This is a genomic window from Paraburkholderia caffeinitolerans (genome assembly GCF_902859945.1).
Taxonomy (GTDB): Bacteria; Pseudomonadota; Gammaproteobacteria; order Burkholderiales; family Burkholderiaceae; genus Paraburkholderia; species Paraburkholderia caffeinitolerans.
This window is the reverse complement of sequence record NZ_CADIKL010000042.1, coordinates 1-57671: the sequence shown is the minus strand read 5'-3', so window position 1 is coordinate 57671 and position 57671 is coordinate 1. Positions and strand designations below refer to the sequence as shown.

The 57671-nt window shown below is 63.9% G+C and carries 49 protein-coding genes and 1 tRNA gene (1 of these 50 running past the window's edge); 16 read left to right on the top strand and 34 right to left on the bottom strand.

The genetic code is table 11. The annotated features are described in order from the left end of the window. The 4 genes from HV773_RS29690 to HV773_RS29675 all read right to left on the bottom strand — a co-directional run. On the bottom strand, positions 1-2861 hold the 5' portion of the coding sequence (locus HV773_RS29690; RefSeq protein WP_129562859.1) for a ribonucleoside-diphosphate reductase subunit alpha. 127 nt of this gene lie to the left of the window's left edge; the window shows 2861 of its 2988 coding nt (coding positions 1-2861); the start codon lies at positions 2859-2861; its stop codon lies off the left edge, out of view. A 549-nt stretch (positions 2862-3410) separates the two neighbouring features. Then, on the bottom strand, positions 3411-4049 hold the full coding sequence (gene ampD, locus HV773_RS29685; RefSeq protein WP_129562860.1) for a 1,6-anhydro-N-acetylmuramyl-L-alanine amidase AmpD: 639 nt from the start codon (positions 4047-4049) through the stop codon (positions 3411-3413). Then, entirely contained in the window at positions 4046-4441 is a 396-nt protein-coding gene (locus tag HV773_RS29680; RefSeq protein ID WP_129562861.1) for a PP0621 family protein, read from the bottom strand. Before HV773_RS29680 ends, ampD begins: the two co-directional genes overlap by 4 nt. A gap of 50 nt (positions 4442-4491) precedes the next feature. Continuing rightward, positions 4492-5490, bottom strand: coding sequence for a cytochrome C assembly family protein (locus tag HV773_RS29675; RefSeq protein ID WP_129562862.1), 999 nt, complete (start codon positions 5488-5490; stop codon positions 4492-4494). Positions 5491-5595: 105 nt separating this feature from the next. On the opposite strand from HV773_RS29675, the gene ffh reads away from it, so the two are divergent. Both ffh and HV773_RS29665 read left to right on the top strand, forming a co-directional pair. Next, on the top strand, positions 5596-6963 hold the full coding sequence (gene ffh / locus HV773_RS29670) for a signal recognition particle protein (RefSeq protein ID WP_129562863.1): 1368 nt from the start codon (positions 5596-5598) through the stop codon (positions 6961-6963). Positions 6964-6998: 35 nt separating this feature from the next. After that, a complete protein-coding gene (locus tag HV773_RS29665; protein ID WP_129562864.1) occupies positions 6999-7550 on the top strand; it encodes a hypoxanthine-guanine phosphoribosyltransferase in 552 nt (183 codons plus the stop codon). A 71-nt stretch (positions 7551-7621) separates the two neighbouring features. On the opposite strand, the gene HV773_RS29660 is transcribed toward HV773_RS29665, so the two are convergent. Both HV773_RS29660 and HV773_RS29655 read right to left on the bottom strand, forming a co-directional pair. Beyond that, positions 7622-8221, bottom strand: coding sequence for a MarC family protein (locus HV773_RS29660; protein WP_129562865.1), 600 nt, complete (start codon positions 8219-8221; stop codon positions 7622-7624). A gap of 80 nt (positions 8222-8301) precedes the next feature. After that, entirely contained in the window at positions 8302-10038 is a 1737-nt protein-coding gene (locus tag HV773_RS29655) for a proline--tRNA ligase (RefSeq protein WP_129562866.1), read from the bottom strand. Between the two features lie 252 nt (positions 10039-10290). Between HV773_RS29655 and HV773_RS29650 the strand changes: the two genes are divergently transcribed. Both HV773_RS29650 and HV773_RS29645 read left to right on the top strand, forming a co-directional pair. Continuing rightward, positions 10291-10959, top strand: coding sequence for an RNA pyrophosphohydrolase (locus HV773_RS29650; protein ID WP_129562867.1), 669 nt, complete (start codon positions 10291-10293; stop codon positions 10957-10959). Positions 10960-11056: 97 nt separating this feature from the next. Continuing rightward, positions 11057-11620, top strand: coding sequence for a CNP1-like family protein (locus HV773_RS29645; RefSeq protein WP_129562868.1), 564 nt, complete (start codon positions 11057-11059; stop codon positions 11618-11620). Between the two features lie 109 nt (positions 11621-11729). On the opposite strand, the gene proB is transcribed toward HV773_RS29645, so the two are convergent. The 4 genes from proB to rplU form a co-directional block, all read right to left on the bottom strand. After that, on the bottom strand, positions 11730-12848 hold the full coding sequence (proB, locus tag HV773_RS29640) for a glutamate 5-kinase (RefSeq protein ID WP_129562869.1): 1119 nt from the start codon (positions 12846-12848) through the stop codon (positions 11730-11732). Between the two features lie 86 nt (positions 12849-12934). Beyond that, complete coding sequence (cgtA, locus tag HV773_RS29635) at positions 12935-14044, bottom strand: Obg family GTPase CgtA (protein WP_129562870.1); 1110 nt, start codon at positions 14042-14044, stop codon at positions 12935-12937. Positions 14045-14240: 196 nt separating this feature from the next. Further along, the gene (rpmA, locus tag HV773_RS29630; RefSeq protein ID WP_129562871.1) at positions 14241-14504 is read right to left on the bottom strand and encodes a 50S ribosomal protein L27; all 264 of its coding nucleotides are present in this window, start codon (positions 14502-14504) and stop codon (positions 14241-14243) included. Positions 14505-14530: 26 nt separating this feature from the next. Continuing rightward, positions 14531-14842 (bottom strand): 50S ribosomal protein L21, encoded by a 312-nt coding sequence (gene rplU, locus HV773_RS29625; protein ID WP_007180329.1) that lies wholly within the window; start codon positions 14840-14842, stop codon positions 14531-14533. 225 nt (positions 14843-15067) lie between these two features. Between rplU and HV773_RS29620 the strand changes: the two genes are divergently transcribed. The 9 genes from HV773_RS29620 (at position 15068) to yacG (ending at position 23176) form a co-directional block, all read left to right on the top strand. Then, positions 15068-16060, top strand: a complete 993-nt coding sequence (locus HV773_RS29620; RefSeq protein ID WP_129562872.1) for a polyprenyl synthetase family protein — start codon at positions 15068-15070, stop codon at positions 16058-16060. Between the two features lie 32 nt (positions 16061-16092). Further along, a tRNA-Pro gene (locus HV773_RS29615) sits at positions 16093-16169 on the top strand. A 206-nt stretch (positions 16170-16375) separates the two neighbouring features. Continuing rightward, complete coding sequence (locus HV773_RS29610) at positions 16376-17701, top strand: HlyC/CorC family transporter (protein ID WP_129562873.1); 1326 nt, start codon at positions 16376-16378, stop codon at positions 17699-17701. Between the two features lie 83 nt (positions 17702-17784). Further along, the gene (locus HV773_RS29605) at positions 17785-19104 is read left to right on the top strand and encodes a GspE/PulE family protein (protein WP_129562874.1); all 1320 of its coding nucleotides are present in this window, start codon (positions 17785-17787) and stop codon (positions 19102-19104) included. After that, positions 19101-20312 carry a type II secretion system F family protein gene (locus HV773_RS29600; RefSeq protein WP_129562875.1) on the top strand — a complete coding sequence of 404 codons (1212 nt, stop codon included), beginning with the start codon at positions 19101-19103 and terminating at the stop codon, positions 20310-20312. The genes HV773_RS29605 and HV773_RS29600 overlap by 4 nt, the downstream gene beginning before the upstream one ends. An 80-nt stretch (positions 20313-20392) precedes the next feature. Beyond that, entirely contained in the window at positions 20393-21343 is a 951-nt protein-coding gene (locus HV773_RS29595; RefSeq protein ID WP_129563401.1) for a prepilin peptidase, read from the top strand. A gap of 12 nt (positions 21344-21355) precedes the next feature. Further along, positions 21356-21958 (top strand): dephospho-CoA kinase, encoded by a 603-nt coding sequence (gene coaE, locus HV773_RS29590; RefSeq protein ID WP_129562876.1) that lies wholly within the window; start codon positions 21356-21358, stop codon positions 21956-21958. Between the two features lie 210 nt (positions 21959-22168). Continuing rightward, the gene (zapD, locus tag HV773_RS29585) at positions 22169-22924 is read left to right on the top strand and encodes a cell division protein ZapD (protein ID WP_129562877.1); all 756 of its coding nucleotides are present in this window, start codon (positions 22169-22171) and stop codon (positions 22922-22924) included. Positions 22925-22978: 54 nt separating this feature from the next. Next, a complete protein-coding gene (gene yacG / locus HV773_RS29580) occupies positions 22979-23176 on the top strand; it encodes a DNA gyrase inhibitor YacG (RefSeq protein WP_035532945.1) in 198 nt (65 codons plus the stop codon). A gap of 110 nt (positions 23177-23286) precedes the next feature. On the opposite strand, the gene mutT is transcribed toward yacG, so the two are convergent. From mutT to secA, 4 genes are all read right to left on the bottom strand, one after another. Beyond that, positions 23287-23700 carry an 8-oxo-dGTP diphosphatase MutT gene (mutT, locus tag HV773_RS29575; protein WP_129562878.1) on the bottom strand — a complete coding sequence of 138 codons (414 nt, stop codon included), beginning with the start codon at positions 23698-23700 and terminating at the stop codon, positions 23287-23289. 14 nt (positions 23701-23714) lie between these two features. Further along, complete coding sequence (locus HV773_RS29570; RefSeq protein ID WP_129562879.1) at positions 23715-24587, bottom strand: ATP-binding protein; 873 nt, start codon at positions 24585-24587, stop codon at positions 23715-23717. 2 nt (positions 24588-24589) lie between these two features. After that, complete coding sequence (gene argJ / locus HV773_RS29565; protein ID WP_129562880.1) at positions 24590-25831, bottom strand: bifunctional glutamate N-acetyltransferase/amino-acid acetyltransferase ArgJ; 1242 nt, start codon at positions 25829-25831, stop codon at positions 24590-24592. Positions 25832-26004: 173 nt separating this feature from the next. Then, positions 26005-28812: a preprotein translocase subunit SecA gene (gene secA, locus HV773_RS29560; protein ID WP_129562881.1), complete on the bottom strand. Its 2808-nt coding sequence runs from the start codon at positions 28810-28812 to the stop codon at positions 26005-26007. A gap of 414 nt (positions 28813-29226) precedes the next feature. On the opposite strand from secA, the gene HV773_RS29555 reads away from it, so the two are divergent. Next, positions 29227-29787: a DciA family protein gene (locus HV773_RS29555; RefSeq protein WP_129562882.1), complete on the top strand. Its 561-nt coding sequence runs from the start codon at positions 29227-29229 to the stop codon at positions 29785-29787. A gap of 105 nt (positions 29788-29892) precedes the next feature. Here the strand turns inward: HV773_RS29555 and lpxC are convergent, their stop codons facing one another. The 18 genes from lpxC to coq7 all read right to left on the bottom strand — a co-directional run bounded on the left by lpxC (position 29893) and on the right by coq7 (position 50507). Beyond that, on the bottom strand, positions 29893-30810 hold the full coding sequence (lpxC, locus tag HV773_RS29550; protein WP_035532937.1) for a UDP-3-O-acyl-N-acetylglucosamine deacetylase: 918 nt from the start codon (positions 30808-30810) through the stop codon (positions 29893-29895). Between the two features lie 255 nt (positions 30811-31065). After that, positions 31066-31575 (bottom strand): peroxiredoxin, encoded by a 510-nt coding sequence (locus HV773_RS29545; RefSeq protein ID WP_129562883.1) that lies wholly within the window; start codon positions 31573-31575, stop codon positions 31066-31068. 296 nt (positions 31576-31871) lie between these two features. Beyond that, the gene (ftsZ, locus tag HV773_RS29540) at positions 31872-33065 is read right to left on the bottom strand and encodes a cell division protein FtsZ (RefSeq protein ID WP_035532933.1); all 1194 of its coding nucleotides are present in this window, start codon (positions 33063-33065) and stop codon (positions 31872-31874) included. Between the two features lie 150 nt (positions 33066-33215). Beyond that, positions 33216-34448 carry a cell division protein FtsA gene (gene ftsA, locus HV773_RS29535; protein WP_129562884.1) on the bottom strand — a complete coding sequence of 411 codons (1233 nt, stop codon included), beginning with the start codon at positions 34446-34448 and terminating at the stop codon, positions 33216-33218. A gap of 27 nt (positions 34449-34475) precedes the next feature. Further along, positions 34476-35231 (bottom strand): cell division protein FtsQ/DivIB, encoded by a 756-nt coding sequence (locus HV773_RS29530; protein ID WP_129562885.1) that lies wholly within the window; start codon positions 35229-35231, stop codon positions 34476-34478. A gap of 72 nt (positions 35232-35303) precedes the next feature. Continuing rightward, positions 35304-36257: a D-alanine--D-alanine ligase gene (locus HV773_RS29525; protein ID WP_129562886.1), complete on the bottom strand. Its 954-nt coding sequence runs from the start codon at positions 36255-36257 to the stop codon at positions 35304-35306. Between the two features lie 5 nt (positions 36258-36262). Further along, positions 36263-37657: a UDP-N-acetylmuramate--L-alanine ligase gene (murC, locus tag HV773_RS29520; RefSeq protein WP_129562887.1), complete on the bottom strand. Its 1395-nt coding sequence runs from the start codon at positions 37655-37657 to the stop codon at positions 36263-36265. Continuing rightward, complete coding sequence (gene murG, locus HV773_RS29515; protein WP_129562888.1) at positions 37654-38757, bottom strand: undecaprenyldiphospho-muramoylpentapeptide beta-N-acetylglucosaminyltransferase; 1104 nt, start codon at positions 38755-38757, stop codon at positions 37654-37656. Before murG ends, murC begins: the two co-directional genes overlap by 4 nt. Further along, entirely contained in the window at positions 38754-40049 is a 1296-nt protein-coding gene (gene ftsW / locus HV773_RS29510; protein WP_129562889.1) for a putative lipid II flippase FtsW, read from the bottom strand. Before ftsW ends, murG begins: the two co-directional genes overlap by 4 nt. Then, positions 40046-41575: a UDP-N-acetylmuramoyl-L-alanine--D-glutamate ligase gene (gene murD / locus HV773_RS29505; RefSeq protein ID WP_129562890.1), complete on the bottom strand. Its 1530-nt coding sequence runs from the start codon at positions 41573-41575 to the stop codon at positions 40046-40048. The genes ftsW and murD overlap by 4 nt, the downstream gene beginning before the upstream one ends. A gap of 36 nt (positions 41576-41611) precedes the next feature. Then, complete coding sequence (gene mraY, locus HV773_RS29500; protein ID WP_129562891.1) at positions 41612-42781, bottom strand: phospho-N-acetylmuramoyl-pentapeptide-transferase; 1170 nt, start codon at positions 42779-42781, stop codon at positions 41612-41614. Between the two features lie 20 nt (positions 42782-42801). After that, the gene (locus tag HV773_RS29495) at positions 42802-44238 is read right to left on the bottom strand and encodes a UDP-N-acetylmuramoyl-tripeptide--D-alanyl-D-alanine ligase (protein ID WP_129562892.1); all 1437 of its coding nucleotides are present in this window, start codon (positions 44236-44238) and stop codon (positions 42802-42804) included. After that, the gene (locus HV773_RS29490; protein WP_129562893.1) at positions 44235-45800 is read right to left on the bottom strand and encodes a UDP-N-acetylmuramoyl-L-alanyl-D-glutamate--2,6-diaminopimelate ligase; all 1566 of its coding nucleotides are present in this window, start codon (positions 45798-45800) and stop codon (positions 44235-44237) included. The genes HV773_RS29495 and HV773_RS29490 overlap by 4 nt, the downstream gene beginning before the upstream one ends. Further along, positions 45797-47689, bottom strand: coding sequence for a peptidoglycan D,D-transpeptidase FtsI family protein (locus HV773_RS29485; protein ID WP_129562894.1), 1893 nt, complete (start codon positions 47687-47689; stop codon positions 45797-45799). Before HV773_RS29485 ends, HV773_RS29490 begins: the two co-directional genes overlap by 4 nt. Next, entirely contained in the window at positions 47686-48048 is a 363-nt protein-coding gene (gene ftsL / locus HV773_RS29480; RefSeq protein ID WP_028220099.1) for a cell division protein FtsL, read from the bottom strand. Before ftsL ends, HV773_RS29485 begins: the two co-directional genes overlap by 4 nt. Beyond that, positions 48045-48998, bottom strand: a complete 954-nt coding sequence (rsmH, locus tag HV773_RS29475) for a 16S rRNA (cytosine(1402)-N(4))-methyltransferase RsmH (RefSeq protein ID WP_129562895.1) — start codon at positions 48996-48998, stop codon at positions 48045-48047. Before rsmH ends, ftsL begins: the two co-directional genes overlap by 4 nt. Before the next feature lie 17 nt (positions 48999-49015). Beyond that, positions 49016-49444: a division/cell wall cluster transcriptional repressor MraZ gene (mraZ, locus tag HV773_RS29470; RefSeq protein ID WP_129562896.1), complete on the bottom strand. Its 429-nt coding sequence runs from the start codon at positions 49442-49444 to the stop codon at positions 49016-49018. Positions 49445-49832: 388 nt separating this feature from the next. After that, positions 49833-50507, bottom strand: a complete 675-nt coding sequence (gene coq7 / locus HV773_RS29465) for a 2-polyprenyl-3-methyl-6-methoxy-1,4-benzoquinone monooxygenase (protein ID WP_129562897.1) — start codon at positions 50505-50507, stop codon at positions 49833-49835. 336 nt (positions 50508-50843) lie between these two features. Between coq7 and HV773_RS29460 the strand changes: the two genes are divergently transcribed. After that, complete coding sequence (locus HV773_RS29460; RefSeq protein ID WP_129562898.1) at positions 50844-52022, top strand: porin; 1179 nt, start codon at positions 50844-50846, stop codon at positions 52020-52022. A gap of 148 nt (positions 52023-52170) precedes the next feature. Here HV773_RS29460 and HV773_RS29455 read toward each other — a convergent pair whose 3' ends face one another. Together HV773_RS29455 and HV773_RS29450 are read right to left on the bottom strand one after the other, a co-directional pair. Next, positions 52171-53847 (bottom strand): long-chain fatty acid--CoA ligase, encoded by a 1677-nt coding sequence (locus HV773_RS29455; RefSeq protein WP_129562899.1) that lies wholly within the window; start codon positions 53845-53847, stop codon positions 52171-52173. 145 nt (positions 53848-53992) lie between these two features. Next, a complete protein-coding gene (locus HV773_RS29450) occupies positions 53993-56071 on the bottom strand; it encodes a molybdopterin-containing oxidoreductase family protein (RefSeq protein ID WP_129562900.1) in 2079 nt (692 codons plus the stop codon). Between the two features lie 175 nt (positions 56072-56246). On the opposite strand from HV773_RS29450, the gene HV773_RS29445 reads away from it, so the two are divergent. Next, on the top strand, positions 56247-57440 hold the full coding sequence (locus HV773_RS29445) for a M20 aminoacylase family protein (protein WP_129562901.1): 1194 nt from the start codon (positions 56247-56249) through the stop codon (positions 57438-57440). Positions 57441-57671: the final 231 nt, after the last annotated feature.

Sequence of the window (57671 nt, the reverse complement as noted above, 5' to 3'; positions counted from 1 at the left end):
CCAGCACCGCCCGCCGCACCGAAGCCGGCGCCGCCTGCGTTGCCCGCGCCGCCACCGTTGCCACCCGTCGGCACTGCGTTGAGCGCGCCGTGCGCGACCGTCGACTTCTCGACGTGCGTGGCTGCCATCGTGCGCAGGTAGTACGTGGTCTTCAGGCCGCGGATCCAGGCGAGCTTGTAGATCTCGTCGAGCTTCTTGCCCGATGCACCCGCCATGAAAATGTTCAGCGACTGCGCCTGGTCGATCCACTTCTGACGACGCGATGCGGCTTCGACAAGCCACGTCGGGTCGACTTCGAACGCCGTTGCGTACACCGCGCGCAGATCGGCCGGAATGCGGTCGATGCGCGAGAGCATGCCGTCGAAGTACTTGAGGTCGGCGACCATGACTTCGTCCCACAGACCGCGCACCTTCAGGTCGCGCACGAGGTAGTCGTTCACCACCGTGAATTCGCCCGAGAGGTTCGACTTCACATAGAGGTTCTGGAACGTCGGCTCGATGCAAGGCGACACGCCGATGATGTTCGAGATGGTCGCGGTCGGTGCGATCGCGATGCAGTTCGAATTGCGCATGCCGTGCGTCGCGATGCGCTCGCGCAGCGAGGTCCAGTCCATCGACTCGCTCGAGTCGACTTCAACGTAGCCGCCGCGCTGCTCGGCGAGCAGCTTGAGCGTGTCTTGCGGGAGGATGCCGCGATCCCACAGCGAGCCGCGATACGTCGAGTAGCGGCCGCGCTCCGCCGCCAGCTCCGTCGACGCCCAGTACGCGTAGTAGCAGACGGCTTCCATCGAGCGGTCGGCGAACTCCACGGCCTCTTGCGAAGCAAACGGCGTGCGCAGCACGTGCAGGCAGTCCTGGAAGCCCATGATGCCCATGCCCACCGGACGATGCTTCAGGTTCGAGTTGCGCGCCTTCGACACCGCGTAATAGTTGATGTCGATGACGTTGTCGAGCATGCGCATCGCCACGCTGATGGTGCGCTTGAGCTTGTCGTGGTCGAGCGCGAACGTGCCGTCGGCCTGTTCGACCATGTGCGCGACGAGGTTCACCGAGCCCAGGTTACACACGGCGATTTCGCTGTCGCTCGTGTTGAGCGTGATTTCCGTGCACAGGTTCGACGAGTGGACGACGCCCACGTGCTGCTGCGGCGAACGGATGTTGCACGGATCCTTGAACGTGATCCACGGATGGCCCGTTTCGAACAGCATGCCGAGCATCTTGCGCCACATTTGCGCTGCCGGAATCTTCTTGAACAGCTTGATCTCGCCGCGCGCGACCTTCTCTTCGTAAGCCGTGTAAGCCTGCTCGAATTCGATGCCGAACTTGTCATGCAGGTCCGGGCAGGTCGAGGGCGAGAACAGCGTCCAGTCGCCGCCTTCCATCACGCGCTTCATGAACAGGTCGGGAATCCAGTTCGCCGTGTTCATGTCGTGGGTGCGGCGGCGGTCGTCGCCGGTGTTCTTGCGCAGCTCGAGGAATTCTTCGATGTCGAGGTGCCACGACTCCAGGTACGCGCACACCGCGCCCTTGCGCTTGCCGCCCTGGTTCACGGCGACAGCCGTGTCGTTCACGACCTTCAGGAACGGCACGACGCCTTGCGACTTGCCGTTGGTGCCCTTGATGTGCGAACCGAGCGCACGCACGCGCGTCCAGTCGTTGCCCAGACCGCCTGCAAACTTCGAGAGCAGTGCGTTGTCCTTGAGCGCTTCGTAGATGCCGTCGAGGTCGTCGGCAACCGTCGTGAGGTAGCACGACGAGAGCTGCGAGCGGTGCGTGCCCGAGTTGAACAGCGTGGGCGTGGACGACATGAAGTCGAACGACGAGAGCACGTTGTAGAACTCGATCGCGCGCGCTTCGCGGTCGATCTCGTTGAGCGAGAGGCCCATCGCGACGCGCATGAAGAATGCCTGCGGCATTTCGATGCGCGTGCCGTGCACATGCAGGAAGTAGCGGTCATACAGCGTTTGCAGACCGAGGTAGCCGAACTGCAGGTCGCGGCTCGCGTCGAGCGCGTTGCCCAGACGCTTCAGATCGAACTGCTGGAGCTTGTCGTCGAGCAGGCCGGCTTCCACGCCGCGCTTGATGAACTGCGGGAAGTACTCTGCGTAACGCCAGCCCATGTCGGCTTGCGTGACTTCCTCTTCGAGAATTTCGCGACGGATCGTGTGCAGCAGAATACGTGAGGTGGCCTGGCTATACGCCGGATCCTTTTCGATCATCGTGCGCGCGGCGAGAATCGCCGAGTCGTAGACCTGCGACATCGGCACGCCGTCGTACAGGTTCTTCACCGTTTCCGCGACGATCGGGTCGGCATTCACGGCATCGCCAAGGCCTTCGCACGCCGAGACGATCAGCGCGCGCAGTGCGTGCATGTCGAGCGGACGCGTCACGCCGTTGTCGGTGACGTTGATGCCAGGCGCTGCCGCTGCTGCCGCTTCCGGTGCATGCGCGCGTTCCTGGTTGCGCTTCTCGCGATACAGCACGTAGGCGCGCGCGACGTTGTGCTCGCCGCCGCGCATGAGCGCGAGTTCGACCTGGTCCTGGATGTCTTCGATGTGGAACGTGCCGCCGTTCGGGCGGCTGCGCACGAGTGCGCGCACGACGTTCTGCGTGAGCTGCTCGACGAGTTCGCGAACGCGTGCCGAAGCCGCACCCTGCCCGCCATTGACGGCCAGGAATGCCTTGGTCATCGCAAGGTTGATCTTCGACGGCTCGAAGCCCACAACGCTGCCGTTACGGCGGATCACCTTGTGGTCGGCGAACTGCGTCGCGCTGGCCTGGCCGTCCTGCGGCAGGCCACCCAGCGTGCGCGCGGCAGGCGCGCCTTCGTACTGGGTCGAGACGTTATCGGTCGTTTGCATGTGCAAAGCTCCTGGTCCTGGAAATGAGCGAAGGGTTTTCGCGAGTTAAATCGGATGCCGCGCCCCCGTGTGCGCGGTCGATCGGGCGGAGAAAAAAAGCCAGCCTGGCGAGGCTGCCGGATGCGGCAAGGCAGATGAATCACAGAACGCTTCGGTCTTCATCGTGGATGCCGCGATCATTGGCTGTACCTTTTTTCTCGATTGCAGCCGGTGCTGCCGGTTTTCCGGGCAGCCGCACTGCACAAGTTTTTCTATGCCGCTAATGCGCGCGGCGCCATGCTCGTCAGAGCGGGGCGCCGCAGAACAACACAACATATGGTGTAAGGCCGTGCTTCGGGTACGAAGTATAGTGGAAGTTGCCGGACGGTCAACGGCTAAATTTCCTTCCAAAAGCCTTGACAACGAGGGCGCCGGCGCGAAGCCCAGACGGCGCGGGCATTCGAGCGAAACATCAATTTGCGTGCGCCAGAAAGTCCATGTGCAACGCTACGGTTAGCACGCGGCCAGGGGTTCCGTTTAGTTGCGCTTCTTTAATGGCGCTTGCGTGAGTCACGGCGACGCGTCGCGTGCGTCGTTCCCCATGCGCGGGTGGATATAGGGGAAGAAGGCATCGGCGAGGTGCGTCTCGCGCTGCAAGCGGGCCCAGTCGAAATGCGGGCCGGGATCGGTTTTTCTGCCGGGAGCGATATCCGAATGTCCCGCTAGCGCGTCGATCGGATAATGCGCCGCCAGCGACCTGACGAGCGGTGCGAGCGTCGCGTATTGCGCGGGCTCGAACGCGCACGTATCGCTGCCCTCGAGTTCGATGCCGATTGAGAAGTCGTTGCAACGCTCGCGCCCAAAGAAATTGGACAGCCCCGCGTGCCATGCGCGCTCGGCGCACGAGACGAATTGCTCGAGCGTGCCGTCGCGGTGAATCACGAAGTGCGCGGACACGCGCACGCCGCGCAGATAAGCATCGAAATACGGATGCGCATCGCAATCGAGACGATTGAGGAACAGGTCGGCGATCTCGGAGCCGCCAAAGGTGTCGGGCGGCAAACTGATGTTGTGCACCACGATCAGCGTGGGGACCACACCAGCAGGACGCGCCTCGAAGTTGGGCGTTGGCAGACGGCGTGCGCCGGCAACCCAGCCCTGCGCATCGACTGCGAACCCGGGCTCCCCGGACGACGGGGTCGCGCTCATCGCGCGGGACGATCCTGGTGAGTCTTGCGCGCGTCGTACACCCGCGCATGCTCGGCGCAGCAGAAGGTTTGGACACCCACGCTCACCGACTCGCTGCGCGGCGCATGAACACCGCACTCGGCGCAGCGGACCATCGGCTCGGGCAATGCGCCGTTGCCAGCGCCGTTTCCACCGCGATTGCCAGCCGTGTTGCCAGCCGTGTTGCCAGCACCCGCGCCATTCGCACCGAAAGGACCGCCAGCAGCGCCGGGGCCATTGCCCGTGCGCCACGCACCGCCCGCCCCGCCCTGTCGCGGATCGGCGCCGGGACGCGAATGCTGCGAGTTGCGCAGCGACTTGAAGAACCACTGCCCAACAACGAACAGCAGGATAAGAAGAAGAATCTGTCTCATGAAATCAGCGTGTGAATCTGTACGCCAGTAGCGAGGCAACGCGCCTCGCGTCAGACGATGGGGCGGTGCAGCAGCACCTCGAACACAAAGCGGCTACCCACATAGGCAAGCAGGAGCGCGACGAACGACGCAATCACCCAGCGCAGCGCAGCGCGGCCGCGCCAGCCGGAAATTTTGCGCGCGGTGAGCAGCGAGCCGAACATCAGCCACGAGAGGATCGCGAACACCGTCTTGTGATCGAGCGAGAGCGGACGATCGAACAGTTGCTCGCTGAACACGATGCCCGAGACCAGCGTGGCCGTGAGCAGCACGAAGCCCGCGCCGATCAGACGGAACAGCAGTTTCTCCATCGTGAGGAGCGGCGGCAACGTCTCGATCCAGTTCGAGAGCCATCCGGCGCTGCGGTTACCCGCACGATTGCCGCCGTTGCGCTGGAAACCCGCGCCCTTGAGCGCGTGCAGGCGGCGTTCGACCGCGAGCATCAGCACTGCGTGCAGCGCGGCAATCGCAAACAGCCCGTACGCGACATTGGCGATGACGAAATGCAGCTTGAACATGGGCGCGGCCGCGTAAGGCAGAACGCGCACACCGCCGAACACGAGCGGCAGAATCGCGGCCACGCCGGCCAGCGGCAGCAACAGCAAACGCAGCCCATCGAGCTCGAAGAAAAAGCTCTCGATCCAATAGATCCCCGCGCCCAGCCAGAACATGGCAGACAACGCGAACGCGAAGCCGAACACCATTTCGTGAGCCGGGAAGATCGTCACATGGAGCAGCACGCCATGTGCCGCAAGTGCGATGAAAAGCAGCGCGCGAGAAAGCGGGCCGAAGCTGCGGGCACGCGGCGCGCCGTCGTGCAAACCGCCCGAACCAATCGAAGACCCGCCCGCGGCACCGGCGACACCCGGTGCGCCTGCGGCAACCGTCACCGGGACCGGTGGCACGCTGCCGAAGAGCGGCGCGGTGCTCGCGCGGCGCAATGCCCGCCAGTCGGCGGCGCATAAACCGCCGTACAGGAGCACGGTGAGGGCATACAGTACAATATCCATGTTCGAAGTTTACTATAGGCCCCCTCTCCGCGACGGATCGCGACGAATCGCCATCGATTCCCGCTTTCGCGCGCGTGCACCGGGCCGCACTGCTCACCGCTCCCCATGCTCGACAATCTCACTCAACGGATGGCGCACGTCGTCAAGACGCTGCGCGGCGAGGCCCGGCTGACCGAGGCCAACACGCAGGAAATGCTGCGCGAAGTACGTCTCGCGCTGCTGGAAGCGGACGTGGCACTGCCCGTCGTGCGCGAATTCATCGCCAAGGTGAAGGAAAAGGCGCTCGGCGAAGAAGTGATCGGCAGCCTCTCGCCGGGTCAGGCGCTCGTCGGCGTGGTGCAGCGCGAGCTGACCGCCGTGATCGGCGGCGACTACGAAGGCAAGGCCGCCGAGCTCGATCTCGCCGTCACGCCGCCCGCGGTCATCCTGATGGCAGGCCTGCAAGGCGCCGGCAAGACCACCACGGTCGGCAAGCTCGCCAAGCTCCTGCGCGAAAAGTACAAGAAGAAGGTCCTCACCGTTTCTTGCGACGTCTACCGCCCTGCCGCTATCGCGCAGTTGAAGACGGTGACGGAACAGGTCGGCGCCGACTTCTTCCCCTCGCAGCCCGATCAAAAGCCTGTCGACATCGCCAATGCGGCCGTCGACTGGGCCAAGCGCCACTATCACGACGTGCTGCTCGTCGACACGGCCGGCCGCCTCGGTATCGACGAGGCGATGATGAACGAGATCACCGCGCTGCACGCCTCGCTCAAGCCGGCCGAAACGCTCTTCGTCGTCGACGCGATGCTCGGCCAGGATGCGGTCAACACCGCGAAGGCGTTTAACGACGCCCTGCCGCTCACCGGCGTCGTGCTCACCAAGCTCGACGGCGACTCGCGCGGCGGCGCGGCGCTCTCCGTGCGCCACATCACGGGCAAGCCGATCAAGTTCGTCGGCGTCGCGGAAAAGCTCGACGGCCTCGAAGTGTTCCACCCGGACCGCATGGCGAACCGGATCCTCGGCATGGGCGACATTCTCGCGCTCGTCGAGGAAGCGCAGCGCGGCGTGGACGTTCAAGCCGCGCAAAAGCTCGCCGACAAGGTCAAGAAAGGCGGCGACTTCGATCTCAACGACTTCCGTGCGCAGCTCTCGCAGATGAAGAAGATGGGCGGCCTCTCGTCGCTCATGGACAAGCTGCCCGCGCAGTTCCAGCAGGCCGCCTCGGGTGCCGACATGGGCCAGGCCGAAAAGCAGATGCGCCGCATGGAAGGCATTATCAACTCGATGACGGCCCAGGAACGCGCCAAGCCCGATCTCATCAAGGCCACGCGCAAGCGCCGCATCGCGGCGGGCGCGGGCGTGCAGGTCCAGGAGGTCAACCGCCTGCTGAACCAGTACGACCAGATGCGCACTATGATGAAGAAGCTGAAGGGCGGCAATCTGCAGAAGATGATGCGCGGCATGAAGGGCATGATGCCCGGCATGCGTTGATAGAAAACAGCAACAACCACAGCCTCACCACAGTCATGAATCGCGAAGAAGCCCTCCACATTTACAGCCACTCCGAAGAAATCGTTACGGAGGGCGAAGTCAATGCGTCGATCGGCCGAATGGCCGACGCCATCCGCGCCGAGGTCAGCGAGGACTTTCCGCTCGTGCTGTCGGTGATGGGTGGTGCGGCCGTGTTCACCGGCATGCTGCTGCCGCACCTCGACTTCCCGCTCGAATTCGACTACATCCACCTCACGCGCTATCGCAACGCCATCAAGGGCAGCGCGGAAATGCAGTGGCGCGTGGCGCCACGCGAGTCGGTGAAGGACCGTGTCGTGCTCGTGCTCGACGACATCCTCGACGAAGGCGAGACCATGGCCGCGATCCGCGACCGCATCATGGACATGGGCGCGAAGCGTTTCCTCTCGGCTGTGCTGTGCGAAAAGATTCTCTCGAAGGCCAAGCCGCTGCATCCGGATTACTGCGGCTTTTCGGTGCCGGACCGCTACGTGTTCGGCTGCGGCATGGACGCGAAGGGCTACTGGCGCAATCTGCCGACCATCCGGGCGCTGACCGAAGGCGCTTGAAGCGCGAACCCAGCACCATGAAAAAAGCAGCCTTCGGGCTGCTTTTTTTGTCTCCGGCGTGAACAGCAACGTCAGAGGTGATGCACGAACGTGCTGATCCCCGCGAGTATCATCTCCACCGAAATCGCCACGAGCACGAGGCCCATCAGCCGCTCGAAGGCCGTCACCACACGCTCGCCGAGCCATTGCTGGATGCGCTCCGCGAGCAGCAGCACGATCGCACAGATCGCCATCGTCACGACCAGCGCGCCGATCCACTCGAACAGCTTGCCCGGCGCCTGCGAGGTGAGCAGCATGACCGTGGCAAGCGCCGAAGGCCCCGCAAGCGCGGGAATCGCGAGTGGCACGATAAGCGGCTCGCCGCCCTTGTCGCTACCGCCGAACGGCCCGCCCGGATGCGGAAAGATCATGCGCAGCGCGATCAAAAACAGCACGATGCCGCCGCCGATGCGCAGCGACGTGTCCGTGAGCCCCATCATCCTCAGGAAGGCGTTGCCTGCCACCATGAAGAGGAGCAGGATCACGAACGCAATCGCCACTTCGCGCAGGATCACGATCGCCCGGCGCTCCCGCGCCACATGATGCAGGCACCCGATGAAAAGCGGGATGTTGCCGAGCGGATCGGTAATGAGCAGCAGCAGGACCGTCGCAGACATGAAGCTGTATTCCACGCTCGCGACGCTCCTTTGGCTCAGTTAGCGATAGATAAGACCGGGTCGCGTCAGACCGGGTCGCGTTAGACCGGGTCGCGTTAGACCGCGAGCGCTGCCTGGATCTTCTGCGCCACCGACTGCGCGGCTTCTTCGGCCGGCAGCAGCGTTGCTTCGGCGTCGCGGCGGCCCTGGTACTCGATCTTGCCTTCCTTCAGACCGCGCTCGCCGATCACGAGACGATGCGGCACGCCGATCAGCTCCCAGTCGGCGAACATCACGCCCGGACGCTCGCCACGGTCGTCGAGGATCACGTCCACGCCGGCCTTCAGCAGTTCGTCGTAGACGCGCTCGGCGTGCTCGCGCACGAGCTCGCTACGGTCCATGCCCATCGGGCACACGACCACCTGGAACGGTGCGATCGATTCCGGCCAGATGATGCCCTTCTCATCGAAGTTCTGCTCGATCGCCGCACCCAGAATACGCGTGATGCCGACACCGTAGCAGCCCATCTGCATGGGCGCGGGCTTGCCGTTTTCGGCAAGGCAGGTCGCGCCCATTGCCTCGGAGTACTTGGTGCCGAGTTGGAACACGTGGCCCACTTCGATGCCGCGGCAGATGTCGAGCACGCCTTTGCCGTCCGGCGAGGGATCGCCCTTCTTCACGTTGCGGATATCGGCGACGACCGGCTCCGGCAGATCGCGGCCCCAGTTCACGCCCGTGGTGTGGAAGTCCACTTCGTTCGTGCCCACCACGAAGTCGCTCATGTTCGCGACCGTGCGGTCGGCGATCACCTTTACGGGCTTCTTCGTGTTCAGCGGCCCGAGGTAGCCCGGCGGCGTGCCGAACCACTCGACGATCTCGGCTTCGGTCGCGAAGCGGAAACCGGCGAGGCCTTCAATCTTGCTCGCCTTGATCTCGTTCAAGTCGTGGTCGCCGCGCAGCATCAGCAGCCAGATCGTGGGCTCGGCGCCCTCGTTTTCCGTCGCGAGGATGATCGACTTGATCGTGCTTTCGAGCGAAATGCCGAGCAGTTCAGCCACGGCTTCGCACTTGGCCGCGCCCGGCGTGGACGTCTTGGTGAGCGCCTGCTTGGGTGCAGCACGCTCGGCGATGAGCGGCAGCGCTTCTGCCGCTTCCACGTTGGCCGCGAATTCCGAGGTCGGGCAGTAAGCGATGTCGTCTTCGCCAGTTTCCGCGATCACGTGGAATTCGTGCGAGCCGCTGCCGCCGATCGAGCCGTTGTCGGCCGCGACCGCGCGGAAATGCAGGCCGAGGCGCGTGAAGATGCGCACATAGGCGTCGTACATCTTCTGATACGAGAGCTTCAGGCCGTCTACGTCCTTATCGAACGAATACGCGTCCTTCATGATGAACTCGCGGCCGCGCATCACGCCGAAACGGGGACGGATTTCGTCGCGGAACTTCGTCTGGACCTGATAGAAGTTCACCGGCAACTGGCGATAGCTCTTGATCTGGCCACGCGCGATGTCGGTGACGACTTCCTCGTGCGTCGGCCCCATGACGAAGTCGCTTTGCTTGCGGTCCTTGAAGCGCAGCAGTTCCGGCCCGTATTGCTCCCAGCGCCCCGACTCCTGCCAGAGCTCGGCCGGCTGCACGGCCGGCATGAGCAGCTCGATGGCGCCGGCGCGGTTCATTTCCTCGCGCACGATCTGCTCGACCTTGCGAATCGAGCGCAGGCCGATCGGCAGATAGTTGTAGATGCCGCCCGCAATGCGGCGGATCATGCCCGCGCGGACCATCAACTTGTGGCTGACGATTTCGGCGTCAGCCGGCGCTTCCTTCAGGGTGCCGATAAAGAAACGGGAGGCTTTCATTCAGAGTTTTCCAAAGGCGGCGGCCCGACGATAGGCCGCCCGAAAGAGTCCAACGGTGGAGTTCACAGACCCGACATTATGACCACGCTGCGAGCGCCGCGCGGATGACACCGGACGCTCTTGCGGCCAACGCGGTTTGCGCGCGCCTCGCGAAACGATCCAATGTTCTGGGGGCGCGAATGGCCATCGGGTGCGGAAGGGCCGTTATCTGTTTATAATCAAAGCAATTTTAAAGGATTCGAAGGTGGTTGTATGCTGGATCGTGAGGGGTTTCGCCCGAACGTCGGCATCATCCTCTTGAACGCACGAAACGAAGTGTTTTGGGGCAAACGGTTACGCGAACATTCCTGGCAGTTTCCGCAAGGGGGCATCAAATATGGTGAAACCCCCATGCAGGCGATGTATAGGGAGTTGCACGAAGAAACCGGGCTGCATCCGGAGCACGTCAAGATTATCGGTCGCACACGCGACTGGTTGCGTTATGAGGTGCCGGACAAGTTCATCAAGCGCGAGGTGCGCGGCCATTATCGCGGGCAAAAGCAAATCTGGTTTTTGCTGCGTATGGTCGGGCGCGATTGTGATATCTGCCTGCGGGCGACGGAGCATCCCGAGTTCGATGCGTGGCGCTGGAACGAATACTGGGTGCCGCTCGAAGCGGTCATCGAGTTCAAGCGCGATGTCTATCAGCTCGCCCTGACCGAGCTTTCGCGCTTCCTGCGGCGCCCGGCCATGCCGCGCCCCGCACGGGGCGGCGGTGTGCACGGCCATGAGGTGCGCTACCCGCGCATTGTCACATCGGCGCACGCCGAGGCGGTGCAGCTCGAGCCGTCGCTGGTCGACGACGCCAGCCACACGGCGCTCGAAAGCGATTGCGGCACGGCGGAGAGTATGATCGAGCCTGCGCCGGGCGAGCACGGGTAAAACAACCCGGCACGCGACGTCGCACTAAACGCTCGAACCGCCACCACCGGCGCTGCGCATTCTTGCGCGCGGCGCTGGTGCATCGAAGGAAATCAATTTGAAACGATTGGCTCTTGCCGCGGTGTGCGCCGCGGCCGCAAGCAGCGTCCTGCTGGCCGGCTGCGGCAGCTCTGGCCCCACCAACAAGGACGACAGCGCTTTCGTCTACCTGCTCGACCGCAAAGGCAATTGGCAGGAAAACAAGCTCGAAGGACTGCCGGCGCTGCCGCAGGCCAATACGCCGCTTCTCGGATTTGTCGTCTCGAACAATACGCCGCTCAAGTTCTCGATCGATCCAGCGTCGCTCACGGTCGGCACCGACGGCGTCGTGCGCTACACCATCGTCATCACGAGCCCGACTGGCGCGCGCAACGTCAACTACGAAGGGATCCGCTGCGATACCTACGAGTGGCGCCTCTACGCGAGCCTCGACGCCGATCACAACGGCTGGGACCAGACCGTGGCGAACGACTGGTCGCGCATCGAGAACGGCACGCTCAACGCCTATCACTCGGCGCTTTATCAGGACTACTTTTGCGCGAACAAGATGCCAGTTGGGAAGGCATCGACAATCGTCGAGAACATTCGTTATGGGCGCACTCAGGCGACGCTCGTGCGCTGACACCCAAGGGCACCCCGAGTTGCCATGAAAAAAGCCGCAACGGTCGATTACCGCTGCGGCTTTTTGTCATCTCGAGCATGCTCCAGCCATCGGACCGGAGCATACGCCCTCAGACCAGCACGAGATTGTCTCGATGAATGAGTTCCGGCTCGAGCATGTAGCCGAGAATGCTCTCGATCTCGCCGCTCGGACGCCGCTGGATGAGCTTCGTTTCGGCGCTGCTGTAATTAGTGAGACCGCGTGCGACTTCCCGGCCCTCGCCATTCAAACAGGCAATGACTTCGCCGCGCGCGAAAGCGCCTTGCACGCCAACCACGCCGATGGGCAGAAGACTCTTGCCGTCCGCCTTGAGCTTCTGCACGGCGCCGTCGTCGATCACCACGTGGCCGCGCACCTGCAGGTGATCGGCCATCCACTGTTTGCGCGCGGCCATGCGCGCGGTGCGCGCGATAAGCTGCGTGCCGATCGCCTCGCCCGAGGCAAGGCGCACCAGCACCTCGGTCTCACGCCCGCTCGCGATCACGGTGTTCGCGCCGCTGTGCGCCGCGCGCTTGGCCGCGAGAATCTTCGTGAGCATGCCGCCCCGGCCGAGGCTCGAACCCGCGCCGCCGGCCATCGCCTCAAGTTCCGGCTTGCCCGCATCGGCTTCCTGCACGAGCGTGGCGGACGGATCCTTGCGCGGATCGGCGGTATAGAGGCCGCTCTGGTCGGTGAGAATGATGAGCGCGTCGCCTTCGATCAGGTTCGCCACCAGCGCGCCGAGCGTGTCGTTGTCGCCGAACTTGATTTCGTCGGTAACCACGGTATCGTTTTCGTTGATGATCGGCACCACACCGAGGCGCAGCAGCGTGAGCAGCGTGGAACGCGCGTTCAGATAGCGTTCGCGGTCCGCGAGGTCGGCGTGCGTAAGCAGAATCTGCGCGGTGCGGATGTCATGCTCGGCAAAGCGACTCTCGTAGACTTGCGCGAGCCCCATCTGGCCGACCGCGGCAGCGGCCTGCAGCTCATCGATTTCGCGCGGGCGTTTGGTCCAGCCAAGGCGCTGCATACCTTCGGCAATCGCGCCGGAACTCACGAGCACGACCTCCTTGCCCTGAGCACGCAGTGCCGCGATTTGCGCGGCCCAGCGGCCGATGGCCGTGTGATCGAGCCCACGACCATCGTTCGTGACCAGGCTCGAACCGACTTTCACTACCAGACGCCGGGAATCGGCGATGACGGAACGCATGCTGGGCTGTCTCCCCAAATGACTGATGATGCGCGAAGTTATCTTGAAGCTGCCGGCGCGGCCGGCGCACCGGCACGTACAGTGGTTTATTCCTGCGGCTGCGCCGCGCCCTGATCGCCTTGGCTACCCTCGCGAAAACGCACGTCGGAAGCGAGGTCTTCGGCCTCGGCAGCGCGGCGCGCGTCCGAATGCGCTGCGGTGTAGTCGTACACCGCATAGCAAAGATTCTCGCAGCCCTGCCCGGTAAGCGCAGAAATTTCGAAAACGGGGCCATCCCATTCGAAACGCTCAACGAAGTCGGCGATGCGCGCCGCGCGCTCTTCCTCGGGCACCATGTCGAGCTTGTTCAGCACGAGCCAGCGCGGCTTCTCATAGAGCAACTCGTCATACTTGCGCAACTCTTCGACAATCGCCTTCGCCTCGGCGACCGGGTCGACGGTTTCGTCGAACGGTGCGAGATCGACAAGATGCAGCAGCAGATTGGTGCGCTGCAGATGGCGCAGGAATTGATGGCCGAGGCCCGCGCCTTCAGCGGCGCCTTCGATCAGGCCCGGAATGTCGGCAATCACGAAGCTCTTGCTCGGACCCACGCGCACCACGCCCAGATTCGGCGCGAGCGTCGTGAACGGGTAGTCGGCGATCTTCGGCTTGGCGTTGGACACCGAGGAAATAAACGTGGACTTGCCCGCATTCGGCATGCCGAGCAGGCCGACGTCGGCCAGCACCTTCAGCTCGAGCTTGAGCATGCGGCGCTCGCCGGGCTTGCCGTCAGTCTTCTGGCGCGGCGCGCGGTTCGTGGACGACTTGAAATGCAGGTTGCCGAGACCGCCCGCACCGCCGTTCGCGACGATCACGCGCTGGTCGTGCTCGGTCAGGTCGGCGATCAGCTCGCCCGTGTCGAGGTCGGTGATGGTCGTGCCCACGGGCATGCGCAGCGTGATGTCGTCGCCGCCCTTGCCATAGCAGTCCGAGCCGCGACCGTTTTCGCCGTTGCGCGCCAGATGCTTTTTCGTATAGCGATAGTCGATCAGCGTATTGATGTTGCGGTCGGCGATTGCGTAAACGCTGCCGCCCCGCCCGCCATCGCCGCCGTCCGGCCCGCCAAACGGGACGAACTTCTCGCGCCGCATCGACGCGCTGCCATCGCCCCCATCGCCGGCGATGACTTCGATCTTCGCTTCGTCAATGAACTTCATGAGTTACTCCGTCCCGTGAATGTCGGTATTTTGCCCGCGGCGGCCTCACCGGCCAACCTGGCCGTTCGGCCCAGGCCGTCTGGCCCGGGCCGTCTGGCCAGCGAAACCGGTCAATCGAGCCCCGGACAAGCCCATAAACAAAAAGCCCCGCAAACTTCGCGGGGCCTTCCTTGCGTCGATTGCGAGCGGCTAGTACTTAGGCCGCTGCCGGAACGACGTTGACCAAGTGCTTGTTCAGCGCACCCTTGGTCGTGAACGAGACGTGGCCGTCGACCAGCGCGAAGAGCGTGTGGTCCTTGCCGATGCCGACGTTCAGGCCCGGATGCATGCGCGTACCGCGCTGGCGAACGATGATGCCGCCTGCGAGGATAGCCTGGCCGCCGAACACCTTAACGCCAAGTCGTTTCGACTCTGAGTCGCGGCCGTTACGTGACGACCCGCCTGCCTTTTTGTGTGCCATTTGTTTGCTCCTTTACCTGCGTGCGCTTACGCGTTGATCGCGTCGATGCGCAGTTCGGTGTAGTTCTGGCGGTGGCCGCCATGCTTCTGGTAGTGCTTCCGGCGACGCATCTTGAAGATGGTCACTTTGGCGTGTCGGCCTTGCGACACAACGGTGGCCTTGACGGAAGCCCCACTGACCAGCGGCGTACCGAACTTAATCGATTCGCCTTCGCCCACTGCGAGAACCTGGTCGAGCGTGATTTCTGCGTCAATGTCAGCCGGTATCTGTTCTACTTTAAGTTTTTCGCCAACAGCAACTTTGTACTGCTTGCCGCCGGTTTTTATGACCGCGTACATTGAGAACCTCACTCTTCAATAATCCCGGGCACACTGCGCGCCCAAGAAACCTTAGATTATACATAGAGTTAGCTGCACGGTCAAAAGGTATTGGACATCGACTCAGCAGCCGAACCCGCACCGAATAGAGGGAAGCATCGAGGAAACCCTGGCCAAACGGCAGGGCAGCGTCCGGCGCAGCGCCGATTCACCTTATAATCCGCGGCACTACCTCTATTTGCCATCATGTCGTCCACCGCCACCCATTCCCCCAGCGCAGCCACCCTGCTCGCGCCCGTTGCCAATGACATGGAGCAGGTCAACCGTGTCATCCGGCAAAGTCTGGCGTCCGAGGTGATGCTGATCAACCAGATCTCCGAATACATCATCGGCGCGGGAGGCAAGCGGCTGCGTCCGGCCCTGTTGCTGCTCGTGGCCGGCGCGCTCGGCGACCGTGGCGCCCATCGCCATACGCTCGCGGCCGTTGTCGAGTTCATCCACACGGCCACGCTGCTGCACGACGACGTCGTCGACGAATCCGACCTGCGGCGCGGCCGTCAGACGGCCAACGCCCTGTTCGGCAACGCGGCCAGCGTGCTGGTGGGCGACTATCTGTATTCGCGCTCGTTCGAGATGATGGTGGGCGTGGGCAAGATGCGCGTGATGGAGATCCTCTCTGCGGCCACGACGATCATCTCCGAAGGCGAAGTGCTTCAACTCCTGAACATGCACGACGCCGACGTCGACACCGGCCGCTACATGCAGGTGATTCGCTACAAGACAGCCAAGCTTTTCGAGGCGGCGGCGCAACTGGGCGCGGTGCTTGCGGGAACGGATGCGCGCACGGAAGAAGCGGCGGCCGAATATGGCCGGCGCATTGGCACGGCGTTCCAGATCATGGACGACTGGCTCGACTACACCGGCACGGCGGAATCGATGGGCAAGAACGCCGGCGACGACCTGCGCGAAGGCAAACCCACGTTGCCGCTCATCTGGTTGATCGAGCACGGCACGGCCGCTGAAGCGGCGCTCGCACGCGAGGCAATCGAGCAAGGCGGCACAACGCGCTTCGACGAAATTTTCGCAGCCATCACGCGCTCAGGCGCGCTCGACCACACGCTTCAATGCGCGAAGGCCGAGGCCCAGGCAGCCGCAGCAGCAATTTCGTCATTCCCCCCTTCCATTTACAAAGATAGCCTGCTAGAATTATGTTCTTACTCAACGACGCGCCAGTCTTAATAAGACGACGCAAGTTTGAAGAGTGATTGAAACGGGGTGTAGCTTAGCCTGGTAGAGCGCTACGTTCGGGACGTAGAGGCCGGAGGTTCGAATCCTCTCACCCCGACCAGTTTTCAGAGAAAAGACCGTGCACTTGTTGCACGGTCTTTTTTTTCGTCCGTCGTTTTCACTCGTCGAAAACAGAGATAGCGCACCGTCGTCAGGCCACCGCACCCAGAAGCCTTATCCCGACGGCTAACGCGGTGTCAGGCGCGCCAGTGCCGCGGCACCCCTCTGCTATAGTTTCCCCATCCTCTCCCCTCACTGTCTCGAAGCGTGGACCACCTCCCTTTATGGGCGCAGATTTGCGCCATTTTCGTCCTGCTCATCTGCTCCAGCTTCTTCTCCATCTCCGAAACGGCGATGATGGCGCTCAACCGCCATCGGCTGAAATATCTCGCGAACCACGGCGCGCTAGGCGCCAAGACCACGCAGAAACTGCTCGCGCGCACCGACCTGCTGCTCTCGGTCATCCTGATCGGCAATAACCTCTTCAACACCATCATCCCGGTCCTGACCACCTCGATCGCGCTGCACACGTTCGGCCACGACAATCTGGTGCTCTCGATCGCCACCGGCATCGTCGCGTTCCTCATCATCGTGTTCGCGGAGATCACGCCGAAGATCGTCGGCGCCACCTTCCCCGAAAAAATCGCACTGCCGGCGAGCCTGCTGATCGCGCCGCTCATGCGCGTGACCAAGCCCGTCATCTGGTTCGTGAACATGTTCGCAAACGGCATCTTGCGCGTGCTGCACATCAACACGAGCAAGGCGAACGAGCAGCGGCTCTCGACCGAAGAGTTGCGCACCATCGTGCTCGAGTCGGGCAGCTTCATGCCCACCAAGCACCGCAGCATCCTCCTGAACCTGTTCGATCTGGAGAACATCACCGTCGACGACGTGATGATTCCGCGCCGGCGCATTGAGGCACTCGACTACGACGCACCGCTCGAGGACATCCTGCATCAGCTCGAAACCTGCTATCACAACAAGCTGGTTGTCTATCAAGGCGACATCGACCGCGTGCTCGGCGTGCTGCACGTGCGCAAGACGCTGGCCGCGCTGCACAACCAGGACTTCGAGCGGGAGACGCTGCGCGAACTGCTCGCCGAGCCGTACTTCGTACCCACCGGCACGCCCGTGTTCCAGCAACTTCAGTACTTCCAGGAAAGCCGTCATCGCATCGCGCTCGTCGTGAACGAGTATGGCGAGATGGAAGGGCTCGTGACGCCGGAAGACATCATCGAAGAGCTGATCGGCGAATTCACGACCACCATGCCGCGCAGCGGCACCGGACGCGGCGGCTGGAACGATCAGGGTGAGTGCATCGTGCCCGGCAGCATGCCCTTGCGCGAACTCAATCGCTGGCTGCATATCAAGCTGCCGACAGATGGCCCGAAAACGCTCAACGGTCTCATTCTCGAAGTACTCGAAGAGATTCCCGAGGGCGACGTGTGCGTGCAGATCGGCGACGTGAAGCTCGAAGTGCTGCGCAGCGACGATCAGGCCGTACGCACGGTCAAGCTCTTCAAACCGGGCACGAAGCCGAATAAAGGCGCGGGGGCGCTGCAAAAAGCCAAGAAGCTGCTGCCCGGACGCTAGCCGTTCGGCTGAGTGGCGCGCACTCCCACGCCAGCCGATGATGAAGCCGTCTCTCGCTCACGGCGGCTTCGGGCCGGCAACCGATGTTTTCCATTCCTGATCATTTCATCGCACGGGGCGCTGGGCAGGTCTGTGCAGCGCTCGCCGCCGATGGCGCTGCCTCTGGCGGCGCCGTACGAGCCGGCCTCTCCACTCAATCCTCAGCTGCGCCCGACGATGCGCCGGCCGTGCGCCTTCTCTCCGAAACGCTGCGCGAAGCCGCACGGCGCAACGCCTCCGATCTGCATGTCGAGCCGCTCGAACACGGCTGGCGCATTCGCCTGCGCATCGACGGCGTATTGCACGAAACCGCGCGGCCGCCCGCTCACCTGCGTGACGCAGTCGCCACGCGCATCAAGGTGCTCGCGCGCATGGACATCGCCGAGCGCCGCATTCCCCAGGACGGACGCCTGCGGCTCGCGCCGCGCGGCGAAACGCTGGCGCACGAAGACTACCGCGTGAACTCATTGCCTACGCTGCATGGAGAGAAGCTCGTGCTGCGCCGGCTCGAAGCCTTGCCCGCCGATCTCTCGCTCGCCGCGCTCGGTCTCGATAAAACACAGCAGCAAACGCTCGACGCGGCGATCGGCGCGCCGCACGGTCTCGTGCTGGTCACGGGTCCGACCGGCAGCGGCAAAACGCTCTCGCTCTATTGCTTTCTGCAGATGCTCAATAACGCGTCGCGCAATCTTTGCTCGGTCGAGGACCCTGCGGAAATTCAGCTCGCCGGCATCAATCAGGTCAACGTGCGCGAGAAGGCCGGGCTCACCTTCGCACTGGCGCTGCGCGCGCTGCTGCGCCAGGATCCGGACGTCATCATGATCGGCGAGATCCGCGACGAAGAAACCGCCAGCGTCGCGGTCAAGGCAGCGCAGACCGGGCATCTCGTGCTGTCTACCCTGCATACCAACGATGCGCCTGCTGCAGTGGCCCGGCTCATCGACATCGGCGTGGAGCCGTATAACCTCGCCGCTGCGTTGCGGCTCGTCACGGCACAGCGACTCGTGCGGCGCCTGTGTCCACAATGTCGTGTGAGAGCCGATGAATCGGCGGCGGCGCTCGACGCAGCCGGCCTCGTTTTCAACCAGAGCGACGACGCGCAGAACGAGGTCCAACCCTTTGTCGCGCACGGCTGTGAGGCGTGTCATGGAATCGGCTACCGGGGCCGCGTTGGCATTCATGAGGTGATGCCCGTCAGCACCGCCATGCGCGAGCTGATCGTTGCGCAACGCAGCGCGCACGAGATTGCGCGCCAGGCCCGTGCGGAGGGCGTGGCCACGCTGCGCGACGCGGCGCTCGCACGTGTGAGAGACGGCACGACGAGCCTCGCCGAAGCGCTCTGCGCAACGGATGCTCCATCATGAAGCACGCACCGCCGCCGTCCGACTGGCGCTTCGCATGGCGCGGCCTCGACGCCGCAGGCACGGTGCGCAGCGGTACGCTGATCGCTTTCGACGCGGCAGCGGCACGCGGTGCGCTCCGGCGCGAGCGCATCACCGCGACCGCGCTCGAGCGCCGCGGCCCAGCCCCGCAGCCGCGCGCGAGCCAGGCGGACATTACGCGCTTCACGCGTCAGCTCGCCAGCCTGCTGCGCGCGGGCTTGCCGCTCGCGAGCGCGCTTGAATTGCTCGCCCAGGCGCCTGGGCCGCGCGGCCTGCCGCGCATCGCCGCCGCGCTCGCGCGCGAGATCACGGCAGGCATGCGCTTTTCCGATTCGCTCGCGCAGCACCCTTCGCGGTTCGGCGCGCTCTACTGCCAACTCGTTGCTGTCGGCGAGGCGTCAGGCGCGCTCGCCGCCGTGCTCGCCCGCCTTGCCGACGATCGCGAGCGCGCTGCCGCGCAACGCGCCAAGGTGCGCGCGGCGCTCACCTACCCGGTCGCGGTGCTGCTGCTCGCGCTCGCCATTACATCAGCGTTGCTGGTCTGGGTCGTGCCCACCTTCAAGCAGATCTTCGACGGATTCGGCGCAGCACTGCCCGCCCCCACGCAATTCGTGCTGATGCTCTCGGCTGCCGCCGCGCGCTGGAGCGTGCCCGCCGCCATCGGTGCAGCAAGCGCCACAATCGCGCTGCACGCGCTGTTGCGGCGCTCCGAAGCGTCGCGCCTCGCGTTCGGGCGCATCGTGCTCGCGCTGCCGCTCGCGGGCGCGCTGCTCACCACGCTGTGCGCCGCACGGTGGAGCCGCGCGCTCGGCACGCTGCTGGCCGCGGGCACGCCGCTGGCCGATGCCTTCGATTCGCTGACACATGCAAGCGGCAACGCCTTCTTCGACCGTGCAAGCGCGGATATCAGCGCACGGCTGAGGCACGGCGAGCGGCTCGCCTCGGCCATGCGTTCGGCCGGCTGCTTTCCAGCGGACGTGATCCAGCCTGTTGCCGTCGCCGAGGAATCGGGCGCACTCGACGCCATGCTGCTCGACGTAGCCGCACTCGCAGACCGTCAGGTGGACGAAAAGATCGCACTCGTCGCGAGCCTGTGCGAGCCGCTCGTAATCGTGGTGCTCGGCGCGTTAGTCGGTGGCCTCGTCGTCGCGATGTACCTTCCCATTATTCAACTCGGCAACGTGGTGTAGCATCGCTGCCAGATCACGATCCTCCGCTCATGCCCGCCCTTCTTTCGTCCGCCGTTGTTGCCGCGCCTGCATCTTCCATGATGGATTCGACTGTGCCTGTCGCGCCGTTTGCATCGATCACTTCCGTCGATTTGGCCGCATCCTTCACGGCAACGCTCGGCACGCTGCCGCCGGGCGTGCTGATGGGCTTCGCGATCGTGGTCGGTCTCGTTGTGGGCAGCTTTCTGAATGTGGTGGTGCATCGACTGCCCATCATGCTCGAGCGCGCGTGGCGCGCGGACGCCGCCGAAGCATTTGGCCACGCATCGACGAGCGACGAGCCATGCACGGACAGCAATCCGAACGACGGATTGCCCACGCGCTACAACCTTTGGCTGCCGCGCAGCGCCTGCCCGCATTGCGGCCACGTACTGCGAGCATGGGAAAACATTCCCGTCCTGAGCTGGCTCGCGCTGCGCGGCCGCTGCTCGCAGTGCGGCACGCGCGTGAGCCTGCGCTATCCGCTGATCGAACTCGCCGGCGCGGCGTGCGCCGCCGCAGCGTTGCTCGCGTTTGGCCCCACGGGCAAAGCACTTGCTGCATTCGCGCTGTGCGCGTCACTTATTGCGACAAGCGCCATCGACCTCGAACATCAGCTGCTGCCCGACGCGATCACCCTGCCGCTCATCTGGGCCGGGCTGCTCGTGAATCTCGCCGGGACCTTCGCCGATCTGCACGCAGCCGTGATTGGCGCGATGGCGGGCTACCTGGCGCTCTGGTGCGTCTATTGGCTATTCCGCCTGCTGCGCGGCATCGAAGGCATGGGCCACGGCGACTTCAAGCTGCTCGCCGCACTCGGCGCCTGGCTCGGCTGGGCTGCGTTACCGCAGATCGTCGTGATCGCCGCGGTGACCGGCGCCGTGGTCGGCCTTGCCGCTACCTTGAGCGGCCGCATGCGCTTCGAAGAGCCGCTGCCCTTCGGGCCGTATCTCGCAGTTGGCGCACTCGTCACGTTGTTTGTGGGCACACCGCTTTATGCTGTCTTTGTGTAGAGGAATGAATCGATGATTGCGGTTGGCTTGACTGGAGGCATCGGCAGCGGCAAATCCACCGTCGCGGACCTGTTCGCGGCGCTCGGCGTTCCGCTCGTCGACACGGACGTGATCGCGCACCGCATCACCGCGCCACACGGCATCGCGATGCCCGCGATCGCCTCGCAATTCGGCCCTGAATTCGTCGCAGCCGACGGCTCCATGGATCGCGCACGTATGCGCGCACTCGTGTTCGGCGACGAGTCGGCGCGCAAGCGGCTCGAAGCGATCACGCATCCGTTGATTCGCGCTGAAACCGAACGCGAAACACGCGAGGCCAACGGCCCTTATGTGATCGTGGTCGTGCCGCTGCTCGTCGAATCCGGCAGTTGGAAAACGCGTGTCGATCGCGTTCTGGTTGTCGATTGCAGTGTCGAAACGCAGATCGCGCGCGTGATGAGCCGCAACGGCTTCACGCGCGAACAAGTGCTCGCGATCATCACACGCCAGGCCACGCGCGAAGCGCGCCTCGCCGCCGCCGACGACGTGATCGTCAACGACGGCGCCACGCTGGAAGCACTCGAGCAGGACGTCGAGATACTGCATCAGCGCTACCTCGTACTGTCGCGTGCGTAACGAAGGGTAAAGAAGGGTAAAACCGCTGGCCAAAGCCTACGCGATGCGCGTTGCAGCAAGACTCGACGTTTCGCGGCGCAAGCAATGCACATTCGTCGGCAAAATGCCGTGGATTGAGCGCTTGTGCGGGCGGCGCGCGATTGCGACCGCAGACTCGCGGCATTAGAATGTGCTGCAATCCTTCACCGACCACGTCCGAGGCGAGCGCGCTTGATTCTTTACGAGTATCCCTTCAACGAGCGAATCCGGACGCTGCTACGCCTCGAAGATCTCTTCGAGCGTTTCACGTTTTTCCTGACCCAGGAGGATCCGAGGGAACATCACGTTGCGCTCACGACGCTCTTCGAAATCGCGGAAGTCGCAGGCCGCGCCGACCTCAAGTCGGACCTCATGAAGGAACTCGAAAGGCAACGTCAGACGCTCGCACCGTTCCGCGGCAATCCCGGCATCGAGCAGAACGCGCTCGAAGCCGTTCTTGGTGAAATCGAGCAAACGCTCGCGGGCCTCACGCAGATGCAGGGCAAGACCGGCCAGCATCTTGCTGACAACGAATGGCTCACCAGCATCCGCAGCCGAGCGATCATCCCGGGCGGCACCTGCAAGTTCGATCTGCCTTCGTATTACGCCTGGCAGCAGTTGCATGCCGACAAGCGCCGCCAGGATATCGCCAAGTGGGTCACGCCCCTTTTGCCGCTGCGCGACGCCGCGAGCATCGTGCTGCGTCTTGCAAGGGAGTCCGGTCAGGCATCGAAGGTCATGGCGATGCAGGGCAGTTATCAGCAAATGCTGTCTGGGCGCACGTATCAATTAATGCAGGTTCGCGTGGCACCGGAATTGCACGTCATTCCCGAAGCGAGTGCCAACAAGTACATGCTCTGGGTGCGATTTACGGTGCAGGACGGCAATCTGCGTCCGCGTGCAGTCGACCAGGACGTGCCGTTTCAGCTCACGCTGTGCAGCCTGTGAAGTGCGCACCTTGCTGAAGCACTCTGGTTTTTGTCGTTCTTGCGAATCTAACGAATGATCACTGTCGTCAAATGTCCGACCTGCGGCAAAGATGTCCGCTGGGTGCCGGAAAACCGCTTCCGCCCGTTCTGTTCCGAACGCTGCAAACAGATCGATCTTGGCGCGTGGGCTGCCGAAAAGTACCGGATCGGCGGCAACGAAGACGATACACCGCCGGACGACGAAGCACCGCCCACAGACACGCGCCAGTAAGCCCACGCAATACACAAGCAGTACAAGTCACAAAAGCGCCTGCGCAGGGCGCAAAAAAAGCCGCTGCACGTTGTGTGCGCAGCGGCTTTTGTCTTTCTGGCGAAGCGGGATTACTCTGCCGCCAGCCACTCCAGCACAGGAATGGTCGCAGGCAAGAGCGGCTCGACACTCGCAGGCAGCGATTGCCAGACGAACGCCTGGCCCTCACGCCCATGCGGCTCGCCGCTCCACTCCGTTACCTTGCAGAAGTAGAGCCGCACGTAGGCGTGCGGGTAGTCGTGCTCGAGCGTATGCCACAGGTGGCACGCTTTCACGTCGATACCCAGTTCCTCGTGCAGCTCGCGCGCAAGCGCGGCCTCGACGGATTCACCCTTTTCCAGCTTGCCGCCCGGGAATTCCCAGTAGCCTGCATAAGGCTTGCCTTCGGGCCGCTGCGCCAGCAGATAGCGGCCATCGGGCTGCACCAGCACGCCCACGGCAACGTCCGTCACCGGGCGCGCCGGATCCTTTGTCTGATCGCTCATGCCGCTCATGCCGCTCACGCCTCTGGCGCCTTCTTGCCCGACCAGTCACGCGCGAACTGCCACGCCACCCGGCCCGAGCGCGAACCGCGCTCCAGCGCCCAGACGAGCGCATCGCCGCGCGCCGATTCGACCTCGGCATCGCCACAGCCGAAGTGGCGCAGCCAGTGGCCAACGATCGTCAGATAGTCGTCCTGCTTGAACGGATAGAAGCTCACCCAAAGGCCAAAGCGCTCGGAAAGCGAAATCTTCTCTTCCACCACTTCGCCCGGATGAATCTCGCCGTCGGGCATGTGCTTGTACGACTCGTTGTCGCTCATGTACTCGGGCAGCAGATGGCGGCGGTTCGAGGTCGCGTAGATCAGCACGTTGTCGCCCTGGGCGGCCACGGAGCCGTCCAGCGCCACCTTCAGCGCCTTGTAGCCCGACTCGCCCTCTTCGAACGAGAGGTCGTCGCAGAACACGATGAAGCGCTCGGGGCGCGTCGAGATCAGATCGACGATATCGCCGAGATCATGCAGATCGTCCTTGTCGACTTCGATCAGGCGCAGGCCGTCTTGCGCATACGCGTTCAGGCAGGCTTTGATGAGCGACGACTTGCCGGTGCCGCGCGCGCCCGTCAGCAGCACGTTGTTCGCGGGCTTCTTCTGCACGAACTGGCGCGTGTTGCGGTCGATGAGGCCCTTCTGGCGATCGATGTTCTGCAAGTCGTCGAGCGAGATCGTCGAGATGGCCGGCACCGGCTGCAGGTAACCGCGCCCCTGGCGCTTGCGCCAGCGAAACGCGACTGCCGCGTTCCAGTCGACTTCGGGCGAGGCCGGCGGCAGCACGGATTCGAGGCGGCCGAGCAGCGCTTCGGCACGGGTTAGAAACTGTTCGAGCTTGTCCATGATTAAGAACGATAGTCGGCGTTAATGCTCACGTAGTCATGCGACAGATCGCAGGTCCACACGGTGGCTTGCGCATCGCCACGGCCAAGCAGCACGCGGATCAGAATCTCACTCTTCTTCATCACGCGCTGGCCGTCTTCCTCGCGGTAGTCGGGGTTGCGCCCACCGGCCTTGGCGACGAGCACGTCGTCGAGATAGAGGTCGATCTTTTCGACATCGAGATCCGTCACGCCCGCATAGCCGATAGCGGCCAGAATGCGGCCCAGGTTGGGATCCGATGCGTAGAACGCGGTCTTCACAAGCGGCGAGTGGCCAATCGCGTAGGCGATCTGGCGGCACTCGGCCACGTCCTTGCCGCCTTCCACCTGCACGGTCATGAACTTGGTCGCGCCTTCGCCGTCGCGCACGATCAGTTGCGAGAGCGTCTGCGCGGTTTCGGTCACGGCGTCGCGCAGCGCGGCGTAGGCGGGCGAATCCGTCGAGGTGATCGCGGGCAGGCTCGACTTGCCCGAGGCGATCAGAATGAACGAGTCGTTGGTCGAGGTGTCGCCGTCGATCGTGATGCAGTTGAACGAGCGGTCCGCCACGTACTTCACGAGTTCGTCGAGCACCGGTTGCGCGACGTTCGCGTCGAACGCGAGGAAGCCGAGCATGGTCGCCATGTTCGGCTTGATCATGCCCGCGCCCTTGCTGATGCCCGTGAGCGTGACCGTGTGGCCGTCGATCGCGACCTGATGCGACACGGCCTTCGGCAACGTGTCGGTCGTCATGATCGCCTGGGCGGCGTCGTACCAGTTCGCGGCCTTGCGGTTCGCGAGCGCAGCCGGCAGGCCGGCCTTCAGGCGCTCGATCGGCAGCGGCTCCAGAATCACGCCGGTGGAGAACGGCAGCACCTGCGAGGGCTCGATGCCCGCGAGGCGCGCGAGTTCGTCGCAGGTTTCGCGCGTATTCACGAGACCCGGCTCGCCGGTACCCGCGTTGGCATTGCCCGTGTTGATGACCAGCGCACGGATCCCCTTGCCGCCCGCACGCACCTTCTCGAGGTGCTCGCGGCACACCGTCACCGGCGCGGCGCAGAAGCGATTGAGCGTGAACACGCCCGCGACGCTTGCGCCTTCATCGACGGAAATCACCAATACGTCCTTGCGGTTGGGCTTGCGGATGTTGGCTTCCGCCCAGCCGAGCGTCACGCCGGCGACCGGATGAAGTTGTGCGGGATCGATCGAGGGGAAATTGACAGCCATGTTGGCGACCTGTCGAAAAGGCAATGCCGGCCACGGCGTCTGTCAGCCGGGCCGGCATTCGGGATTCAAAAGACAAGGCCCGCAAAAGCGCGGGCCACCGGAATCAACGGTCAAACCGCGTCATGCGGCGAGCGGCGAGCACCGTGCAAAACATGCACACGCCGCGAAGCCCATCACGAGATCTTGCCGTGGCACTGCTTGTACTTCTTGCCGCTGCCGCACGGGCACGGATCGTTGCGGCCAACCTTCGGCACGTCCTGGCCGTCCGGCATGGCGGCGTGCGCGTGGGTCATGGCCGCGCCGACCATGGCCGCTGCGGCGTCTGCCGCGACGGGCCCGGCGGCCGTAGGCGCGGCTTCCGCTTCGGCGAATTCGGCGTGACGGAATTCGACGTTCTCCAGATGCCCCGCCTGCTCTTCAATCTGCTCGGCGGCTTCTTCGAGTTGCTGCGGCGACTGGATCTGCACGTTCATGACGATGCGCGTGACTTCCGTTTTCACGGCGTCGAGCATCGCGGCGAACAGTTCGAACGCCTCGCGCTTGTACTCCTGCTTCGGGTTCTTCTGCGCATAGCCGCGCAGGTGAATGCCCTGACGCAGATGGTCGAGCGCCGCGAGGTGCTCGCGCCAGCTGCGGTCAAGCGTCTGCAGCATGACCGAGCGCTCGAACGCGCTAAACGATTCGCGGCCCACGAGCGCGACCTTCTGCTCATAGGCTTCGTCAGCGGCGGCAAGCACGGCTTCGAGAATCTCGTCGGCGTCGATCGACGACGACTCGTTGATCATCTCCTGAATCGCGAGGTCGAGCTGCCACTCGTTACGCAGCACTTCTTCGAGCTCGGGCACGTCCCACTGCTCTTCAATGCTGCCCTGCGGCACGAACTGATGCACGATGTCGGTGATCACGCCATGACGCATCGCACCGATGGTTTCGGTGATGTCGTTCGCTTCGAGCAACTCGTTGCGCTGCTGGTAGATCACCTTGCGCTGGTCGTTCGAAACGTCGTCGTATTCGAGCAGTTGCTTGCGGATGTCGAAGTTGCGCGCTTCGACCTTGCGCTGCGCCGACTCGATCGAGCGCGTGACGATGCCCGCCTCGATTGCCTCGCCTTCGGGCATCTTGAGGCGGTCCATGATCGCGCGCACGCGGTCGCCAGCGAAAATGCGCAGCAGCGGGTCTTCGAGCGACAGATAGAAGCGCGACGAACCCGGGTCGCCCTGGCGGCCCGCACGGCCGCGCAACTGGTTGTCGATACGGCGCGACTCGTGGCGCTCGGTGCCGATGATGTGCAGGCCGCCCGCGGCCTTCACCTGATCGTGCAGCGTCTGCCATTCGTCGTGGAGCTGCTGGATGCGGCGCGCCTTTTCGTCGGCGGGAATCGCCTCGTCGACTTCGATGAACGCGGCCTGCTTCTCCGCGTTGCCGCCCAGCACGATGTCGGTGCCGCGGCCCGCCATGTTGGTGGCGATGGTGATGCGCTTCGGGCGCCCCGCTTCGGCCACGATGGCTGCTTCGCGTGCGTGCTGCTTCGCGTTGAGCACCTCGTGCGGCAGACCGGCCTTCACGAGCAGGTCGGCCAGCACCTCGGAGTTCTCGATCGACGTCGTGCCGACCAGCACCGGCTGCCCGCGCTCGTGGCAATCGCGGATATCGCGGATCACCGCGTCATAGCGCTCCTTCGCGGTCTTGTATATCTGGTCCTGCTTGTCGATCCGCTTGGGCGTGCGGTTGGTCGGGATCACGACCGTCTCGAGCCCGTAGATCTCGTTGAATTCGTACGCTTCGGTATCGGCCGTGCCGGTCATGCCCGAAAGCTTCGCGTACATGCGGAAGTAGTTCTGGAACGTGATCGAAGCGAGCGTCTGGTTCTCGCTCTGGATCTTCACGTGCTCCTTCGCTTCCACGGCCTGGTGCAGGCCATCCGACCAGCGGCGGCCCGACATCAGGCGGCCCGTGAATTCGTCGACGATGACCACTTCGCCGTTCTGCACCACGTAGTGCTGATCCTTGAAGAACAGTGTGTGCGCGCGCAGCGCGGCGTACACGTGGTGCATCAGCGTGATGTTCTGCGCGGCATAGAGGCTCTCGCCCTGGCCGATCAGCCCCCACTCGGAGAGCAGGCGCTCAGCCTTCTCGTGGCCCGATTCGGTGAGGAACACCTGGCGCGCCTTTTCGTCGAGCGTGTAGTCGCCCGGCTTTTCGACGCCCGTGCCGTCGGCCTTCTCTTCGCCGATCTGGCGTTCGAGCAGAGGAGGCAGCGCGTTCATGCGCACGTAAAGCTCGGTGTGATCTTCGGCCTGGCCCGAGATGATGAGCGGCGTACGCGCTTCGTCGATCAGGATCGAGTCCACTTCGTCGACCACGGCGAAGTTCAGCGCGCGCTGCACGCGCGCCTCGGTCTCGTAGACCATGTTGTCGCGCAGATAGTCGAAGCCGAACTCGTTGTTCGTGCCGTAGGTGATGTCCGACGCGTACGCCTCCTGCTTCATGGCGTGGTCCATCTGCGACAGATTGATGCCGACGGACAGGCCGAGGAAGTTGTACAGACGCGCCATCCACTCGGCGTCGCGCTGGGCGAGGTAGTCGTTCACCGTGACCACGTGCACGCCGCGCCCTGACAGCGCGTTCAGATACACGGGCAACGTGGCGACCAGCGTCTTGCCTTCGCCGGTGCGCATTTCTGCGATCTTGCCGTAGTGCAGCACCATGCCGCCGATCAGTTGCACGTCGAAGTGGCGCATTTTCAGCACGCGCTTGCTGGCCTCGCGGCAGACGGCAAACGCTTCGGGCAGAAGTTCGTCGAGCGACGTGCCATTGGCCACGCGCTCGCGAAACTCAGCCGTTTTGGCGCGCAGTTGCTGGTCGGTGTATTGCTCGATCGTCGGTTCGAGCGCGTTGATCGCCGCGACCTTCTTCTGATATTGCTTGATCAGGCGCTGATTGCGGCTGCCAAAGATTTTCTGTAAGAAACCGGTGGTCATCGGATCGGTGTCTGCGTCGCGGCTTCGGTCGGGATTCCTGCGCAGTTCGCTTGCGGCGCTTGCGGCTTGTTCAGCCCCCGGATTGCGCCGGGTTTGCAAACGATTCTCGCGCCACGCACCCGGATCGGAAGGACCTCGGCGGCTTAAGCCCAAATTGGTGGATTCGAATCGGGCATTTTAGCACGCGCCCTGGTTACCGCCGGTGTCGGCCGGTTGAAGGACGCCGCGCGCAATGCCCGCGCTGACGCGCCTCGCGAGCCCCTGAAGCGGCCGGCCGGCACATTCGTCCCGCATGGCTCGGCGGCTTGCTGCCAGACGGTCCTGGCCGAACGGCGGCAAGGCGCGTTAAGGCAAAGTGCGCAGGCTACAATGACAATCACATCGCGCAGCCCGCGCGCCTTATCTAGCCCTCACATGAGCCGTTTTTCGCCGTTTTCAAGGCCAGATGCCGCAGTTGCCGCTACTGCGCGCACTTCAAGCGCCTCGGGTCCGTCAGGCCCTGCTGCCAGGTCGGGTAAATCGCGCAAATTTTCGTCGCGGCGCGCGCCGCAGCCGCTCACCGAAGTCCTGAGCCGCACGGACGCATTCGCCCCACTGCGCGCCGGCGTCGAGCAGATCGCGGCGATCCAGCGCGATCTCGACGCGCTGCTGCCCGACTATCTGGCCGCGAGTGTGGAACCGGGCTTCATCAAAGACGGCAAGCTCGCCCTGTTCGCAGCGCACAACGCGCTCGCTGCACGACTGCGGCACCTCGAGCCGCGCCTCGTGGCCGATTTGCAGGCGCGTGGCTGGGCGCTGGATGGTGTACGCATCCGCGTGCGCCCGCAGGCCGTGAAAGACGCGCCCTTGCCGAAGCAGGCGCGCATGACGCCGGCAGGCGCCGCCGCGCTCGCCACGCTCAGTGAGAACCTGCCGCCCTCCCCGCTGCAGGAAGCGCTCGCAAAGATGGCTGCACGCCATTTGAAGCGGCGCTAAGCAAGCCAAAGTGAAAATAAAAAAGGGCGGCATCAGGCCACCCTTTTTTGTTGCACGACCGAGGCAAAAACCCGGCGTGCGAATCAGGCAAATGTCACAAAAACATCAGGCAAACGCCGTTTGCGCCTCGTAACCGAAGCCGCGCGGCGCCTTTTGCGCGTCGCCGAACGTGACGATCTCGTACGCGTCCTCATGCGCGAGCAACTCGCGCAGCAACAGGTTGTTCAGGCCATGGCCCGACTTGTACGCATCGTACGAAGCCAGCAGCGGATGACCCACCACATACAGGTCGCCGATTGCGTCGAGCATCTTGTGCTTCACGAACTCGTCGTCGTAGCGCAGGCCGTCGTTGTTGAGGATGCGGTACTCGTCCAGCACGATCGCGTTGTCCATGCTGCCGCCGCGCGCGAGGCCCAGCTCGCGCATCATCTCGACTTCATGCGCGAAGCCGAAGGTGCGCGCGCGCGCGATCTCGCGCACATACGAGGTATTCGCGAAATCGACTTCGAGCGCCTGGCCCGTCTTGTCGACGGCCGGATGGCGGAAGTCGATGGTGAACTTCAGCTTGAAGCCGAAATACGGGTCGAGGCGGGCGAACTTGTCGCCGTCGCGCACTTCCACGGGCTTCTTCACCTTGATGAACTTCTTGGGCGCGTTCTGCTCTTCGATGCCGGCCGACTGGATCAGGAACACGAACGACGATGCGCTGCCGTCCATGATCGGAATCTCTTCCGCCGTGACGTCGATATAGAGATTGTCGATACCAAGGCCCGCGCACGCGGACATCAGGTGCTCGACCGTCGAAACGCGGGCGCCGTCTTTCTGCAGCACAGAAGCCAGACGCGTATCGCCGATCGACATCGCCGACGCGGGGATGTCCACCGGTGTCGGCAAATCCACGCGCGAAAACACGATGCCCGTGTCCGGCGCCGCCGGGCGTAGCGTCAGATCGACCTTGCGGCCCGAATGCAGGCCGATGCCGACCGTCTTCACGATCGATTTGATGGTTCGCTGCTTCAACATAATTTTCTGCTCATTGAAAATCCCAATCGGGACTTTTTAATTCATAGCACGAATTATACTCCAAGTCGGTGGAATCCGTTGTTACCCCAGGCGTGACAATCTGTTTCTCGTTGTTACGCGCACGGATTGCAAGACGGGCCGATGACCGGAACGGAGGCGTTCCCGGCCAGCGGCCCGCACGGCTTGTGGTAATAGCCCGTCACATTTGCGCCGCCGGCCCGTTGCACCTTGGCAACGAAGGCGCGGCAAATGCGCTCATATTGGGCTCAATGCAGCCAGTATGCTCGCGGCATCGCTGATTTCGAACTTGCCGGGTGCCTCGACGTTCAGCGTCTTGACCACGCCGCCGTCGACCACCATGGCGTAGCGCTGGGAGCGGACCCCCATGCCACGCGCCGACAAATCCTGCTCCAGACCGAGCGCACGGGTGAACGCCGCGCTGCCGTCCGCCATCATGCGTACCTTGCCCGAGGTCCGCTGATCGCGTCCCCACGCGCCCATCACGAACGCGTCGTTGACGGACACGCACCAGATTTCGTCGACGCCCGCCGCGCATAGCGCTTCGTACTGCTCGACATAACCTGGCACGTGCTTTGCCGAGCAAGTCGGTGTAAAGGCGCCCGGCAATCCGAAGATCACCACGCGCTTGCCCGCCGTCTGCTCGCGCACGCCGAAGCTGTTCGGCCCCAGCGTGCAGCCCGCACGCTCGTCTTCGATGAATTCGAAGAGCGTTGCGTCGGGCAGCGTATCACCCACTTTGATCATGACTCGTCCTTCACATCGATGCGGCTCCGGCACGCTCGCGACCCGGTTGGCGCCCCGGTTGAAACCTTCGCGCCGAAAACCTTGTCATTGTGCTACCGGCTCAGAATGCCTGCACCATTTGCCGCGCGTCAAAACGCAGCGGACAGGCAGCCCTGCCTCGCATCCTCTCGGATGCGGCGTCGAGGCACTTCCTCGCCTTCATTGCAGCACCATGCCGGCTACTCTGTCTGCGGGCGGGCGCACCGATATGCACATCAGTGCCCAGCGCCGCAGCAGAATTACGCTCGCAGCACGCCTTAGTCGGCCTGCTTGCGCAGGAACGCCGGGATATCGTACGTGTCGACGCCCTTTTCCTGCAGCGCCTGAACGTGGGAAGCCGCGGTGTCGCGCGACGTGCGCCAGACTGCCGGCGTGTCGAGCGCGCCGTAGTCGGCGGTCTGGCCTTGCTGCGGCGCGTAGCTGTGCTGAACAGCGGCAACGGGTTGGTTGTCCGTACCGGTGCGCAGCAACGTCATCGGCGCTGCTTGCTGCTTGTTCGCCGCGCGGCCGAGGCCCGTGGCCACCACCGTGACGCGCAGCGCGTCGCCCATCGCGTCGTCGTACACCGCACCGAAGATCACCGTGGCGTCGTCGGCCGCGTAGCTCTTGATGGTGTTCATCACTTCACGCGTTTCCGACAAGCGCAGCGAACGGCTCGACGTGATGTTGACCAGCACGCCACGCGCGCCCGACAGATCCACGCCTTCGAGCAGCGGGCTCGCCACGGCTTGTTCCGCCGCGAGGCGCGCGCGATCGACACCGGCCACCGTGGCCGTGCCCATCATCGCCTTGCCCTGCTCGCCCATGACCGTCTTCACGTCTTCGAAGTCGACGTTCACGAGGCCATCCACGTTGATGATTTCCGCGATGCCAGCGACTGCGTTGTTCAGAACGTCGTCCGCGCACTGGAAGCACTTGTCCATCTCGGCGTCATCGCCCATCACGTCGAACAGCTTGTCGTTCAGGACGACGATCAGCGAGTCGACGTGATCCTCCAGTTGCTGCGAGCCGGCTTCCGCCACGCGCATGCGCTTGCCGCCTTCGAATTCGAACGGCTTGCTCACGACGCCAACGGTCAGAATGCCCATTTCCTTCGCGATCTGCGCGACCACCGGTGCTGCGCCCGTACCCGTACCGCCACCCATGCCGGCCGTGATGAACACCATGTGCGCGCCACGCAGTGCGTCGGCGATGCGCTCGCGCGCTTCTTCTGCTGCTGCACGGCCCATCTCGGGCTTCGCCCCAGCGCCCAGACCCGTGTTACCCAACTGGATCACGGCAGACGCGCGCGAACGCGAAAGCGCCTGAGCGTCCGTGTTCATCACGATGAAGTCGACGCCTTGCACGCCGCGGTTGATCATGTGCTGCACGGCATTGCCGCCAGCGCCACCGACGCCCACCACCTTGATGATGGTGCCGTTGGTTTCCGTTTCCAGCATCTGGAATTCCATGTTGCCTCCGTCAAGAAAAAGATATCCGCACCTCGGCCGTTATTCAGGAGTGAATCGGGCAACCCGCTCCTGCGCGCCAGCCGCCGGCACCAGCGCTAATTCGGTCTCTGCTCTTACCCTTCGCGCACGCGAATTGCTTTATCTATCGCGTTAGAAGTTGCCGAGGAACCAGTCTTTCATGCGAGTGAAAACCTGGCCCATCGACCCCGACTGCACAGCGACCTTGCGACCGCGCATACGTTGCGCGCGGCCCTCGACGAGCAGCCCCATCGCCGTCGAATAGCGCGGATTGCGCACGACGTCGGCGAGACCGCCCGCGTACTCCGGCACGCCAATGCGCACCGGCTTCAAGAAGATGTCTTCGCCGAGCTCCACCATGCCCGGCATCATCGCGGCGCCGCCCGTGAGCACGACGCCCGAACTCAACAACTCTTCATAGCCCGACTCGCGCACCACCTGCTGCACGAGCGAGAACAACTCTTCCACACGCGGCTCGATCACGGCCGCCAGCGCCTGGCGCGACAGCGTGCGCGGACCGCGCTCGCCGAGCCCCGGCACTTCGATCATTTCGTCCGGATCGGCAAGCGCCTGCTTGGCGATGCCGTAGCCGACCTTGATGTCTTCCGCGTCGGGCGTGGGCGTGCGCAGCGCCATGGCGATGTCGCTCGTCACCTGATCGCCCGCGATCGGAATCACCGCGGTATGGCGAATCGCGCCTTCGCTGAAGATCGCGATGTCGGTCGTGCCGCCGCCCACATCCACCAGCACCACGCCGAGTTCCTTCTCGTCGTCGGTGAGCACCGCCAGCGACGAGGCCAGCGGCTGCAAAACCAGATCGTTCACTTCGAGACCGCAGCGGCGCACGCACTTCACGATGTTCTGCGCCGCGCTCACAGCGCCCGTGACGATGTGCACCTTCACTTCGAGGCGGATGCCGCTCATGCCGATCGGCTCACGCACATCTTCCTGACCGTCGATGATGAATTCCTGCGTGAGGATATGCAGCACCTGCTGGTCGGTCGGGATGTTGATCGCCTTCGCCGTTTCGATCACGCGCGCCACATCGGTCTGCGTGACTTCCTTCTCCTTGATGGCGACCATCCCGCTCGAATTGAAGCTGCGGATATGGCTGCCTGCGATGCCGGTGAACACATTAGTGATCTTGCAGTCGGCCATGAGTTCCGCTTCTTCGAGCGCACGCTGGATAGACTGCACCGTGGCCTCGATGTTCACCACCACACCCTTCTTGAGACCCTTCGATTCGCTCTGGCCAAGGCCGATCACTTCGTAGTGGCCATCGCCCTTCATTTCGGCGACGATGGCCACCACCTTCGCGGTCCCGATGTCGAGGCTGACCAGCAGATCTTTATAGTCTTTACTCATATCGTGCTCGTTGCGTGTGATGTGCTGTTACTTCTTGCCTGAGGGCGGCGTGTCGCTGATGAAGCGCATGCCCGCCGCCCGAATGGCGAAACCGTTCGGATAGCGCAAGTCCGCATATTCGATGTCTTTCCCCCAACGTTGCGTGAGCGGCGTCCATGCCACGATGAGCCGATGCGCGCGCTCGGCGAGCGTGGTGGCATTGCGCTCGCGTCCGAGTTCTACCTGCATGCCGTTCGAGAGCTTCACCGTCCATGCGTAGCGCGGCGAAAGCGTGACTTCTTCAGGCTCGATGCCGAGCGGCGTAAACCACTTCTGGAAGTCGCGATAACGCGCGACCACTTCGGGCGCGGTGCCGTCCGGGCCGTCGAACGCGGGCAAGTCCTGATCGAGCTCGCCCTGGTTCGCGGTGAAGAGCTCGCCATCGACGCTCACGAGCTGGTCGCTGCCCCACGTGCCGAGCGGCTTGTACTCTTCGAGACTCACCGCAAGCGCATTCGGCCAGACGCGGCGCACGCTCGCGTGGCGCACCCACGGCATCTGCTCGAACGCGGCACGCGCGGTATCCAGGTTCACCGTGAAGAAGTTGCCCTTCAAGCGGCCGACCACGCTCGCGCGCACCGTCGGTTCGTTGATGTGCTCGGTGTCGCCCTCGATGCGGATCTCGCGCAGCGCAAAATTCGGGCGCTGCACGAGCCAGTAGCCGCCGGCCGCCACGAGCGCGAGCACGAGCAGCGCGTGCAACGCGTTGGCGGCGAGATTGAGCTGGCGTACGTTATTCCACATGTCGAGATTGTCGATTCAATGCGCGGACTGCAATTCGTTGGTCAGAGTTCGTTTAGCGGTTCAATTAGTGGTTCAATCCTTGAGCGTGAGCGCAAGCACCCGCACCACGAGATCGCGATACTCGATGCCCACCGCACGCGCGGCCTTCGGCGGCAGCGAGTGATCGGTCATGCCCGGCGCCGTGTTCACTTCCAGGAAATACGGATTGCCCGCGCCGTCCATCATGAAGTCGGCGCGGCCCCAGTCGGTGCAGCCGAGCACGTCGAACGCGCGGCGCGCGAGCTTCTTGAGTTCGGCTTCCTTCTCAGGCGCGACGCCACAGGGAATCAGATACTGCGTGGTGTCGAGGATGTACTTCGCGTCGTAGTCGTAGAACTCGCCCGCCGGCACGATCTTGATGATCGGCAGATCCAGATCGCCTGCGACGCATGCGGTGTACTCGCCGCCGCCTTCGATGCTCTTCTCCACCAGCACGATCTTGTCGTGCTTCGCGGCTTCTTCGATCGCCGGCACGAGATCTTCGGCCTGCTTCACCTTGATGACCGCGACGCTCGAGCCTTCGCTCGCCGGCTTCACGAAGAGCGGCAAGCCAAGCTTCGCGACGAGCTCCGGTGCGCGGGCGGCGTAGTCGTCGCCGCGCAGCACCGCTACGAACGGCGGCGTGGGAATACCCAGTTGCTGCCACACGAGCTTGCTGCGGAACTTGTCGAGACCGAGCGCCGAACCGAGCACGCCCGTGCCCGTATAACGGATGCCGTAGAAGTCGAGCGCGCCCTGGATCTGACCGTTCTCGCCATAGCCGCCGTGCAGCGCGTTGAACGCGCGCACGAAGCCCTCGTCCTTGAGCGCCGAAAGCGGCCGCTCGGACGGATCGAACGGATGCGCGTCGATGCCGGCGCTCTTGAGCGCCTGAAGCACCAGCGAGCCCGACTTGAGCGACACTTCGCGCTCGGCGGACACGCCGCCGAACAACACGGCCACCTTGCCGAACTGTTTGGGATCGAATTGGGAATCGATGCTGCTCATTTCACTCACGCCTTCTGTTCCTGTTGTGCGATCCGGCCCGGCACGCCGCCGATCGAACCCGCACCCATCGTAATCACCACGTCGCCGTCGCGAACCACTGCGGCCAGCGCGTCAGGCACTTCATCCACTGTTTCCACGAACACCGGTTCGACCTTGCCCGCCACGCGAATCGCACGTGCGAGCGCGCGGCCATCGGCGGCCACGATCGGCGCTTCGCCTGCGGCGTAGACGTCGGTCAGCACGAGCGCATCGACGGTCGAGAGCACGCGCACGAAATCTTCGAAGCAGTCGCGCGTGCGCGTATAACGGTGCGGCTGGAACGCCAGCACGAGACGGCGCTCGGGAAACGCGCCGCGCGCCGCTGCGATCGTCGCGGCCATTTCCACCGGGTGATGGCCGTAGTCATCGATCAACGTGTAGTTGCCGCCGCCGTTGACTGGAATTTCTCCGTAGCGCTGAAAGCGCCGGCCCACGCCGTTGAATTCCGCGAGCGCGCGCTGGATGTCCGCGTCCTTCACTTCGAGCTCGGTCGCGATCGCAATCGCGGCCAGTGCGTTCTGGACATTGTGCGTACCCGGAAGGTTCAACACGATGTCGATCGAAGGCGCATCTTCGCGCATCGCCGTGAAGTACATCTTGCCGTCGCGCGCCACCGCGTTGACCGCGCGCACCTGCGCGTCGGGCGCAAAGCCGTAGCGGATGATCGGCTTCGAGACGAACGGCAGGATTTCCTTCACGTTCGGGTCGTCGACACAGAGCACCGCGATGCCATAAAACGGCAGACGGTGCGTGAATTCGATGAACGCCTGCTTCAGGCGCGCGAAGTCGTGCCCGTAGGTGTCCATGTGGTCGGCGTCGATGTTCGTGATGACTTCGATCACCGGGAACAGATTCAGGAACGAGGCGTCCGATTCGTCGGCTTCCGCGACGATGAAGTCGCCCGTGCCGAGACGCGCGTTCGCGCCCGCGCTAATGAGGCGCCCGCCGATCACGAAGGTCGGGTCGAGCCCGCCCGCGGCCAGCACGCTCGCGACCAGCGACGTGGTGGTGGTCTTGCCGTGCGTGCCCGCAATCGCGATGCCCTGCTTCAGACGCATCAGCTCCGCGAGCATGACTGCGCGCGGCACGATCGGAATGCGGCGATGGCGTGCCGCCAGCACTTCGGGATTGTCGCTGCGCACCGCGGTGGAAACGACCACCGCGTTCGCACCTTCGATGTTCTCTTCGTTATGGCCAATCGCGATGCGCGCGCCGAGTGCGGCGAGGCGGTCGGTGACCGCGTTCTTCGCGAGGTCCGAGCCGCTCACGTGATAGCCGAGATTGACGAGCACTTCAGCGATCCCGCTCATGCCCGCGCCGCCGATGCCGACGAAATGAATATGTTTGACGATGTGTTTCATTGCTTTCCTCCCGGACTGGCGCCCGCCACGGCTGCGCAGATGCGCGCGACCTGATCGGCGGCGTCGGGTTTTGCGAGCGCGCGAGCGCGCTCGGCCATGTCTGCGAGCGATGCTCGAGTTTGCTGCTTGAGCCAGTCCGCGAGCGCCTCTGCCGAAAGCTCGCGTTGCTGCACCACGCGTGCCGCGCCCTGTTGCGCGAGAAACGCCGCGTTGGTGGTCTGGTGGTCGTCGACCGCGTAGGGGAACGGCACGAACAGCGCCGCCACGCCCACGGCCGCGATCTCGGCCACCGTCATTGCGCCCGAGCGGCAGATCACGAGATCCGCGTTTTCGTAAGCGCTTGCCATGTCGTCGATGAACGGCACGAGTTGCACCGTGTCACCGGGTTCGATTCCGGCGTTGATGTAGTTCTGACGCAATGCGTCGATATGCTTCGCGCCCGCCTGATGCACCACGTGCGGACGCTCGGCCGGTGCCAGTTGCGCAAGCGCACTCGGCACGACTTCGTTGAGCGCCGCTGCGCCAAGGCTGCCGCCCACCACCAGCACGCGCAGCGGACCGCTGCGCTGTGCGTAACGCACCTGCGGCTGCACCACGTGCTCGAGTTCCGCGCGGATCGGGTTGCCGGTCCACTCGGCATGCGGCAACGCACCCGGGAACGCCACGAGCACGCGACGCGCGAGCTTCGCGAGCACCTTGTTCGCGAGGCCCGCGATGGAGTTCTGTTCATGCAGCACGAGCGGACGACCGGAGAGCGCGCTCATCACACCCGCCGGAAACGTGATGTAGCCGCCCATGCCAAGCACGACGTCCGGCTTCACGCGACGCAACGCTGAGAGACTCTGCTTGCACGCGCGCAGCATAGTTATCGGCAGCATCAGCTTGGTCTTGATGCCCTTGCCGCGCACGCCGCCAAAACGCACGTATTCCATCGGAATGCCGTGCTTGGGCACGAGCGTCGCTTCCATGCCTGCGGGATTGCCGAGCCACACCACGCGCCAGCCCCACTGCTCCATGCGATGCGCGACAGCGAGTCCCGGGAACACATGTCCCCCGGTGCCGCCGGCCATCACCATGAGCGTGCGCGTTGCTGCGGTCATACCTTCCCTCCGCGCATCAAAACCCGGTTCTCGTAATCCACGCGAAGCAGCACGGCAACCGCAACGCAGTTGAGCAAAATGCCCGAGCCGCCATAGCTCACGAACGGCAGCGTAAGACCCTTGGTCGGCAGCAGACCGAGATTCACGCCCATGTTGATGAACGCCTGCGCGCCGAACCACACGCCAAGACCTTTGGCGATGAGTCCAGCGAACGTGCGGTCGAGCGCGAGCGCCTGGCGGCCGATTTCGAACGAGCGGCGCACGATCCAGTAAAACAGCAGAATCACGATCAGCACGCCCACGAAGCCGAGTTCCTCGCCGATCACGGCGAGAATGAAGTCGGTGTGCGCTTCGGGCAGGTAGTTGAGCTTCTCGACACTGCCGCCCAGACCCACGCCGAACCACTCGCCACGCCCGAACGCGATCAGCGAGTGCGTAAGCTGATAAGCCTTGCCCTGTGCATAGCGCTCGTCCCACGGATCGAGGTACGCGAAAATCCGCTCGCGACGCCACGGCGACGCCCACACCAGCAACGTGAACGTGCCGATCGCCGTAGCCACGAGGCCGCCGAACAACTTGCCGTTCACGCCGCCGAGGAACAGCACGCCCATCGCGATCGCGGCGATCACCATGAACGCGCCCATGTCGGGCTCGAGCAGCAGCAGCGCGCCCACCACGCCCACCGCGAACGCCATCGGCAAGAAGCCTTTGGCGAAGCTGTGCATGTACTCCTGCTTGCGCACGGTGTAGTTCGCGGCATAGATCGTCACCGCGAGCTTCATGATTTCCGAAGGCTGCATGTTCGTGACGCCGAGCGGAATCCAGCGCCGCGCACCGTTCACGCCCTTGCCGATGTGCGGAATCAGCACGATCACGAGCATCACCAAGGCGATGAGGAAGAACTTCGGCGCGTAGCGATCCCACGTGGAAATGGGAATGCGGAACGCCACGAGCGCCCCGATCGCGGCGACCGTGAGCGAGACGAGGTGGCGCACCAGAAACGCGTAGTCGTGGTATTGCGCGTACTTCGGCGAATCAGGCATCGCGATCGAGGCCGAGTAGACCATCACCACACCCAAGCCGAGCAGCGCAATCACGGCCCAAAGCAGCGAGTGATCGTAGTCGAGCATACGCGAGCGCGCGGGACGCACGCCGCTGACCGCGCTCGAAATGCCGCGCGAGCGCGCGCCGCTGCTCGCCGCGCCTCCCGCAGCACCACCCGATGTGCCAACCGGGGCGCCACCGCTCGCATCGCGCGACAGGCGCACGCCGAAACGTTCGGACCAGCTCATATCATCGTCCCCCGTTCTGCGGCGATTTCTTCCACCGTGTCGCGGAACACGGCCGCGCGATGGGCATAGCCCTTGAACATGTCGAAGCTCGCGCACGCCGGCGAAAGCAGCACGACGTCGCCCGGCTCGGCGAGCGCCGTGGCCGCGCGCGTGGCGTCTTCCAGCGTGGCGTGGTCGGTGAGCGCGACGCCCGTACTTTCGAGCGCCGCGCGAATCTGCGGTGCATCGCGGCCGATCAGCACCACCGCGCGGCACCAGCGCGCCACGGGTGCCGCGAGCGGCTCGAAGTCCTGGCCCTTGCCATCGCCGCCCGCGATCAGCACCGCGCGCTGTGCAAGGCCGTCGAGCGCCGCTACCGTCGCGCCGACGTTGGTGCCCTTGCTGTCGTCCACATAGTCGATGCCCTCGATCGACGCGATCAATTCCACGCGATGCGGCTCGCCGCGATACTCGCGCAGACCATGCAAGAGCGCCGCCGGCGTCAGATCGATCGCGCGTGCAAGCGCGAATGCCGCAAGCGCGTTCGCCGCGTTGTGCAGGCCGCGAATGCGCAGCGCGTCTGCGGGCATCAAGCGCTTCATCGTGAGATTCACGGGCGCGGCGTCGAGCTGCTTGCGCCGGCGCGGGGAGACAGGCTCGTCCATGGCGTCGCGGTCGTGAGCCGCCACGAGCCACAACATGCCGTTATCGCGCGAGATGCCATAGTCGCCCTCGCGCCGCGGCTCATCGAGGCCAAAGGTCACGACCTTCGCGTCGCCGCTCTGTTGCACGCTCGCGAGCGACATCACGCGCGCGTCGTCGCGGTTGAGCACACGCGTGGTCTGCGCGCCGAAGATGCGGCCCTTCGCGGCCGCGTAGGCGTCGATGCCGCCGTGCCAGTCGAGATGGTCCTGCGTGATGTTGAGAACCGCCGCCGCGTTGGGTGCGAAGCTGTGCGCCGTCTCCAGCTGGAAGCTCGAGAGTTCGAGCACCCAGACATCGGGCAGCGCGGTGTTGTCGATGGCCTCGGCGAGCTTGTCGAGCATCGCCGGGCTAATGTTGCCGGCTACCGCCACGGTCTTGCCCGCGCGCTCGCAAAGCATGCCCGTCAGGCTCGTGGTGGTGGTTTTGCCGTTGGTGCCCGTGATGGCGAGCACCTTCGGCGCGTAACCGCTCTCGCCGAGATGGCGCAGTGCCTGCGCGAAGAGTTCGAGTTCACCCCAGACTTCGATGCCGCGTTCGCGAGCGGCGGCAATCAGCGGCACGAGGTCGGCGGCGAGCGGCGAGAGGCCCGGGCTGATGGCGACGAGTTCGACGCCATCGAGCAGCGCCGTGGAGAACGGGCCGCCGATGAAGTCCGCTTCGATGCCGCGCGCGGCAAGTTCGGGCACGAGTTTGGCCAACCCGGGGGGCGCTTCGCGCGTGTCAGCGACGCGCAGGCGAGCGCCATGGCGCGCACACCAGCGCGCCATCGCCAAACCCGATTCGCCGAGTCCCAGCACGAGCACCATCGGCTTTTGCTGATCCCGAAACTTCTCGCCAAACATCGCTTGCTTCCCTTTCTTACCTTGATGGAGTGCCGATCAACGCAGCTTCAAAGTCGACAGGCCGATCAGGCACAGCATCAGCGTGATGACCCAGAAGCGCACGACCACCTGCGTCTCTTTCCAGCCGGACAGCTCGAAATGGTGATGCAGCGGCGCCATCTTGAAGATGCGGCGCCCTTCGCCATAACGTTTCTTCGTGTACTTGAACCAGGTGACCTGCAGCATCACGGAAAGCGTTTCGGCCACGAAAATGCCGCCCATGATGAAGAGCACGATTTCCTGGCGCACGATCACCGCGATGGTGCCGAGCGCGCCGCCGAGCGCGAGCGCGCCCACGTCGCCCATGAACACCTGCGCCGGATACGTGTTAAACCAGAGGAAGGCGAGCCCTGCCCCGCCCATCGCCGAGCAGAAAATCAGCAGTTCGCCCGCGCCGGGAATGTGCGGGAACAGCAGATATTTCGAGTAGACCGAACTGCCCATCACGTAGGCGAACACGCCGAGCGACGCGCCCACGAGCACGACCGGCATGATCACGAGGCCGTCGAGGCCATCGGTGAGGTTCACGGCGTTGCTCGCGCCGACGATCACGAAATACGTGAGCGCGATGAAGCCCCACACGCCGAGCGGATAGCTGATCGACTTGAGGAACGGCAGCAAGAGGTCCGCGCGCGCGGGTAGGCCCATCGAGAGGCCGCTGCGCACCCAGGCCATGAAGAGGTCGAACACGCGCACGTTGCTCGCCTCGGACACGCTGAACGCGAGATACACCGCGGCGAACAGGCCGATCACCGACTGCCAGAAGTACTTCTCGCGCGAGGACATGCCGCGCGGGTCCTTGTAGACGACCTTGCGATAGTCGTCGACCCAGCCGATCGCGCCGAAGCCGAAGGTCACGAGCATCACGATCCAGATGAAGCGGTTCGTGAGATCGCCCCACAGCAGCGTGGCCACGGCGATGCCCAGCAGGATGAGCACGCCGCCCATGGTGGGCGTGCCCGACTTCACGAGGTGGGTCTGCGGGCCGTCCGTGCGCACCGCCTGGCCGACCTTCATTTCGGTGAGCTTACGGATGACCCACGGGCCGAGGAAAAGCCCGATCGCCATCGCGGTGATGGTGGCCATCACCGCACGGAACGTCAGATAACTGAACACGCGCAAGAAGCTTGCGTCATTCTGCAGCCATTGCGCCAGCGCCAGTAGCATGCCTTGTTTTCCTTCGAATTTCAGTGCGCGCCGGACGCCGCGTCCGGTGCGGAAAGTTGCGGGTTCGTGAGGGCGGCCACCACGCGCTCCATCTGCATGAAGCGCGAGCCTTTCACGAGGATCGTTGCACCCGCGCCGTAACCGGCGCCGGCAAGGGCGCGAACCAGCTCGGGGACACCAGCGGCGTGCAGCGCGTTCGCGCCGAATGCCGCCGAGCTGTCGCGCGCGGCTTCGCCGAGCGTATAGAGCGCGTCGATGCCGCGCTCCTTCGCGTATGCGCCCACTTCGCGGTGGAACGCAGGACCGTCTTCGCCGACTTCGCCCATGTCGCCGAGCACCAGTACGCGCGGCGACGCATGCGAGGCCAGCACATCCACGGCCGCACGCACGGAGTCAGGGTTCGCGTTGTAGGTGTCATCGATCACCAGCGCGCCCGCGAGTTCCCCAAGCGCTGCACATTTGACCTGCAAGCGGCCCTTCACGGGTTGAAACGCTTCAAGGCCACGGCGGATCGCGTCGAGCGAAACACCAGCCGCAAGCGCCGCAGCAGTGGCCGCGAGTGCGTTGTGCGCGTTGTGCGCGCCGAGCACCTGCAGCTCCACTTCGAACTGGCCTTCAGGCGTGGCGATCGCGAGCCGGTTTGCGCTGGCGCTGTTGTTTGCACTGGCCACATGCTTGCCCGTCACTGCCGCCTCAACCGCACGCTCGTCCGTATGCAGTGCGAAGTCGAGCACCTTCGAGCCCGTGGCCGCCACGCGCCAGATGCCCGCATAGGCGTCGTCAGCGGGAAACACTGCCGTGCCTTCGGGCTTGAGCGCGTGGATCACACTCGCGTGCTCGAGCGCGACGGCTTCGACCGTCGCCATGAATTCCTGGTGCTCGCGCTGTGCGTTGTTCACGACCGCGACGGTGGGCTCGGCGAACTTCGCGAGCAGCTCCGTCTCGTTCGGATGATTCATGCCGAGTTCGACCACCGCCAGCTTGTGCGCAGCATTAAGGCGCAACAGCGTGAGCGGCACGCCGATGTCGTTGTTCAAATTGCCCGCGGTCGCGAGCCGTGCGTCTTCGCCCACGGCCGCAGCGAAGATCGACGCGATCATCTCCTTGACCGTGGTCTTGCCGTTGCTGCCCGTGACCGCGACGAGCGGCATCGCGAAACGACGGCGCCAGCCGAGTGCAAGCGCGCCGAGCGCCGTACGCGTGTCGTCCACGCGCAGCGCCGGCATGCGCCAGTCGCCAGGGCTGCGCGACACGAGCGCCGCGCTCACATGACGGCCCGCCACTTCGGACAGAAAGTCATGCGCGTCGAAACGGTCGCCCTTGAGCGCAACGAAGAGATCGCCGGGGCCAGCCGTGCGGCTGTCGGTTGCGATACGCTCGAACGTTGCGTTCTCGTCGCCGAGAACGCTCGCGCCGGGAATCAGCGCCGCTGCTTCGCGCAGGGTAAGCATGGTCATTCACCGCCTCCGCGCCCATGCCGATCCGAAGTCGGGCGGGCTGCGAGAGCAAGCCGCGCGTGGTCCTGATCCGAGAACGCGCGCTTCTTGCCCATGATTTCCTGAGTTGCCTCGTGCCCCTTGCCGGCCAGCACGACGACGTCTTCCTTCGCCGCCCCGCGCACCGCCTGCAGGATCGCGCTCGCGCGGTCCTCGATGCGGCGCGCCTTTACGGGCTCACGCATGCCGGCCGCGATCTGGTCGATGATCGACGCCGGTGATTCGCTGCGCGGGTTGTCGCTCGTAACAACGACCTGGTCGGCCAGACGCTCGGCGATCGCGCCCATCAGCGGACGCTTGGTGGCGTCGCGGTCGCCGCCGCAGCCGAACATACAGACGAGTTGGCCGCCGCGCGCCGCCGCCATCGGGCGCAGCGCGTCGAGCGTCTTTTCGAGCGCATCGGGCGTGTGCGCGTAATCGATCACGACGAGCGGCTCATCGTGATCCGCGCGCCCGCCCAGACGCTCCATGCGGCCATTCACCGGCTGCAGCTTCGCGATTTCGTTGAGCGCGGCGACGAGCGGCACATTCGCCGCGAGCAGCGCGCCGAGCACGCCCAGCAGGTTGCTCACATTGAAGAGACCGAGCGTCTGCACCTCGACGTTCGCTTCGCCCCAGTCCGACGTTTCCAGATGGAACGCCGTGCCCGTGGCGGTCGCGCGCACGTCGGCCGCGCGCAGCCAGGCATCGGCGGCGCTCAGGTCGGCGGCAGTCGTCGCTACACCGTAGGCAATCGAGCGTTGCTTGCCGCGCGTGGCCGCCAGCAGGCGCTGGCCTGCCGCGTCGTCGGCGTTGATCACCGCAGCGTGCAGGCCCGGCCACGTAAACAGGCGCGCCTTCGCTGCCTCGTAGGCTTCGAAGGTATGGTGGTAATCGAGGTGGTCCTGCGTGAGATTCGTGAAGATCGCGATGTTGAACGAGGTGCCGTTCACACGGCCCTGGTGCAGCGCGTGCGACGAGACTTCCATCGCCACGGCCTGCGCGCCTTCCTTACGCAGTTGCGCGAGCGAGCGCTGCAACTGCGCGGCGTCGGGCGTCGTGAAGCCGGTATGCACGAGCTGGCCCGGAAAGCCGCTGCCGAGCGTGCCGACGATGGCGCACTTCTGGCCGATCGCCGTAAGCGCCGAGGCAACCCACTGGCTGCATGAAGTCTTGCCGTTCGTGCCGGTCACGCCGACCACGAGCATGGCGTCGCTCGGGTTGCCGTACCAGCCACTCGCGATCTCGCCCGCAAGCACGTCGAGCTGCGGCACGGCGAGCGCGTTTTGCGCCTGCGCAGCGTCGAACGAACCCGCATAGCCTTCCGGCTGATAGACAATCGCCGCCGCGCCGCGCGCGAGGGCGCTTTCGATATGCGAGCGGTTGTCGGCGCCTTCCACGGCATAGGCGAGAAACACGTCGCCCGCCTGGAGCGAGCGCGTGTCGGCGTGCAGGTTGGCTTCGGGCGCCACGCGCGCGCGCAGCCACGCGAGCGCGTCCGCGATCTGCCTGTGCGCGGGATGCTGGGTGCGCGTGGCGCTCATCGGACGACTCCGGGACGGTTTTTCGCGTTGTCGGCGACGGTCATATGACGGGCGCCGACGGGGCTCTTGCTTGCCGGCACCGCGGCGTGCTTCACGGTAGCGGCAGGCGCGGACGGCGCATTGGCGACAGCAGGCGCCGAAGCGCTGTCGTCGGAGACCACGAGTTGCTTGACCGGCATGTCGGGCGGCACGTTGAGCGTGCGCAGCGTGTCGCCGACGATGCCCGAGAACACCGGGCCCGAGACCGCGCCGCCGAAGTGGCTGCCGGCCGTCGGCTCATCCACCGACACCGCAACGACGATGCGCGGATTCGGCATCGGCGCCATGCCGACGAACGACGCGCGGTACTTCGAACGGTCATAGCCATGCGGGCCGTGCTTGTACGCCGTGCCGGACTTGCCGCCCACGCGGTAACCAGGCACCGCCGCGTCCGGCGAGGTGCCGTCTTTCGACACCACGCTCTCAAGCATCGTGCGCACTTCGCGCGCCGTAGTGGGCGCGAAAACCTGCGTGCCCACCACGGGCTGGTCGTCGCCGGGGTGGCGGAAGATCGTCACCGGCAGGATCTGGCCGTCGTGCGCAATGGCCGTGTACGCGCGCGCAAGCTGGAACAGCGAGACCGAAAGGCCATAGCCATACGACATGGTTGCCTGCTCGATACGGCGCCAGCTTTTCCACGGACGCAGACGACCCGCCGCCGCGCCGGGGAACCCGACCTTCGGCGCCTGCCCGAGACCGATGCTGGTGTACATGTTCCACATCTCTTCGGGCTTGAGCGTCATCGCGATCTTGGTCGCGCCGATGTTGCTCGACTTCTGGATCACGCCGCCCACGGTCAGCACGCCGAACGCGGCATCGTCAGTGATGGTCGCGCCGTCGAGCGTGAAGTGGCCTCCGCCCGTATCCACCAGTGTAGTCGGCGAGACGCGATGCAAATCCAGGGCCAGCGAGACCGTGAACGGCTTCATGATCGAGCCCGGCTCGAACACGTCGGTCAGGATGCGGTTGCGCAACTGCTCGCCCGTGAGGTGCGAGCGGTCGTTCGGGTTGTAGGTGGGATAGTTCACAAGCGCGAGCACTTCGCCCGTGCGCACGTCCACCACCATCGCCGCGCCGGCCTTGGCCTTGAACTTCTCCACCGCCGCCTTCAGGTTCGAATAGGCGATGTACTGAATCTTGCTGTCGATCGACAGTTCGACGTCCTGTCCGTTATGCGGCACGACCGTCTCGTCCACGTCCTCGACGATATGGCCCACACGGTCCTTGATGACGTGACGAATCCCGGACGTGCCCGCGAGAATTTTCTGGTCGGAGAGCTCGATGCCTTCCTGACCTTCATCTTCGACGTTGGTGAAGCCGATCAGGTGAGCCGTGACTTGGCCTTCGGGATAAAAGCGCTTGTACTCGTTGCGCTGATAGATACCGGGAATGTCGAGCGCCACCACCTTCTGCGCGACGTCGATCGGCACCTGGCGCTTCACATAGACGAAGGTTTTGTCCACCGAGAGCTTGCTGCGCAGCTCCTTGGTGGACATGTTCAGCAGCGCGCCGAGCTGCGTGAGCTTGTCGGCGCCGAGATCGTCGGGCACGTCTTCGGGAATCGCCCAGATCGCGCGCACGGGCAGGCTCGTGGCGAGCACGAGGCCATTGCGGTCGAGAATCTGGCCGCGTGTGGCGGGCAGCTCGATCGTGCGCTGATAGCGGCTCTCGCCCTGCTTCTGATAGAACGCGTTGCCGGGCCCCTGAATCCAGAACGCCCGCGCAGCAAGCGCGACGAACGCCATGAACAGCATGAACACGACGAACTTCGAGCGCCACATCGGCAGGCGCACCGAGAGAATGGGGTTCGGGGTAAAGGCGACGCTCTTGCGGTTATTGCCTTTTTTCATCGCGTACCCCCACGGCGGCCCTTCGTGGCAGTGGCGGCCGCGCCCTGGGCCGGCGCGGACGTGGGCACCGGCGCGTCCGCGGCGCTGGCCGCGCCCGGAGCGAGTGTCAGATATTGCGTGCGTCCGGTCGTCACGGGCTGCATCTTGAGCGAATCGGTAGCGATTTGTTCGACGCGCGACGTCCGCGACAACGCGCTCTGCTGATATTGAAGCTGCGCATAGTCCTGCTGAAGCTGCCGCTCCTGCGACTGCGCGCGTTGCAACTGGAAAAACATCTGACGCTGCTGATTGGTGGCGTTGACGACCGACAGCGCGCACCCCATCACGACGATCAGCAGGAAAATGTTCAGACGGTTCATGGCGTGACGCGCTCCGCAGTGCGCATCACGGCCGAGCGGGCACGCGGGTTGGCGGCGACTTCCTCGTCGCTCGCGAACACGCGCCCGATCAGCTTCAAGGGCGGGCTGGGCAGGTCGACGGCACGAATCGGCAAACGGCGATCGACCGCAGGCGCCGTGGCATGCGCCTGCATGAACCGCTTCACGATACGGTCTTCCAGCGAATGAAAGCTGATGACCACGAGCCGCCCCCCCTGCTCCAGCAACGACATGGCTGCTTCTAGAACGACTTGCAGCTCCGCAAGCTCTTGATTGACGTGAATCCGTATAGCCTGAAAGGTGCGGGTTGCCGGGTCCTTACCCTTCTCACGGGTTTTGACGGCGTTAGCCACGATTTGGGCAAGCTCGCCCGTGCTGTCGAGAGGCCCGAGACGGTCGGACTCTGCCCTGCGAGCAACAAGCGCCTTTGCAATCTGAAAAGCAAACCGTTCTTCCCCATAATCTCGAATCACCTCCGTCAGTTCCTGCAACGTGGCCCGCGCGAGCCAATCAGCAGCGGACTCGCCGCGCGTCGGGTCCATCCGCATGTCGAGCGGACCATTGGCGCGGAAGCTGAAACCCCGCTCCGGGTCGTCGATTTGCGGCGACGACACGCCCAGGTCCAACAACACACCCGACACACGCCCTACCCCGCGCGCCGCCATGGCGTCGCGCAGTGAAGCAAAACTCTCATGCACGATCGAGAAACGCGCGTCGCCCACTTGTTCAGCCGTGGCGATCGCGAGCGGATCCTTGTCGAACGCAATCAGGCGGCCGGCTTCGGAAAGCCGGCCGAGAATCGCGCGACTATGGCCGCCGCGCCCGAACGTGCCGTCCACATAGACGCCGTCCGCGCGCGTCACGAGCGCATCGACCGCTTCATCGAGCAGCACCGTGCGATGCTGCAATCCCTGTCCCATCGCAGATGCCATAGCGTTTTAAACCGCGATCAGAACGTGAAATTTTTCAAGGCGTCAGGCATGCCCTGAGCCATCGCCGCCTGTTCCTTGGCGGCGTAGGTCTGCGCATCCCACAACTCAAAATGACTACCCATGCCGAGCAGCATGACTTCCCTTTCCATTCCTGCTGCCAGACGTAATTCAGGCGAGACGAGCACGCGGCCCGCGCTATCGAGATCGACGTCGGAGGCATTGCCGAGAAAAATGCGGCGCCACCAGTGCGCGTCCATCGGCAACGCCGCGACTTTCGCGCGGAACACCTCCCATTCGGGGCGCGGAAATAGCAACAGGCAGCCGTCCGGGTGCTTGGTGATCGTCACCCGGCCTTCTGCCTGTTGTTGCAGCGCATCCCGATAGCGCGACGGAATCGACATCCGCCCTTTCGCATCGAGTGTCAGCGCCGACGCCCCCTGGAACAATTTGCTCCCCCTCGCGCGGCGCCTATCGCCGCCCGTCTAAATCTCAGGAAATTTACCCGAATGCGCTTCTGAAATCACACGAAAATACACTTTCTCACACTGTCTCCCACTTTAGAGGAACGACCTACGAGGGTCAAGGTGGGTGGCGCGATTTTTGACGAAATTTATCCGCTAGAACAAGGACTTAGCGGCGCTTGTTCAAGTCGGACGAAAAACCAAAAACCGTTATGAATGAATGAGCTAACGACGGTTGTGAAGGTGATACGTGAAATGCGCGGAGAAAACCACGATGGTGCGGGGACTTGGCGGGGATTAATTCGGGCGAGAGAAAGCGGTAAAAATCCGGGACTTGTACGGGCCGGCCAGGAAGCCGGCCCGTTGAAGCATATCAAACGTAGTAGGCCGTGCGGGTCATGATTTTCGATGCCACGCGCATCAGCGAGCGCACCGGCAGCGGCAAATCAACGCCACCCAAATCTGTAGCCGATTTCGCATGGGCGATCTCGTCGGCGCGCATTTGCTCGACGATCGCGCGCGACTCGAGGTCGGCGGGCGGCAGCGCATCGAGGTGACTGTCGAGATGATGCTCCACCTGGCGCTCGGTTTCCGCCATGAAGCCAAGGCTGACCTTGTCGCCAAGACGGCCGGCCGCGAGGCCGATGGCCAGCGCTCCTGCGTACCAGAGCGGATTGAGCAGGCTCGGGCGCGAGTCGAGCGCTTCGAGACGCCGAGCCGTCCACGCGAGATGGTCTTCTTCTTCGCGCGCCGCCTGGTCGAACGCAGCCTTGAGCGTGGGAGAGCGCGCGGAAAGCTTTTGCGCTTGATAAAGCGCCTGGGCGCACACTTCACCCACGTGATTCACGCGCATGAGTCCCGCCGCGTGAGCACGCTCGGCAGGCGTGAGTTCGCCGGACACTTCGGACGACGCAGCCAACTCCTCGGCGACCGCCGGGAGTTCGGCAGCAACGGCTGACGGCTGCGGCATGGGCCGCGACATGCGCGACACTCCGGTGATCGAGCGCAGGCCTCGATCGAACTCGGTGATCAATTCGTCAAACGTCATCCAACCTCCCTTCATATCTACCGCAAACCACTGCGCCCTGCCGCAAAACGAAAGCGCGCAAAACCCGACCGACCGGACGTTTGAAATCACTACAGGAACTCGCCTCGCGTCGTCAATCCGGGGCAGAGCCGATTTCAGGCGCATATTTTAGACCATGTTGTGTAAACGAAACAGGTACTTACGGGCGGCCAGGCTTTTCCTTTGTCGCGCATAAACGGTTTGTTACATTACCGGGCAACTTCTCGCGAAGTTGGATGGCCAGGCCCGCGCTAGACAATAAATCGGCCTCGCTGACAAGACGCATTAAAGTCGTAAAACAACACTGGAGATCATTCAATGAAGAAGTCGCTTCTCGCGCTCGCTGCGCTGGGCGCGTTTGCGGGCGTTGCGCACGCTCAGAGCAGCGTCACGCTGTACGGCATCATCGATGAAGGTTTCAACATCAACACGAACACGGGCGGCAAGCATCTGTACAACCTGTCGAGCGGCGTGATGCAAGGCAGCCGCTTCGGTCTGCGTGGTGCTGAAGACCTCGGCGGTGGCCTGAAAGCGGTCTTCGTGCTCGAAAACGGCTTCGACGTGAACAACGGCAAGCTCGGCCAGGGCGGCCTGATGTTCGGCCGTCAGGCTTATGTCGGCCTGTCCAGCTCGCAGTTCGGCACGGTCACTTTTGGTCGCCAGTACGACTCCGTCGTCGACTACGTCGGTCCGCTGGAAGCCGGCGACCAGTGGGGCGGCTACCTCGCGGCTCACCCGCAAGACCTGGACAACTTCAACAACGCCTACCGTACGAACAACACGGTCAAGTTCACGAGCGTGAACTACGCTGGCCTGACGTTCGGCGGCACTTACAGCTTCGGTGGCCAGGCGGGCAACTTCACGGGGAACCAGATCTGGTCGCTGGGTGCTGGCTATAACAATGGCCCTCTCGCCCTCGGCATTGGTTACCTGAATGCGCGCACGCCGAACGCCTTCGGCGGCCTGTTCAACAACGGCCCGTCCTCGTCGCCGCTGACGACCGCGTCCACCCCGGTGTACGGCGGCTTCGCAACGGCCAACACCTATCAGGTCATCGGCGCAGGCGGCGCATACACGTTCGGCGCGGCGACCTTCGGCCTGACGTACTCGAACATCAGCTTCCGGAACCTCGGCACGACCGGCCAGACGAGATACGAGACCGGTTCGAACGTCTTCTTCAACAACGTCGAAGCGAACTTCAAGTACCAGTTCACGCCGGCTCTGTTGGCTGGCTTCGCGTTCGACTTCACGGACGGCCAGAGCGTCACGCTGGCAAACGGCACGAGCCAAAGCGGTGCGAAGTACTTCCAGTACTCGCTCGGCACGGACTATTTCCTGTCGAAGCGCACGGACGTCTACCTGATCGGTGTGTATCAGCACGCGACAGGCACCGACTCGACGGGCGCCGCCGCTGTTGCGGCGCTCAACGGCCCCATCGTCCCGTCGAGCAACGGCAACCAGTTCCAGGCTCGCATCGGTATCCGTCACAAGTTCTAATAAGAACAGCCGTTTCAGTCTCTAAGGCGCCTGCGGGCGCCTTTTTTCTTGGGTGCGACCTGGACCCAGCACGCCTCCTTGCCGGCGCCAAAATAAAAAGGCCCGCCCTTTCGGGCAGGCCTTCAGTGCCTATTTGACGGCAGAGGAATTACGCGCTCGCGTCGCGCAACTCGCGCCGCAGAATCTTGCCGACGTTGCTCTTAGGCAGGTCGGTGCGGAACTCGATGGCTTTCGGCCGCTTGTATCCGGTCAGTTGCGCCTTGCAGTACTCGAAGACTTCCTTGTCGGTGAGCGCCGGATCCTTCTTCACGATATAGAGCTTCACCGCCTCGCCCGAATTCGCGTCGGGCACGCCCACGGCCGCCACTTCGAACACGCCGGGCAGCTTCGCGACCACATCTTCGATTTCGTTCGGATAGACGTTGAAGCCCGAGACGAGAATCATGTCCTTCTTGCGGTCGACGAGCTTCACGTAACCGCGGTCGCTCATCACCCCCACGTCGCCAGACTTGAAGAAGCCATCGGCGGTCATCACTTTGGCCGTCTCTTCCGGGCGCTGCCAGTAACCCGCCATCACCTGCGGGCCGCGAATGCAGATCTCGCCCGCTTGGCCAATGGACAACTCGTTGCCGTCGTCGTCGCGAATCGAGATTTCGGTCGACGGCATCGGCAAGCCGATCGTACCCGTGTACTCAGTCGCGTTGGTCGGGTTGCAGGTCACGCAGGGCGAGGTTTCCGAAAGGCCATAGCCTTCGACGATTGGCGTATGCGTGCGCTCGTACCAGCGCTTCGCCACTGCCTCCTGCACCGCCATGCCACCGCCGTTGGCCACCAGCAGATGCGAGAAGTCGAGCTTGTCGAAATCGGGATGATTGAGGATCGCGTTGTAGAGCGTGTTGACCGCAGGAAAGGTCGTGATCGAATAGCCCTGCAGATCCTTGATCATCCCAGCGATGTCGCGAGGATTCGGGATCAGTATGGCCAGGCCGCCCGTGCGCATCGTCAGCAGGCCGCAGACGGTAAGCGCGAACACGTGATAAAGCGGCAGTGCCGCGACCGTCACCGGCTGGGTGCCGGCGGGCAGGCGCGCAAGTGCGGGCTCGGTCCAAGCCGCCGATTGCAGCACGTTCGCGACGAGGTTGCGATGCAGCAGCGTTGCGCCTTTCGACACACCGGTCGTGCCGCCCGTGTACTGGAGGAACGCGATGTCTTCGGGCTTCTGCTCGACAGGCTTGAAGGTGAGGCGCGCGCCGGCCGAGAGCGCGTCGTTGAAGCTCACGTGACCCGGCAGGCTCCAGGCCGGCACCATCTTCTTCACGTTGCGCACGACGTAGTTCACGATGAAACCCTTCGCCGCACCGAGCAGATCGCCCATCGACGCCACCACGATGTGCTTCACGCGCGTCCGCGTAATGACTGCCTGCAGCGTGACAGCGAAATTCTCGAGGAGGATGATGGCTTCGGCACCGCTGTCCTTGAGCTGATGTTCGAGCTCGCGCGGCGTGTAGAGAGGATTCACGTTCACGACGACATAACCCGCGCGCAGAATCGCGGCCAGCGCAACCGGGTACTGCAACACATTCGGCATCATGATCGCGATGCGCGCGCCGGGCGCGATGCCACGCGACTGAAACCATGCCGCGAGCCGCTTCGAAAGTTCGTCGAGCTGGCCGTACGTGATGGACTTGCCCATGCACGCGAACGCGGGCTTCGAGCGGTTAGCATCGAAGCTCTCCGCGAGCAGCGCCGTGATGGACGCATATTGGCTCGCGTCGATTTCAGCGGGTACGCCGGGTGGGTACGATTTCAGCCAGACTTTATCCATGCGGCGTCTCCTCCTGAATTTTTCGAATGGTCGTGCTAAAACGCTGATCGTAGCATGCAAGAGGCGTTTTTCTTCCTCGAATCAGCGAGTTAGAAAGCCCCCTCGAACTGCTGCGAGCGCTTTTTTAAGCGGTGATTTTTAGGGCTTACGCGCGTTCGACTTCCACGAGGCAGTCATAAAACGTAGCCGAGCCACCCAGATCTGTGAGTGCCTGGCTCGTCACTTCGTTCGCGTTGCGGCCGTCCGGTGCAAGCTTCTTCCACCAGATCGACAGGCCCACCACGAGGCCTTCGCGCGCGCGATCGGAAACACGAGCTCGCACTTGCATCGACCCGCGGTCGTTGAAGACGCGCACCTGGTCGCCGTCGGCGATATTACGCCGTGCGGCATCGGTGGGATGGAGATCGAGATGTGGCTCGCCTTCGGTCGCCCGCAGGCTTTCGACATTCACAAAGGTGCTGTTGAGGAAGTTTCGCGCGGGCGGCGAGATCATCGCCAGCGGATAGCGCGCGGCCAACTCGGGCGCACCGTCCGCCGATTCGTGCGGCGGCAGGTAGTCGGGTACCGGCTCAAGGCCAGCCTTCGCGAGCGTCTCGCTGTAGAACTCGCACTTGCCCGTGGGCGTGCGGAAGCCGCCGTTGGCAAATGGGGCATCGGCAATATTCAGCTTTATCCAACCATCCTGCTTGAGCCTCGCCCAATCGGCGCCGGCAAGTACGGGATCGCTCCAGTCGAACGCACGCGCGGCCACTTCCTCGTCGCTCTCGAAAAGCGCTGGTTCGTTCAGGCCCATTGCGCGCGCAATCGAGCGGAAGATCTCGGTGTTCGGACGCGCCTCGCCCACCGGGGCGATAGCAGGCAGATTGGCCATCACGTACGTATGGCCGTAGGACTTGTGAACGTCGAGGTGCTCGAGCTGGGTCGTGGCGGGCAGCAGCAAGTCGGCATAGTCGGCGGTGTCGGTCTGGAATTGTTCGAGCACGATCGTGAACAGATCTTCGCGCGCAAAGCCCGCCGCTACTTTCGCAGACTCCGGCGCGACCGCCACCGGGTTCGAGTTATACACGACGATCGCTTCGACCTTCGGGCCGAACGCGGCGTCGCCCGCGTGCGTAAGCGCGTCGCCGACCTGGTTCATGTTGACGATGCGCGGCTGATGCTTAGGCCAGCCAGGAATCAGATCGGGACGCTGCAGCGCGTTTCCGTCGACCGGCGCCCAACCCGACGATGAAAGGAGCACGCCTCCCGCCCGCTCGCGCCATGCGCCGGTCAGCGCCGGCAAGCACGCGATCGCGCGCACCGCGTTGCCGCCGCCACGCACGCGCTGGAGACCATAGTTCATGCGAATCGCCGCCTTGCGCGTCGAAGCGTAGAGGCGCGCGAGATCGATGACGATCTGCTCCTCGATGCCGCAGATCTGCGCGACACGCGCAGGCGTATAAGTGAGCGCGCGCGCCTTCAGTTGCTCGAAGCCGTGCGTATGCGCCGCGATGTAGTCGTGATCGAGGCCGTCTTCCGTGATCAGCACGTGCATCATGCCGAGCGCGAGCGCGCCATCGGTGCCGGGCTTCAGCGCGATGTGCTGGTGGCACTTCTCCGCCGTGAGCGAACGGTACGGGTCGATCGCGATCAGCTTCGCGCCATTGCGCTTGGCTTCCTGCGCGCGCGTCCAGAAGTGCAGGTTCGAGGCGATCGGATTCGCGCCCCAGATCAGGATCACTTCGCTCTCGGCGAAATGCTCGGTGAGCATGCCGAGGCTCGATCCATACGTGTAGCGCAGACCCGCTGCGCCCGCCGCTGCACAGATCGCGCGGTCGAGCCGCGACGCGCCGAGCCTGTGGAAAAAGCGCTGCGCAATGCTGTCTCCCTGCACGAGCCCCATCGTGCCGGCGTAGCTATACGGCAGGATCGCTTCGGGCGCGCGCTGCGCAATTTCGCCAAGGCGTGCGGCCGCGATCGCGCATGCCTCATCCCAACTGATCGGCTCGAAACGCCCTTCGCCTTTGCGGCCGATTCGCTTCATCGGTTGCGTGAGGCGTTTTGGGTGATGCACGCGCTCGGCGTAACGGGTCACTTTCGTGCAGAGCACACCTTGCGTCGGCGGATGATCAGGGTCGCCGCTCACCTTGATGGCCTTGCCGTTTTCGACGGTCACGCGCATCGCGCAGGTGTCGGGGCAGTCGTGGGGACAGACTGCGCGGGCAAATTCGGCTCGGGCGTTCATGAGGAATCCGTCGATAAGAGGTGATGTCGATACCGAGATTTTATTATGTCCAGCGCACAGAGCCGGCTCACGCCCAAGCGGTTGCCGCGAAAAAAAAGGTTCGGCGTAGAATAGTTCGTCCAGGCCTGCCTCGGATCAAGAGCGCGGGCGCCCACTTCCCCGAGCACTGTCCGCCATGAAACTGATCCCGGAAATCCAGGCCGCCCAAGGCGAAATCCAGGGCTTACGACGAGCGATCCACGCCCACCCGGAACTGCGCTACGAAGAAACCCAAACTGCCGAGCTGGTTGCATCGAAGCTCGCCGAATGGGGCATCGAGGTGCATCGGGGGCTGGGCAAAACGGGCGTTGTCGGCGTGCTCAAACGGGGCAGCGGCACACGATCCATCGGGCTGCGCGCCGATATGGATGCACTGCCCATTCAGGAGCTGAACACATTCGAACATCGCTCTCATAACGAAGGGAAGATGCATGCTTGCGGCCACGACGGCCATACGGCGATGCTGCTCGGCGCGGCGCAGCATCTCGCGAAGCACGGTCAATTCGATGGCACCATCGTGTTCATCTTCCAGCCCGCGGAAGAAGGCGGCGCCGGAGCGAAAGCCATGATCGACGATGGGCTGTTCACACGCTTCCCCGTGGACGCCGTGTTCGGCATTCACAACTGGCCGGGCATACCGGAAGGATACTTCGGCGTGACCGAAGGGCCGATCATGGCGTCGAGCAACGAGTTTCGCATCGAAATCAAAGGCGTGGGATCGCATGCTGCGCTGCCGCACAATGGACGCGATCCGGTTTTCACTGCAGTGCAAATTGCCAATGGACTGCAAAGCATCATCACACGCAACAAGAAGCCGATCGATACGGCAGTTCTGTCGATTACGCAGATTCACGCCGGCGACGCCGTGAATGTGGTGCCAAACACGGCGTGGATTGCGGGAACCGCACGTACCTTCACGACGGAAACGCTCGATCTTATCGAGACGCGTCTGCGCAAAATAGCGGAGAGTACGGCGGAGGCTTACGAATGTTCTGTCGATATCACGTTCCACCGCAACTACCCACCGACGGTGAACAGCAGTGCGGAGGCCCAATTCGCCGCGCAGGTAATGAAGGAAGTCGTGGGCGCCGATCGTGTCAACGACAGCATCGAGCCGACCATGGGCGCCGAGGACTTCTCGTTCATGTTGCTTGAGAAGCCGGGCTGCTACGCGTTCCTCGGCAACGGTGACGGCGGGCACCGCGAGTCCGGCCACGGCGCGGGACCGTGCATGCTGCACAACGCCAGCTATGACTTCAACGATCAGTTGCTGCCGGTTGGCGCATCGTACTGGGTGCACCTGGCAATGAAATTTTTGGCCAAGAAGTAGAGATTGGCTGCGGCTTCTAACGAAAAAGCCGATCTGTGTGATTTACAGATCGGCTTTTTCGCTTTGGGCTTACAGATTTGGCTTTGCATTTCCCACGCGCGTAAACGCCAGAACCCCGGTGCTCTTTCGGAGCCACCGGGGTTCTGGACGTACTGCATAGGGAGCCTGACGATTACCTACTTTCACACGGGCAATCCGCACTATCATCGGCGTGGAGCTGTTTCACGGTCC

Bases quoted from the DNA above. Each gene is read 5' to 3' on its own strand.
- murC (WP_129562887.1), bottom strand. From the start codon at position 37,657: ATGAAACACATCGTCAAACATATTCATTTCGTCGGCATCGGCGGCGCG.
- coq7 (WP_129562897.1), bottom strand. From the start codon at position 50,507: ATGACGTTTGACGAATTGATCACCGAGTTCGATCGAGGCCTGCGCTCG.
- HV773_RS29460 (WP_129562898.1), top strand. From the start codon at position 50,844: ATGAAGAAGTCGCTTCTCGCGCTCGCTGCGCTGGGCGCGTTTGCGGGC.
- HV773_RS29455 (WP_129562899.1), bottom strand. From the start codon at position 53,847: ATGGATAAAGTCTGGCTGAAATCGTACCCACCCGGCGTACCCGCTGAA.
- HV773_RS29485 (WP_129562894.1), bottom strand. From the start codon at position 47,689: ATGAAAAAAGGCAATAACCGCAAGAGCGTCGCCTTTACCCCGAACCCC.
- HV773_RS29600 (WP_129562875.1), top strand. From the start codon at position 19,101: ATGAAGCACGCACCGCCGCCGTCCGACTGGCGCTTCGCATGGCGCGGC.
- HV773_RS29665 (WP_129562864.1), top strand. From the start codon at position 6,999: ATGAATCGCGAAGAAGCCCTCCACATTTACAGCCACTCCGAAGAAATC.
- ftsA (WP_129562884.1), bottom strand. From the start codon at position 34,448: ATGAGTAAAGACTATAAAGATCTGCTGGTCAGCCTCGACATCGGGACC.
- cgtA (WP_129562870.1), bottom strand. From the start codon at position 14,044: ATGAAGTTCATTGACGAAGCGAAGATCGAAGTCATCGCCGGCGATGGG.
- HV773_RS29595 (WP_129563401.1), top strand. From the start codon at position 20,393: ATGGATTCGACTGTGCCTGTCGCGCCGTTTGCATCGATCACTTCCGTC.
- lpxC (WP_035532937.1), bottom strand. From the start codon at position 30,810: ATGTTGAAGCAGCGAACCATCAAATCGATCGTGAAGACGGTCGGCATC.
- argJ (WP_129562880.1), bottom strand. From the start codon at position 25,831: ATGGCTGTCAATTTCCCCTCGATCGATCCCGCACAACTTCATCCGGTC.
- mraY (WP_129562891.1), bottom strand. From the start codon at position 42,781: ATGCTACTGGCGCTGGCGCAATGGCTGCAGAATGACGCAAGCTTCTTG.
- HV773_RS29605 (WP_129562874.1), top strand. From the start codon at position 17,785: ATGTTTTCCATTCCTGATCATTTCATCGCACGGGGCGCTGGGCAGGTC.
- HV773_RS29650 (WP_129562867.1), top strand. From the start codon at position 10,291: ATGCTGGATCGTGAGGGGTTTCGCCCGAACGTCGGCATCATCCTCTTG.
- HV773_RS29680 (WP_129562861.1), bottom strand. From the start codon at position 4,441: ATGAGACAGATTCTTCTTCTTATCCTGCTGTTCGTTGTTGGGCAGTGG.
- HV773_RS29450 (WP_129562900.1), bottom strand. From the start codon at position 56,071: ATGAACGCCCGAGCCGAATTTGCCCGCGCAGTCTGTCCCCACGACTGC.
- HV773_RS29545 (WP_129562883.1), bottom strand. From the start codon at position 31,575: ATGATCAAAGTGGGTGATACGCTGCCCGACGCAACGCTCTTCGAATTC.
- HV773_RS29495 (WP_129562892.1), bottom strand. From the start codon at position 44,238: ATGACCATGCTTACCCTGCGCGAAGCAGCGGCGCTGATTCCCGGCGCG.
- murG (WP_129562888.1), bottom strand. From the start codon at position 38,757: ATGACCGCAGCAACGCGCACGCTCATGGTGATGGCCGGCGGCACCGGG.
- mutT (WP_129562878.1), bottom strand. From the start codon at position 23,700: ATGAGCGATCAGACAAAGGATCCGGCGCGCCCGGTGACGGACGTTGCC.
- rpmA (WP_129562871.1), bottom strand. From the start codon at position 14,504: ATGGCACACAAAAAGGCAGGCGGGTCGTCACGTAACGGCCGCGACTCA.
- HV773_RS29675 (WP_129562862.1), bottom strand. From the start codon at position 5,490: ATGGATATTGTACTGTATGCCCTCACCGTGCTCCTGTACGGCGGTTTA.
- yacG (WP_035532945.1), top strand. From the start codon at position 22,979: ATGATCACTGTCGTCAAATGTCCGACCTGCGGCAAAGATGTCCGCTGG.
- ftsL (WP_028220099.1), bottom strand. From the start codon at position 48,048: ATGAACCGTCTGAACATTTTCCTGCTGATCGTCGTGATGGGGTGCGCG.
- ftsW (WP_129562889.1), bottom strand. From the start codon at position 40,049: ATGAGCTGGTCCGAACGTTTCGGCGTGCGCCTGTCGCGCGATGCGAGC.
- HV773_RS29530 (WP_129562885.1), bottom strand. From the start codon at position 35,231: ATGTGGAATAACGTACGCCAGCTCAATCTCGCCGCCAACGCGTTGCAC.
- ampD (WP_129562860.1), bottom strand. From the start codon at position 4,049: ATGAGCGCGACCCCGTCGTCCGGGGAGCCCGGGTTCGCAGTCGATGCG.
- ftsZ (WP_035532933.1), bottom strand. From the start codon at position 33,065: ATGGAATTCCAGATGCTGGAAACGGAAACCAACGGCACCATCATCAAG.
- HV773_RS29570 (WP_129562879.1), bottom strand. From the start codon at position 24,587: ATGGACAAGCTCGAACAGTTTCTAACCCGTGCCGAAGCGCTGCTCGGC.
- HV773_RS29525 (WP_129562886.1), bottom strand. From the start codon at position 36,257: ATGAGCAGCATCGATTCCCAATTCGATCCCAAACAGTTCGGCAAGGTG.
- rplU (WP_007180329.1), bottom strand. From the start codon at position 14,842: ATGTACGCGGTCATAAAAACCGGCGGCAAGCAGTACAAAGTTGCTGTT.
- coaE (WP_129562876.1), top strand. From the start codon at position 21,356: ATGATTGCGGTTGGCTTGACTGGAGGCATCGGCAGCGGCAAATCCACC.
- HV773_RS29655 (WP_129562866.1), bottom strand. From the start codon at position 10,038: ATGAAAGCCTCCCGTTTCTTTATCGGCACCCTGAAGGAAGCGCCGGCT.
- HV773_RS29445 (WP_129562901.1), top strand. From the start codon at position 56,247: ATGAAACTGATCCCGGAAATCCAGGCCGCCCAAGGCGAAATCCAGGGC.
- rsmH (WP_129562895.1), bottom strand. From the start codon at position 48,998: ATGGCATCTGCGATGGGACAGGGATTGCAGCATCGCACGGTGCTGCTC.
- HV773_RS29620 (WP_129562872.1), top strand. From the start codon at position 15,068: ATGTCGTCCACCGCCACCCATTCCCCCAGCGCAGCCACCCTGCTCGCG.
- ffh (WP_129562863.1), top strand. From the start codon at position 5,596: ATGCTCGACAATCTCACTCAACGGATGGCGCACGTCGTCAAGACGCTG.
- HV773_RS29490 (WP_129562893.1), bottom strand. From the start codon at position 45,800: ATGAGCGCCACGCGCACCCAGCATCCCGCGCACAGGCAGATCGCGGAC.
- proB (WP_129562869.1), bottom strand. From the start codon at position 12,848: ATGCGTTCCGTCATCGCCGATTCCCGGCGTCTGGTAGTGAAAGTCGGT.
- murD (WP_129562890.1), bottom strand. From the start codon at position 41,575: ATGTTTGGCGAGAAGTTTCGGGATCAGCAAAAGCCGATGGTGCTCGTG.
- secA (WP_129562881.1), bottom strand. From the start codon at position 28,812: ATGACCACCGGTTTCTTACAGAAAATCTTTGGCAGCCGCAATCAGCGC.
- HV773_RS29555 (WP_129562882.1), top strand. From the start codon at position 29,227: ATGAGCCGTTTTTCGCCGTTTTCAAGGCCAGATGCCGCAGTTGCCGCT.